This is a genomic window from Spirochaetae bacterium HGW-Spirochaetae-1 (assembly GCA_002839375.1).
Lineage (GTDB): Bacteria > Spirochaetota > UBA4802 > UBA4802 > UBA5550 > PGXY01.
Genome location: PGXY01000009.1, coordinates 230177 through 287847, shown reverse-complemented (window position 1 = coordinate 287847; position 57671 = coordinate 230177). Strand labels below are relative to the sequence as shown.

51 protein-coding genes and 1 tRNA gene (2 of these 52 running past the window's edge) are annotated in these 57671 nt (G+C 47.6%); 22 read left to right on the top strand and 30 right to left on the bottom strand.

Translation table 11 applies throughout. The features are described 5' to 3' along the window. The 3 genes in view from CVV44_18645 to CVV44_18635 are tightly spaced (at most 25 nt apart) and all read right to left on the bottom strand, a layout consistent with a single transcriptional unit that may run on beyond the window. A protein-coding gene (locus tag CVV44_18645) for a RimK family alpha-L-glutamate ligase (protein ID PKL36235.1) crosses the window boundary here: on the bottom strand, positions 1 to 361 show its 5' end (the start). It extends 1109 nt beyond the left edge of the window; the window shows 361 of its 1470 coding nt (coding positions 1–361); its start codon is at positions 359 to 361; its stop codon lies beyond the left edge, outside the window. 11 nt (positions 362 to 372) lie between these two features. Beyond that, a complete protein-coding gene (locus tag CVV44_18640) occupies positions 373 to 1074 on the bottom strand; it encodes a hypothetical protein (GenBank protein PKL36234.1) in 702 nt (233 codons plus the stop codon). A gap of 25 nt (positions 1075 to 1099) precedes the next feature. Then, the gene (locus tag CVV44_18635; GenBank protein ID PKL36233.1) at positions 1100 to 1888 is read right to left on the bottom strand and encodes a sad1-interacting factor 2; all 789 of its coding nucleotides are present in this window, start codon (positions 1886 to 1888) and stop codon (positions 1100 to 1102) included. Between the two features lie 449 nt (positions 1889 to 2337). On the opposite strand from CVV44_18635, the gene CVV44_18630 reads away from it, so the two are divergent. Next, positions 2338 to 4008, top strand: a complete 1671-nt coding sequence (locus CVV44_18630) for a hypothetical protein (protein PKL36276.1) — start codon at positions 2338 to 2340, stop codon at positions 4006 to 4008. Positions 4009 to 4018: 10 nt separating this feature from the next. Here the strand turns inward: CVV44_18630 and CVV44_18625 are convergent, their stop codons facing one another. From CVV44_18625 to CVV44_18610, 4 genes are all read right to left on the bottom strand, one after another. Continuing rightward, entirely contained in the window at positions 4019 to 5179 is a 1161-nt protein-coding gene (locus CVV44_18625; protein PKL36275.1) for an acyl-CoA dehydrogenase, read from the bottom strand. A 156-nt stretch (positions 5180 to 5335) separates the two neighbouring features. Beyond that, positions 5336 to 6442 carry a hypothetical protein gene (locus CVV44_18620; GenBank protein ID PKL36232.1) on the bottom strand — a complete coding sequence of 369 codons (1107 nt, stop codon included), beginning with the start codon at positions 6440 to 6442 and terminating at the stop codon, positions 5336 to 5338. A gap of 54 nt (positions 6443 to 6496) precedes the next feature. Then, positions 6497 to 6952: a hypothetical protein gene (locus tag CVV44_18615; protein ID PKL36231.1), complete on the bottom strand. Its 456-nt coding sequence runs from the start codon at positions 6950 to 6952 to the stop codon at positions 6497 to 6499. A gap of 111 nt (positions 6953 to 7063) precedes the next feature. Further along, positions 7064 to 7618 (bottom strand): hypothetical protein, encoded by a 555-nt coding sequence (locus CVV44_18610; protein ID PKL36230.1) that lies wholly within the window; start codon positions 7616 to 7618, stop codon positions 7064 to 7066. Between the two features lie 202 nt (positions 7619 to 7820). Between CVV44_18610 and CVV44_18605 the strand changes: the two genes are divergently transcribed. The 4 genes from CVV44_18605 to CVV44_18590 all read left to right on the top strand — a co-directional run bounded on the left by CVV44_18605 (position 7821) and on the right by CVV44_18590 (position 12333). Beyond that, positions 7821 to 9446, top strand: a complete 1626-nt coding sequence (locus tag CVV44_18605; GenBank protein PKL36229.1) for a glucohydrolase — start codon at positions 7821 to 7823, stop codon at positions 9444 to 9446. A gap of 22 nt (positions 9447 to 9468) precedes the next feature. Next, a complete protein-coding gene (locus CVV44_18600; GenBank protein PKL36228.1) occupies positions 9469 to 10125 on the top strand; it encodes a hypothetical protein in 657 nt (218 codons plus the stop codon). A 109-nt stretch (positions 10126 to 10234) separates the two neighbouring features. After that, the gene (locus CVV44_18595) at positions 10235 to 11551 is read left to right on the top strand and encodes an MFS transporter (protein ID PKL36227.1); all 1317 of its coding nucleotides are present in this window, start codon (positions 10235 to 10237) and stop codon (positions 11549 to 11551) included. Continuing rightward, complete coding sequence (locus CVV44_18590) at positions 11548 to 12333, top strand: hypothetical protein (GenBank protein PKL36226.1); 786 nt, start codon at positions 11548 to 11550, stop codon at positions 12331 to 12333. The genes CVV44_18595 and CVV44_18590 overlap by 4 nt, the downstream gene beginning before the upstream one ends. Here the strand turns inward: CVV44_18590 and CVV44_18585 are convergent. The 3 genes from CVV44_18585 to CVV44_18575 are packed head-to-tail and all read right to left on the bottom strand — an operon-like array spanning position 12327 to position 18824. Beyond that, positions 12327 to 14351, bottom strand: coding sequence for an alpha-galactosidase (locus tag CVV44_18585; GenBank protein PKL36225.1), 2025 nt, complete (start codon positions 14349 to 14351; stop codon positions 12327 to 12329). The genes CVV44_18590 and CVV44_18585 overlap by 7 nt on opposite strands. A 12-nt stretch (positions 14352 to 14363) precedes the next feature. Further along, positions 14364 to 15524, bottom strand: a complete 1161-nt coding sequence (locus tag CVV44_18580; protein ID PKL36224.1) for a galactokinase — start codon at positions 15522 to 15524, stop codon at positions 14364 to 14366. 51 nt (positions 15525 to 15575) lie between these two features. Further along, a complete protein-coding gene (locus CVV44_18575; GenBank protein ID PKL36223.1) occupies positions 15576 to 18824 on the bottom strand; it encodes a histidine kinase in 3249 nt (1082 codons plus the stop codon). 193 nt (positions 18825 to 19017) lie between these two features. Here CVV44_18575 and CVV44_18570 point away from each other — a divergent pair, with 193 nt between their 5' ends. The 4 genes from CVV44_18570 (at position 19018) to CVV44_18555 (ending at position 24351) form a co-directional block, all read left to right on the top strand. Next, complete coding sequence (locus tag CVV44_18570) at positions 19018 to 20043, top strand: tRNA 2-selenouridine(34) synthase MnmH (GenBank protein PKL36222.1); 1026 nt, start codon at positions 19018 to 19020, stop codon at positions 20041 to 20043. A gap of 88 nt (positions 20044 to 20131) precedes the next feature. After that, positions 20132 to 20704, top strand: a complete 573-nt coding sequence (locus CVV44_18565) for a hypothetical protein (GenBank protein PKL36221.1) — start codon at positions 20132 to 20134, stop codon at positions 20702 to 20704. 281 nt (positions 20705 to 20985) lie between these two features. Further along, the gene (locus CVV44_18560) at positions 20986 to 22383 is read left to right on the top strand and encodes a hypothetical protein (GenBank protein PKL36220.1); all 1398 of its coding nucleotides are present in this window, start codon (positions 20986 to 20988) and stop codon (positions 22381 to 22383) included. 69 nt (positions 22384 to 22452) lie between these two features. Then, positions 22453 to 24351 (top strand): hypothetical protein, encoded by a 1899-nt coding sequence (locus CVV44_18555; protein ID PKL36219.1) that lies wholly within the window; start codon positions 22453 to 22455, stop codon positions 24349 to 24351. A 15-nt stretch (positions 24352 to 24366) separates the two neighbouring features. On the opposite strand, the gene CVV44_18550 is transcribed toward CVV44_18555, so the two are convergent. The 9 genes from CVV44_18550 to CVV44_18510 all read right to left on the bottom strand — a co-directional run bounded on the left by CVV44_18550 (position 24367) and on the right by CVV44_18510 (position 35311). Continuing rightward, the gene (locus tag CVV44_18550; GenBank protein PKL36218.1) at positions 24367 to 25350 is read right to left on the bottom strand and encodes a potassium channel protein; all 984 of its coding nucleotides are present in this window, start codon (positions 25348 to 25350) and stop codon (positions 24367 to 24369) included. A gap of 110 nt (positions 25351 to 25460) precedes the next feature. Beyond that, a complete protein-coding gene (locus CVV44_18545; protein PKL36217.1) occupies positions 25461 to 27152 on the bottom strand; it encodes a YgiQ family radical SAM protein in 1692 nt (563 codons plus the stop codon). A 167-nt stretch (positions 27153 to 27319) separates the two neighbouring features. Beyond that, a complete protein-coding gene (locus CVV44_18540; protein PKL36216.1) occupies positions 27320 to 28033 on the bottom strand; it encodes a hypothetical protein in 714 nt (237 codons plus the stop codon). Positions 28034 to 28158: 125 nt separating this feature from the next. Beyond that, complete coding sequence (locus CVV44_18535; protein PKL36215.1) at positions 28159 to 30108, bottom strand: hypothetical protein; 1950 nt, start codon at positions 30106 to 30108, stop codon at positions 28159 to 28161. A gap of 98 nt (positions 30109 to 30206) precedes the next feature. After that, on the bottom strand, positions 30207 to 31199 hold the full coding sequence (locus tag CVV44_18530) for a hypothetical protein (protein ID PKL36214.1): 993 nt from the start codon (positions 31197 to 31199) through the stop codon (positions 30207 to 30209). A 130-nt stretch (positions 31200 to 31329) separates the two neighbouring features. Further along, positions 31330 to 32409 (bottom strand): electron transfer flavoprotein subunit alpha/FixB family protein, encoded by a 1080-nt coding sequence (locus tag CVV44_18525; protein PKL36213.1) that lies wholly within the window; start codon positions 32407 to 32409, stop codon positions 31330 to 31332. Then, on the bottom strand, positions 32409 to 33200 hold the full coding sequence (locus CVV44_18520; protein PKL36212.1) for an electron transfer flavoprotein subunit beta: 792 nt from the start codon (positions 33198 to 33200) through the stop codon (positions 32409 to 32411). Before CVV44_18520 ends, CVV44_18525 begins: the two co-directional genes overlap by 1 nt. Positions 33201 to 33216: 16 nt before the next feature. Further along, positions 33217 to 34374 (bottom strand): acyl-CoA dehydrogenase, encoded by a 1158-nt coding sequence (locus tag CVV44_18515; GenBank protein ID PKL36211.1) that lies wholly within the window; start codon positions 34372 to 34374, stop codon positions 33217 to 33219. A gap of 91 nt (positions 34375 to 34465) precedes the next feature. Beyond that, positions 34466 to 35311, bottom strand: coding sequence for a hypothetical protein (locus CVV44_18510; GenBank protein ID PKL36210.1), 846 nt, complete (start codon positions 35309 to 35311; stop codon positions 34466 to 34468). Positions 35312 to 35534: 223 nt separating this feature from the next. On the opposite strand from CVV44_18510, the gene CVV44_18505 reads away from it, so the two are divergent. The 10 genes from CVV44_18505 to CVV44_18460 all read left to right on the top strand — a co-directional run bounded on the left by CVV44_18505 (position 35535) and on the right by CVV44_18460 (position 44951). Then, positions 35535 to 36287 carry a hypothetical protein gene (locus CVV44_18505; GenBank protein PKL36209.1) on the top strand — a complete coding sequence of 251 codons (753 nt, stop codon included), beginning with the start codon at positions 35535 to 35537 and terminating at the stop codon, positions 36285 to 36287. Between the two features lie 170 nt (positions 36288 to 36457). After that, positions 36458 to 37651 carry a hypothetical protein gene (locus tag CVV44_18500; GenBank protein PKL36208.1) on the top strand — a complete coding sequence of 398 codons (1194 nt, stop codon included), beginning with the start codon at positions 36458 to 36460 and terminating at the stop codon, positions 37649 to 37651. A 149-nt stretch (positions 37652 to 37800) separates the two neighbouring features. Further along, the gene (locus CVV44_18495) at positions 37801 to 39984 is read left to right on the top strand and encodes a hypothetical protein (protein PKL36207.1); all 2184 of its coding nucleotides are present in this window, start codon (positions 37801 to 37803) and stop codon (positions 39982 to 39984) included. Positions 39985 to 40070: 86 nt separating this feature from the next. Then, a complete protein-coding gene (locus CVV44_18490) occupies positions 40071 to 41306 on the top strand; it encodes a transporter (protein PKL36206.1) in 1236 nt (411 codons plus the stop codon). Between the two features lie 2 nt (positions 41307 to 41308). Beyond that, the gene (locus CVV44_18485; protein PKL36205.1) at positions 41309 to 41830 is read left to right on the top strand and encodes a cyclic nucleotide-binding domain-containing protein; all 522 of its coding nucleotides are present in this window, start codon (positions 41309 to 41311) and stop codon (positions 41828 to 41830) included. 71 nt (positions 41831 to 41901) lie between these two features. After that, a complete protein-coding gene (locus CVV44_18480; GenBank protein PKL36204.1) occupies positions 41902 to 42618 on the top strand; it encodes a hypothetical protein in 717 nt (238 codons plus the stop codon). After that, positions 42618 to 42911, top strand: a complete 294-nt coding sequence (gene gatC, locus CVV44_18475) for an Asp-tRNA(Asn)/Glu-tRNA(Gln) amidotransferase GatCAB subunit C (protein ID PKL36203.1) — start codon at positions 42618 to 42620, stop codon at positions 42909 to 42911. The genes CVV44_18480 and gatC overlap by 1 nt, the downstream gene beginning before the upstream one ends. Beyond that, positions 42911 to 43468 (top strand): RNA 2',3'-cyclic phosphodiesterase, encoded by a 558-nt coding sequence (locus tag CVV44_18470; GenBank protein ID PKL36202.1) that lies wholly within the window; start codon positions 42911 to 42913, stop codon positions 43466 to 43468. The genes gatC and CVV44_18470 overlap by 1 nt, the downstream gene beginning before the upstream one ends. Before the next feature lie 64 nt (positions 43469 to 43532). Beyond that, complete coding sequence (locus CVV44_18465; protein PKL36201.1) at positions 43533 to 44291, top strand: dihydroorotate dehydrogenase electron transfer subunit; 759 nt, start codon at positions 43533 to 43535, stop codon at positions 44289 to 44291. Between the two features lie 123 nt (positions 44292 to 44414). Then, positions 44415 to 44951, top strand: coding sequence for a hypothetical protein (locus CVV44_18460; GenBank protein ID PKL36200.1), 537 nt, complete (start codon positions 44415 to 44417; stop codon positions 44949 to 44951). A 101-nt stretch (positions 44952 to 45052) separates the two neighbouring features. Here the strand turns inward: CVV44_18460 and CVV44_18455 are convergent, their stop codons facing one another. The 6 genes from CVV44_18455 to CVV44_18430 form a co-directional block, all read right to left on the bottom strand. Then, a complete protein-coding gene (locus CVV44_18455; protein PKL36199.1) occupies positions 45053 to 45439 on the bottom strand; it encodes a hypothetical protein in 387 nt (128 codons plus the stop codon). A 28-nt stretch (positions 45440 to 45467) separates the two neighbouring features. After that, positions 45468 to 45890, bottom strand: a complete 423-nt coding sequence (locus CVV44_18450; GenBank protein PKL36198.1) for a hypothetical protein — start codon at positions 45888 to 45890, stop codon at positions 45468 to 45470. A 391-nt stretch (positions 45891 to 46281) separates the two neighbouring features. Further along, a tRNA-Leu gene (locus CVV44_18445) sits at positions 46282 to 46365 on the bottom strand. 86 nt (positions 46366 to 46451) lie between these two features. Then, positions 46452 to 49154 carry a hypothetical protein gene (locus CVV44_18440; GenBank protein ID PKL36197.1) on the bottom strand — a complete coding sequence of 901 codons (2703 nt, stop codon included), beginning with the start codon at positions 49152 to 49154 and terminating at the stop codon, positions 46452 to 46454. 191 nt (positions 49155 to 49345) lie between these two features. Further along, positions 49346 to 50254 (bottom strand): hypothetical protein, encoded by a 909-nt coding sequence (locus tag CVV44_18435; GenBank protein PKL36196.1) that lies wholly within the window; start codon positions 50252 to 50254, stop codon positions 49346 to 49348. Positions 50255 to 50286: 32 nt separating this feature from the next. After that, a complete protein-coding gene (locus CVV44_18430; protein PKL36195.1) occupies positions 50287 to 51057 on the bottom strand; it encodes an endoflagellar filament sheath protein in 771 nt (256 codons plus the stop codon). A 383-nt stretch (positions 51058 to 51440) separates the two neighbouring features. Between CVV44_18430 and metF the strand changes: the two genes are divergently transcribed. Next, positions 51441 to 52298, top strand: a complete 858-nt coding sequence (gene metF / locus CVV44_18425) for a methylenetetrahydrofolate reductase [NAD(P)H] (protein PKL36194.1) — start codon at positions 51441 to 51443, stop codon at positions 52296 to 52298. Positions 52299 to 52350: 52 nt separating this feature from the next. After that, the gene (gene lepB / locus CVV44_18420) at positions 52351 to 52875 is read left to right on the top strand and encodes a signal peptidase I (GenBank protein PKL36193.1); all 525 of its coding nucleotides are present in this window, start codon (positions 52351 to 52353) and stop codon (positions 52873 to 52875) included. Positions 52876 to 52883: 8 nt separating this feature from the next. On the opposite strand, the gene CVV44_18415 is transcribed toward lepB, so the two are convergent. The 5 genes from CVV44_18415 to CVV44_18395 are packed head-to-tail and all read right to left on the bottom strand — an operon-like array spanning position 52884 to position 56005. Beyond that, a complete protein-coding gene (locus tag CVV44_18415) occupies positions 52884 to 53807 on the bottom strand; it encodes a 5,10-methylenetetrahydrofolate reductase (protein ID PKL36192.1) in 924 nt (307 codons plus the stop codon). A 1-nt stretch (position 53808) separates the two neighbouring features. Further along, a complete protein-coding gene (locus CVV44_18410; protein PKL36191.1) occupies positions 53809 to 54471 on the bottom strand; it encodes a hypothetical protein in 663 nt (220 codons plus the stop codon). A 19-nt stretch (positions 54472 to 54490) separates the two neighbouring features. Next, the gene (locus CVV44_18405; GenBank protein PKL36190.1) at positions 54491 to 54907 is read right to left on the bottom strand and encodes a hypothetical protein; all 417 of its coding nucleotides are present in this window, start codon (positions 54905 to 54907) and stop codon (positions 54491 to 54493) included. Continuing rightward, the gene (locus CVV44_18400; GenBank protein ID PKL36189.1) at positions 54904 to 55290 is read right to left on the bottom strand and encodes a DNA-binding protein; all 387 of its coding nucleotides are present in this window, start codon (positions 55288 to 55290) and stop codon (positions 54904 to 54906) included. The genes CVV44_18405 and CVV44_18400 overlap by 4 nt, the downstream gene beginning before the upstream one ends. Continuing rightward, positions 55283 to 56005 carry a hypothetical protein gene (locus CVV44_18395; GenBank protein PKL36188.1) on the bottom strand — a complete coding sequence of 241 codons (723 nt, stop codon included), beginning with the start codon at positions 56003 to 56005 and terminating at the stop codon, positions 55283 to 55285. The genes CVV44_18400 and CVV44_18395 overlap by 8 nt, the downstream gene beginning before the upstream one ends. Positions 56006 to 56178: 173 nt before the next feature. On the opposite strand from CVV44_18395, the gene CVV44_18390 reads away from it, so the two are divergent. After that, a protein-coding gene (locus CVV44_18390; GenBank protein PKL36187.1) for a hypothetical protein crosses the window boundary here: on the top strand, positions 56179 to 57671 show its 5' portion. The gene runs 1003 nt beyond the window's last position; the window shows 1493 of its 2496 coding nt (coding positions 1–1493); the start codon lies at positions 56179 to 56181; its stop codon lies off the right edge, out of view.

Here is a 57671-nt window from a genome sequence, read left to right as displayed (position 1 = left end):
GTTTAGATACATTTTTGCCAAAATAGATGCTCAGGACAAATTTATCAGACTGGATATGGGAAAATGACCTCTGAATAAGGCTCTCCATGTCCTCGGCCAGGAGCCGCACCACAATAGGCGCTTTCATATCCTGGATCGTATTGATATCGGGAAAAGCCCGATGGCCGCGGGCCGTGGCCAGGAGAGAAACATAATATCCCGTAGCCTGGTACCGGTACGATTTGCACAGGTTGAATATCTTGGCATCCTTCATTTTTACGAATTGTTCATTGAAAAAGTATTCCCGCGCTTCAATAACCTCCGCACCGGGAATATTAAATTGCCAGCTTTTGCGCGAGTTAACGACGATATAATTAGCCATGATAAATTCTTTTACGTCTCCTTTGGTTTTATTATGAGCAGGTTTGAATCATAGGTGATGACACCGAGCAGAATCGAGTTTATGATCCGGTTCACATTGATATAGTAATACTGGTCATGGGAATAGGGATTGGGCTTATAGGGGTCCGCCAGGAGTATTCTCTTTTTATTAATATCATAACGAATAAGAACGACAAAATGACCCGAGGGCTCCCCTCTCAGGTCGTCATCGGTGTTGGTGATTCCAATTTCCCTCATGGACTTATACAGGTAGGTCGCGCTGAGACCCGCGATGATGGGAAACCCCTTGTAGAGATAATTTTTAATCAGGGCGATGTTCAGATCGTGGAAACGGATCACGCCCCCCATGTGTAGGTATTCCAGATACCCATGCGTAGCCACAGTGAGCCTTTTGTCCTTCTTGTATTTTGTCTGGGAACGCAGGCGCTCCTCAAGGTCGATATGGGACGAACCGAACCAGGTGGGATCAAAGACATGCAGGTTGAAAGTATATATCTCCGCCGTATATCCACGACGCAGGGCATGAATTCCCAGAAAGACGGCCAGGGTTCCTCCCTCATCCAGAGCCTTTACCTCGCTCACCACCTGACCCAGGGGAATCTTGTCACCGTAATATTGATAGAGTGCGTGCAGGCAGGTGGGACCGCACGTGGTTTCGTCGGGCTGTGGAGATATATCAAGGGTTCGTTTCATCGGGCCGGCCTGTCGCTTCATTCCCCTATTTCAAAAATTTTCCATATTCATTTATGAGAAACAGCAGTATCTCGATGGCAATGAGCCAGATTATTATCCATTCCAGGATGGCCGAGTGTTTATGGTTCATCTCATCGGCGAGCATGTTGAGAAGTTCACGTATTATAGTGAGCTTTTTATTCAGTATTTCAATGCGCGGTTTGACATCAAGATATTTTGCCGTTGTTTCATAAATATATTCCACCTCGGGAAATTCCCAGAAAAATTCCGGCGTATCCAGAAGCTCAAAATTGAGGTTGATATCGGTCTCAACCAGAAAGAGTTTCCCCCGCATCATGGCGATCTCCCTGCGACTGAGCTGGGTCTTTCCCTTTTTTGCTATATTGATGGGGATATGATGCGTCGATTCAATGGTTTCCTGGGCCATAATTTCCAGTTCGGCCAGTTTCACCGTCTGGGCCAGGCCGTGGGATAAGGCGATCTTTTCCAGCACATCGCCGGTAGTAAGATAGAGATGATCCTCATGAATCCGCAATTGTTCGTTTCCTTCCGAAAAGGAAAATTCCTCCATGATGTCATCGCCGTGGGTATCGTTTGAAAACTGTTCCAGCTCATCGAAAAGCCGCTGAGCCGTGTCGTGCATGAGCCCCCAAAACACTACGACGCCGAAACTAAAGATAAAGGCTTCTCCCGGATCTTTGAGGACATGGATGCAATCACGGTACACGGTTGTACGGTAATTATCGATAAAATAATCGCGAAGATCATTAAAGTTGAATGTCTTGGCAATGCAATAGGCTATACACGTACCCATGACATTATATTAATATCCCTTTTCCCCGGGAAAAAAGAAACCGAATCATTTCCCTGCCAACGCTATCGGATTAAAGATATTTACACCTCCCATCATTTAGTTTAATCCCGCCCTTTGTATCCGGAACATCAGGCCTTTACAATATAACAATATATTGAATTAGATACGTAAAATAAATATTTTCAAGAACAATTTTAAATTTGTAAAGAACGCTACTTAAAATGGCAACTGTCGCTCCAGGCTCTATTTACGTTGCGGGTCTATGATATGTCACATTATAATTCAATCATAAAATTATATATTCCGGGATTAAATCCATTTTTTACTAAAAAACTGTGATTTGTCCGGAAATATTATTTCCACATATTATTATCAATATAAATAATGTCATTGACCCTTTAAAAAAAAGGCATGATAAAAATCCCATCAAAGGGGGTTCGATACCGATTGTGGAAGTCATAAGCAAGGCGCAGAGAGCGCGCACCGCCATCCGCATCTTTAAAACCACGGCCGATGCACTGGCCCTCCGGGGCTACTACAAGCCTTCGGGGCGCTCGGGGCAGACCCTGGCGGAAAGCCTGAAAACGCTCAGTCCGGAAATATACGGCAGTATCAACGATGCCAGGATAATAGAACTCAAGGGACTGGAATACGTAATGGACCGGCTCCCCCGCGGTATTGAAGAATGCACACGCATTATCCTCACGGCCGAGGAGGACCTTGAACACACCACCTTTGAAAAAATAACGCCCCTGAAACGGCGCCGCGGATCGTACCGTGTCAGTGAAAAAGAAATGTCCTTCGTCATCACCAGCGGTATAAGCGAAATATATGACATTCTAACTCATATCACCTTCCTGAATATAGAAGCAGAAAAGATCAGAAACCAGGCCTGCCCGGACAAAAAAAATCCCGTCAGCCAATGGCAGGAGCTGACACGGGATGTTCGCGAGGGCATTTCAACGGAAGCGGACCTGGACAGGGCCCTGTGGAACCTGAGCATCATTCTGGGAAGAACCTATCATGAGACCAGGGACACCTACCGGTACATGGAGAAAAACCGGCTGGAGCAGGGCGGAAACCGCGGCCTCTTTCACATCATCCACAGCCTGGGAACAAGGGCAATGGAGGAATGTGAATCCCGCGACGACATGCTCCTTGTCTATTTCACACCGGCACTGCGGGAGATGATCGGGCTCCACACGCACGGGAAAAAATGGTCCGAAACGGTAAAGGATGCCCTGCTGCGGTCGGGCCTGCATGAACGCCCCCTCCACATAATAAGCGCCAACATGCACAGTGTCATGAACGCCCTGTATGCCCACGGGGCCCTGGGAGAAAACCGAAGCGGTGATTTCTACGAATTCATCCATGAGGTCCGCGATTCGGGCCGGAGCATCCAGGCCTATGCCGCGGAACACGGCCTGCAGGAAATCGGGGACACCTCCGGCGCTTATATAGACTGCCAGATAATCGACACCTACCTGCTGAAGGACGTACCATTTCATCCCGCCGTGGACATTTCAAAAAAAAAGCTGCTGAGGGAAAAACCGGTCATCCTTGTCATGGACTACGCCTTCGGCGCCCAGGCCTTTGAGATCATGGAGGAACTCCTGAGCCCGTACGAGAAAGGAGCAGCGGTAATCCCCCGAAACCTGCGTTCCATATCCGTCATGGGGAAGGCGGGCATTCTTACGGGAAAAAAGGGCGATATCATGCTGGCTACGGCCCATGTCTTCGAAGGGACCCCCCATAATTACATTATAAACAATGATCTCCTGAAGGAGGATTTTGATACATCCGTGGATGTCTACGAGGGCCCCATCGTCACCGTACTGGGGACGTCGCTGCAGAACAGGGACGTTTTGGAAAAGTTCCAGAAGACTACCTGGCGGGCCGTGGGCCTGGAGATGGAGGGAGGGCATTACCAGCGAGCCATCAGCGCAGCCTTGATCCGGGGACACATCTCTCCGGAGGTAAAGGTGCGCTATGCCTATTATGCCTCGGACAATCCCCTGGTGAGCGGCCAGACCCTGTCATCGGGGGGCCTGGGCGAGGAGGGCATTAAGCCCACCTACATGATCACCAGGGTGATTCTCGAAAAGATAGCGGCGGGATAACCGCCCTGCACTACAGTTCCAGGCGCTTGGCGATTACCTCGTTCATGATTTCATGAGTTCCACCGCCAATGGAGAGAATTCTCTCATCCCTGTACAGTCGCTCCACCAGGTACTCGCGGCAATAGCCGTACCCGCCATGAATCTGCACCGCGTCATTCACCACCTTGTGGGCCACATCCGTGGCGAAATTCTTGGCCATGCATACTTCTTTATAGCACTCTACACCGTTTCCAATGAGGGCCGCGGCACGATAATTGAAGGCCTTCGCCGCCTCGGTAAGCGTGGCCATTTCGGCAATTTTATGCCGGGTGACCTGGAACTTGGAAATGGGTTTGCCGAAGGCCATCCTCTCTTTGGCGTATTTAATGGACTCCTCAAGGGCAAGTTCGGCCGTAATCTGGGCCGCGATGGCAAGGTACAGACGTTCTTTCCTGAAATTCAGCATGGCCCCGATAAAGCCCGCTCCCTCGGCACCCAGGAGATTCTCAGCGGGAACCTCGCAGTCGTCAAAGGCCAGTTCAGCCGTATCCGAGGCGTGCCACCCCATCTTTTCAATTTTATTAGAAACACTGTATCCGGGGAAATCCTTTTCGATAATGAGGAGACTTAAGCCCCCGGCCCCGGGTCCGCCGGTACGGACAAGCGCGGTGATGATATCGGCCCTTGTTCCACTGGTGATAAATGTCTTGGAGCCATTGACGATATACTTATCCCCTTTTTTCACGGCCTTTGTCTGAATATTGGCCACGTCGGAGCCCCCGCACGGTTCGGTTATGGCCAGCACGGCAATTTTATCGCCGGCCAAAGCGGGCGGCACATATTTCTGTTTCTGTTCTTCCGTTCCCAGGTTCACGATGGGAGGAAGCCCGATGCCTATACTGCCCAGGCTTGCCACCAGACCGCCTGAACCGCACCGGTTGATCTCTTCGGCAAAAACCACCTCGTAAAATATATCGCACTCCGTTCCGCCGTACTGCTCGGGAAAACCGATGCCGAAGAATCCCGCATCGCCCGCTTTTTTATAGAGCTCACGGGGAATCATGCCATCCTTCTCCCACTGATCCACATAGGGTGCAATCTCCCTTTTCACGAATTGTTTTACCGAGTCCCTGAGTATTTCATGAGATTCGGTGAAATAATTATCATACACTCCCGCACACTTCTGATCCATAAAAATCCTCCAGAATTTATTTCTGTTTCTTATGCTGAATAATTTCACAAGGATGAATAAGCACAGAACGGTCCATCCATAGTACAGTATAGACACATTTACAACTCCTTGTCGCCTCAGATTATAAACTGAGACTCATTTTATGCAGGGAGGACCCTATTGTTTCTTTTTAAGATGCTGCTGGCGATATTGCTGGGGGCTCTGTCCGCTCAATTTCGAAAAGGAGCGGTAAAAGGAGGCCTTTGAATTGAAACCAACCTCGAAAGCGATGGCTAAAACAGATTTTTCGGGATTGTCCGCAAGCATCTGCTGCGCTTCCCTGATGCGATAGCCGTTTACAAATGTATTAAAGTTCGTTTTCAGCCGGTTATTCAACAATTCCGAAAGCTGATGCGGGGATATGAATATTTTATCGGCAAGATGTTTCATGAGCAGTTCGTCATCCACGTATAGCCTTTCTTTCTCCATGAGTTCGTACAGCCGGTCAATGACCATGTCGGTATCCACGCTGCCCAGAAGAGACCGTTCATAGCTCCTCTTCTCCGCCTCCATCATGAGGAGCTGCAAAAGACGGGGATATCTCTGCCCTGCGAGATAAAGGCTTATGAGTGTAAAACTGATGAGAACGATCCCTGTTTTCATCAAAGCGATCCGGCTGAAAACATATCCTGCCAAAAGAATAGTAAACACTATCTCCGTCACGACAATATAACAAAGGGTGATGATTACCACGCCGGACGTGTTGCCCTTTTTTCTTATTATAACAAAGTCATTGAACAAAATGGAAAGATATGCCGTTACCTGGATCCACGCCAGAAAATAGACAATCTTTAACATATTGATTTTGCTACTGTAAGCGGCCATGGTTATTTCACGCAGTATCTGCTGCTTCTCCGGCAGGGGCAGAAGGAAAAACCAGACATCGGCAATGATGGCGAATATGACAGGCAGAAGATAGAGAAATTTTCGGCGCGGCAGCCTTTCAACGGGAAGGATAATCAGGTGATAGGCGAAAAACATGAGCGGGCAGATAAGAAAAATCAGGGTACTTTTACCGGTTACAAGAAATGGCCGGGATAGCGCGGTCCCGTCAACTATCAGCCCCCCCTGTAAAAGCAGTAGTCCAAGACAGAAGAGGAGACCGGAAAGATTGAGGTGCTCCCACTGCCGGTTCCTGTTCAAAAGCTGGCTCAGGGAGAGCAGCAGGACAAAGACGCCCGTGAATCCCGTAACGTACGTCGTAAATTGTGCGGATATTTCCACCGTTCATACACCTGCACTGACACCCCTGTCAGGGCCCCAATGCGCTGCGACAGACTATTCGCCGTCGCCGCTGAAACCCAGGGCCTTTTCCATGGCGCTGTTCAGCCGATCAAAGGCTTTCTGAACCTGCGGATCGCCGTTATATTTTGCATTGACCCGCTGAGCTTTTTCCACGCGTTCATCGGACAGGGCTTTTTCCATATCCCTCTGATATTTCCGGAACAATTCCATTTCCGTTTGATCGGCTTTCTTCTTCACTTCGAACCGGCCGTACTTGACCTCGATGGCCCGCAATTGCGGGGCAATTTTCACCATTTCATCGGTATATTGGTGTATGGCCCTGGCATAGTCACGGGCGGATTTCACGGACTGGAGTGCCTGGCAGTAGTTATCCATTATACTCATTACCTGACGGCTGGCGTCCTTCAGGTCTACAGGCGCTTTCTCACCGGCGAAGGTCACGGTGATGGCCAAAAAAATCAAAACTATAAAAGACAGTGTTTTTTTCATTGAAGTACCTCGAAACGTATTTATACCAGAATTAAAATGCAAATGCCCCCTGTCAAGCAGTAAATACGTTTCGCAGCACGAAGATGGGGAAGAAAATTTATGCCACAGTCATTATTCATTCCTGAATTTTTCCAGCGATGCTTCAATTTTTCTGGACAGGCCGGCAATCGAATCATTTATGACATCGACGTCATCGGCGAGTTTTTTTGTCCTGTCGGATATTGTGCCGAATTCACCGGCAATCACGGCGAATCCCTTCCCGTTCACGCCGCTGTGGGTCGCCTCTATTCCCGCGTTAAAAGAAAGCATCCTCATATTCATGGAGATCTCGGTAATCATGGAAAGAGAATTTTTCACTTTTATCGTTTCGTCGAAAATGGTGTCTTTAATTTCATTGAGAACCTGCGCCGAACCGGTAGCTTCAATTATTATATCCACGGGCCGGGCCCTGACAGTCTGATCGATCTGTGTCGAAGTAAATATTTTTAAATTCCGTGCCGCTTCGAACGCAACAGCACGAGGATTAACATCGACAATATAATTTACCACACACAGAGGACTGGCTCCAAACATGGACAGAATGCTGTTCCCGCCCCTGCCGGCACCGACTATCCCAACAGTACATATATCCGCTACAGTGTCTTGAATTGTCACCATACCAATCATCACATCCCTTCATTCGTAAATTTACATCAACTTTCCCAATCATTGTATTCTATCATAAAAACGGCCCCGATCAAGTTATTTTTGGCAGACGAATAATTCCCGCGGCCGTGATCCCGCATTTATATCGTAATTGATTTGACTAAATCATATACTGTGATACGGTATATTGCGAACCCGATGATAATCCGGAGGAAAGGCCCCGATGAAGAAAAAAGAGTTTCTCTGGTGGAAACATGGCATCATTTACCAGATATATCCCCGTAGCTTCTGCGACTCCAACGGCGACGGTATCGGTGACATCCCGGGAATAATCTCCAGGCTCGATTACCTGCAGGAACTTGGCGTCGACGGCATCTGGTTGTCGCCCATCTATGAGTCGCCCATGCACGATTTCGGCTACGATATCAGCAACTACCGCGCTATCGATCCCGTATTCGGGACCAGGAAGGATTTTATCACCCTGGTCAAAGAGGCCCACCGGCGTAAAATCCATGTGGTCATGGACCTGGTACTGAACCACACTTCGCACCTGCATCCCTGGTTCCTGGAATCACGCTCCTCCAGGAACAACCCCAAACGGGACTGGTACATCTGGCACGACGGAAAAAACGGACGCAGGCCCAACAACTGGATGGCCGCCTTCGGCGGGCATGCCTGGGAATGGGATGAAACCACGGGCCAGTACTATCTCCATCTTTTCCTGAAGGAACAGCCCGATCTCAACTGGCGTAACCCCGACATGAAGAAGGCTATGTTAGGCGACATACGATACTGGCTCGATCTGGGCGTGGACGGCTTCCGCCTCGATGTCATCAACTATATCGTGAAGGACCGGCTTTTCAGAAATAATCCCTACTGGCTGCACCGCACCAATCCGCGGCGTCATGACATGCAACGCCACGCATACGACCGCAACCAGCCCGAGACCCATGAGATACTGAAGGAATTCCGTCGCCTTCTCAATGAATACGGAAAGACTATGTCCGTGGGCGAGATATATCCCAACGAGGGCGTCATGGAACCGGAGACCTCTGCCGCGTACCTGGGCAGCGGCGAAGACGAACTGCATCTCACCTTTGACTTTTCTCCCATCTATGCGCGCTTCAGGGCCGGGGATTTCAGGGATTTACTGAGACGCTGGTACAATGCCATCCCGGAAAATGGATGGCCATGCCATGTCCTCTCCAACCATGACCAGTCCAGGAGCATGACACGCCTGGCCCGTGGCTCGAAGGAGAAGGCCCTTGTCCTGGCAGCACTTCATCTGACACAGCGGGGAACGCCCTTCGTCTATTACGGCGAGGAGATAGGCATGCGTGACGGAAAAATAAGCCGCCGTGATCTGGTTGACCCCGTGGGCAGAAAGTACTGGCCCTTTCATCCCGGCAGGGACCGTGGCCGCACACCCATGCAGTGGAATAGAGACACGAGCGGCGGGTTTACTTCCGGAAAGCCCTGGCTGCCCGTCAACAGCGACAGCGAACACATCAACGTCCAGGCCCAGCAAAACGATGAAGGATCTCTGCTCAACGCGTATCGGCGCCTCATCGCGCTGCGCAGAGAGAATGAGGCCCTGTACGCCGGAACCTGGAGCGATATTAACGGGGGCCGCGACATACTGGCCTATTACCGGACCGGGAAATCGGACCGTTTTTTTGTCGCCCTCAATTTTTCGAAAAAGGAGAGAACCCTGACAGTACAGGAACCGTCATCCTGGGAAACCGCCTTTGCCACGCACCGGCGTACCGGGGAAATGATATCCCCCTCGTCATACACCATGAAACCCCTGGAAGTACTTATACTGAAACAACTTCCGGACAGGCATTGAAATAACTGGAGTTTAACCGATTGTGAAAAATATATTTTTATCCGTATGCGCAACGGCAATTCTTCTCTGCCTCTCATGTTCAACGTGGGGCGCCCGTGACTGGGAGGAGATACCAGACCGGCAGTTTCACTTCAACCGCTTTACCTTCGTCGATAAAATGTATGAAAACGATGAAGCCTTCGTGTTCATAAGCAGCCTGCCTTTCCGTGACATTCTGGACAGTCTTGAGAAAACCTATGCCATCAAAATCGATTCATCGCACTTTGATGAATTCATCACGGCAAAAAAGAAAGATGAACTGAAAGAGAGCGGTTTTATTTACAGGGATACCTATACCTGGCAAAGTGGTTATACCGCCGGCAACCGGATTGAATTCTCCTATATCACCCACATGAGTTCCGAAGGCGATTTTATCAAGACATACACCCTCGATCTTATCAGCAATGGTAAAATCCGTAAGAGATTCCAGGATGATATTGACCGGGACAATGAATTGATTCCGCATCTGCTAAGAAGCATACGCCGTGTGAAAATAATTGATCCCCGTACACCGCTGCCTGAACAAACAGAAAAGAAAGCGGATCCTGAAAAAACCGACAGGCTGGACAAGCTGCTGAACACCCTTACACCCCGGGAGCGCGAGGCTTTGAAGAAAAAACTGGAGAATAAACCTGAATAAAAAATAAACTCAGAAAGTTCATTTCATGACACAGGTGTGTCAAATAATGCTTGTTTTTTTACCGTGATGAGATAATCTCGGTGCAAAATAACCATTCAGCGAGGAATCTATGGCGTCAAAAATGTCAATGCGGGACAAAATCACCCTCCTCCTTCTGATCTTCATGTCAGTCTTTCTTTTTGCCGACCAGAGGATCATGTCGGCCATCCTGCCGGAACTATCGAAGGAATACGGCATAAACGAACAGACCCTGGGCTTTATCGGTTCAGCCTTTACACTTGTGGGGGCCTTTGTGAGCATCTTTTTCGGATACTTCACGGACAAGGTTTCGCGAAAAATGCTCCTGGTCGCCACGGTACTGGTGGGAGAGATCCCCTGTCTCCTTACGGGAATGGAGTTCTTCACACCCAACATCGAAAGTTTCACAATACTGCGCATTCTCACGGGCATCGGCATCGGCGGCATATATCCCATATCCTTTTCACTTATTTCCGACTATTTCCATGAAGAGCACCGCGCCTCGGCTTCGGCCTGGCTCGGCGTTTCCTGGGCCCTGGGCATGATGCTGGGGCCTGCATTGGCCGGGTATCTCACCAACACCCACGGATGGCGCATTGCCTTTATCCTGGCAGCGGCCCCTAACTTTCCCCTGGCCCTCATGTTCGCCCTCTATGCCCGTGAACCCGAGCGCGGAAGGACCGAAGCGGCGCTCGAAGAACTCATTCAGCAGGGCGTGGCCTACAAACAACGCATCAGCCCGGGTGACTTCAAAATAATTTTCAGCAACAAGACCAACATCTGGACCTTCCTCCAGGGAATTCCCGGCACCGTTCCCTGGGGTATCCTGGGTTACTGGATGATTCTCTTTCTCGAAAGAACCCGTGGATTTTCCAAGGAAGACGCCACGACGACGTTTCTCATGCTGGGCGTGGGCGCCACGGTTGGCGCCATACTCTTCGCCGTCATCGGCGAGAAGCTCTACAGGAAAAACCCGCGGTATATGCCCATACTGTGCGGGACCGGCGTCCTGATAGGCATAGTCCCGGCCGCCTACGTGGTCAACGCCGATGTCACCAATCCCCAGGGAACGGCGCTCCTGATGTTTTATGCCCTGGCCTTCATCGCCGGTTTCCTCGTGGCAGTCCCGTCAGCCAACGTGAAGGCCATACTCATGAATGTTAACCGTCCCGAGCACCGGGGTTCGGTCTTTGCCGTCTTCAACATCACGGACAACCTGGGCCAGGGATTCGGTCCGGCCATCGGCGGTATGCTCATTTCAACGGGATATCTCTTCATGATGAACTTTTCCATCGCCTGGTGGATTCCCTGCGGTCTCATCTTCTTCATGGTGACGCGCTACATCACCGCTGACAGAAACGCCCTGTCTGTTCTCATGAAGGAACGGGCCCGGGAGATGAAGGAATGAGAAACGGCCCTGACACATGCCGGGTCATCCCGGGAGCCGAGGCAGTGCTGAGGATACAGGATTACGCTCCCGGGGTTCTTCTCCTTCACGGATTCAGGGGAAGCCCCCATGAGATGAAATACCTGGGAGACCGAATTTACCGGTCGGGATATTCCATTTCCATCCCCCGTTATCCCGGCCACGGAACATCCCTTCAGGATATGACCTGCACCGGAGTGCACGACTGGTTCACGGCTGCGCGCGAGGCATACCTGGAGATGTGCCGGCACTGTCCCGTCGTACATATCGTGGGACTCTCCATGGGAGGCCTTTTTTCCATCCTGCTGGCCGACCAGTTCGGGCCGGAAAATATCGTGCTCCTTTCCACTCCCCACACCATTGCGGATAAAAGGATATGGCTTGCCCCTTTCCTGGGATTGTTTAAAAAAATAATATATGAAAAGGACGATTTAAAAGGAGTCCGGGACCCCGATGCCAGGGCCGGTCATATCTGCTATCACGAGGGAATTCCCGTGCGGCAGACCTGGGAGCTTTTCAGAATCATGCGGCATGCCATGGTGCTGCTGAAGGACGTGCATTCCCGGGCCCTGATCATCCAGTCAAAGCTCGACGACAGGGTTCCCGAAGATTCATGCCGCATTATCTATGAAACCATCGCGTCGGTAAAAAAAGAAATTATCACGGTGGAGCACAGCGGCCACGCCATCACCGTCGATTTCGACCGCGATATTGTGGCGGAAGCGGTCATATCGTTTCTTGACAATGGGCGGGAATATCAGTAGCCCTGAACCGGAACCTTAACCATGAAAAGATTACCTGCAACAGGAAAGGAACGGTATGCGGCTCCGTTTACCGTGTATTCCCCTTCAGCGGGCACTGTGATATACGCATTTCCCTTGTTACAGAACCTCCCGTCCATTTCCACGGCGACACCCCTCCTGCCTGCTTTGAGGCCTTTTACCTCGCTGCCGGGGAAAATATGGCAGGTAGTGCCGGCAACAGTATAGTCGCCGTTCCTTACTTTTTTGTAGCAGTGCGTGGTATGAGGATCGAGAAGAATATCAACATCCCCTTCAAGAAAATCGCCGTCTTCCCGGGCATCCCGCGCAGTAAAATATATACCGCCGGGAAGCCATGCAAGCCTTTCTTCATCGGACAGGTTTGACAGGACTATATATTCATTTTCATCGATGGAGAACTCGGCCCTGAGAAGACTATCGCTCACATCAACATTTTTCATTTTTTTCTTTTTAAAAGGAAACATGGAGCGGTACCGGTTCATTTCCTCTTCATTATATTCACCCACATTGTCCGACGTAAAAAGGAGCCCGCCGAAAAGATTATTGAGAACAAAGAGCGTGTATTTTTCTTCGGAAGCCAGCCTGTTATTTAAACCGCGAAGAATGAACACATCGGGATCATTGAGAAAAACATTCTCGTTTAAATGTCGCCTGCCGATAGTGCTGACAAGAGAGTTAATCGTGGATACCCGCTCGCGGTAATGGATTCCTTTGAGAAGAGCATCCTCCCATTTCAGGGCCACATCGCTCCCGATTCTGCAGTAATCTACCAGCCCGAAAGATGAACCCAGGGGAACACCGCATCCCAATATCAGCTTTTCCCCGGCGCATTCACGCAGGAATTTCATCCCGTCGTGCATAACCTCGCCGCGTGATTTATCCCGGGGAGGGCACAGGGCCGCTGCGTAAAGAAAATCCAGCTTAACCATGTCATAGCCCCAGGCGTTGAAGACCGTATCAAAGACACGGCGAAGATAGTCCCTCACCTCTTCATGGTAAATATCCAGGGCGTAAAAATAGTAGCTCCATCCGGGATTGAACCCGGCCACGACGGGGCGCCCTTTCGCGTCTCGGAGCACCCAGTGCCTTTTTTCCCTGAATATCAGGGATTTCCTCTCGCAGATAAAGGGGGCCAGCCAGAGCCCTGCCCGGTATCCCCTGTCCTGTATGCTTCGGGCTATATGCCCCATTCCGCGTGGAAAAGAATCCTTTATGTCGAGCCAGTCGCCCACGGCCTTCTGGTAGCCGTCATCTATCTGAAAAATATCCATTGGTATTTTAGCCGTGCTGCACGCATTAAGGTTATCCAGGATGATCTTTTCGGTTATGCCCGTATAATAGTTATACCAGCTCGTCCAGCCCGTGCAGAGCGGCGCTTTATCCCCGTGAATTTTCATGGCATCGAAATAGCCGTTAAAAACCTTTTCCTCCTTTCCCCTGGCCATGAACAGGCTGAAGGCGTGATATTGTCCCGTAACAGCCCTGCCGGAACAATCTTTTTTTATTAGAATCGTCCCGCGGCCCGCGTCGATATCAAAAACAGTAAAACCCCTGTTCTCATTCAATGACCCGGCAAAAGACAGCTCATCGCCCTCGCGCACATAACAGTAGGTATATGAATGAAGGAGCCCCTTCTCTCCCGGATAGCCGGCAAAGGTATAATCGCCATAATATTTCAATCCGAGCCATTTTGCCGGTGCGGCAAGGTCGGGCATCCGTTCCGCAGGGGAAAATTCCCTGCTATCCGTCCATGACTGGTACCCGTTGCAGAACACGGCGCTAGCACCGGTAAAAGAATACACCCCTTCAAGGTGAAGTTCATTGATGACAATCTCCGTCTCCGCTTCAAGCACGACCGAAACAAAAGACGTTTTTTTCATCTTCTTTATATCCGCCTTTATTTTTATGCCTGACCCGCTGGTTTGCTCACCCAGCTTAAAGGCAATGATATGCCTGCTGCCCATGTAATCATAGTTAAGATATCCTTTTTTCAATTCCATGAGATGCTCCTTCTACCGTACCTTTATGACACCATCAACGATTTCCGCGGCATAAAAACCGGCGGTAATACCCGTCTCCCGGTGATATGAGTCGCCAACCTGGCCGGCAAACTTTGCCTCGCTTCCCTTCCTCACCAGGGCTATGGCGCAGCCGCCGAATCCCGCTCCCGTCATCCTTGCCCCGATACATCCCTCGGCCCCGAGCGCCCCATCCACCAGGGCGTCCAGTTCCCGGCCGGTTACCTCGTAATCATGCCGCAGGGACCGGTGCGACGCCGTGAGAAGAGCCCCGAATTCATCTATACGGTTTTCCTCCAGCAACATCACCGATTCCAGCACGCGGCCGTTCTCCGTAACCACATGTCGGGCCCTTCTCCGGACCATTTCATCGGGAATGGCCTCAAGGTCCCCGGTTTCCGCCGCGGCGAGTACATCGATCTTTTTACCCCGTTGTATGAATTCCAGGGCCCGGTCGCATTCCCCGCGGCGCTCATTATACTTTGAATCGGCCAGGGCCCGGGGTTTGTTGCTGTTCATGATTATGAGCACGTATTCCTCCAGCCGCAGCGGCACATGCCGGTACTCCATGGTCCCGGCATTGAGGAGCATGCAATGATCCCTTCTTCCCACGGCCACGGCAAACTGGTCCATTATCCCGCACTGTACCCCGATAAATTCGTTTTCCACGCGCTGACAGAGGAGAGCCAGTTCTATCCTGTCAGCCTCGGTCTTCACGGTGTCGTGTATCATTATATAACCGGCCAGGACCTCCATGGCTGCCGAAGACGAAAGTCCCGATCCGCCCGGAAGCGTGCTGCTGAAGAGAATATCACAGCCCCTGAGACCGTATCCCGCTTCCCGGAGATATCTGAATACGCCACGTGGATAATTGCCCCACATTATTTTTTCATCGAAGAACAGTTCATCATCGAGAGAAAAAGACACCTCCTGATCAAAGCCCCGGGATCTCATGCAGACCACCGCATCATCCCTGAAACGGACAAAGGCGGTGATTCCCAGGGATATGGCGGCAGGAAAGACATATCCGCCATTGTAGTCCAGATGCTCACCGATTATGTTCACCCGTCCCGGTGAAAAAAATATTTCCCGTGGTTCCTTTCCATCAAAAACCGCTCTGAACTCTTCAAATTCCAATTCCCTGTTTATCTGCATCAAACAACCTCTTCCTGGCTTTACCTGCGACTAAAGCGGCATATCACCGTATCAGAGAATATCAACGACAACAATGGTTACATCATCATCAAGAAATTCCTTCTCTCCCGTCCATTCCGAAAGGACCTGCATCAATAAATCAAGCATTTCCTCGGGCCCCATGCCGGCACAGGAAATGACAAATTCACTGAATCTCTCCATACCGTACATTTCACGCGCCTCATTATTTGCCTCGGTTATTCCGTCCGTGTACAGGATGATCCTGTCGCCGCTCTTAATGCCCAGATCCATCACTTCCAGGGAGATGTCCTTGAGCCACCCGATCATTTTTCCCCTGGGCTTCAGATGCATGAGGTTTTCAGCTGACCGCCGATGAAGAATTACGGGCATATGACCGGCATTGGCATAGGACATGACGCCACGGCCAAGATCGAAAAAGATGTACGCGGCTGTAAGAAAGGTGTTCTCGATATTGCCCGCCAGTATGCCGTTCATCTCCTGGAGAAACAGGGCGCTGTCATGATATATACTTTTCTGCATGTAGAATATTATCTTGACCATGGAGGCAATAAGGGCGGCAGGCACACCGTGTCCGGCCACATCGGTGATAAGCACTCCCAGCTTGGTTTTATCAATGGCGTGAAAATCATAAAAATCCCCGCCGATGCGATCCATGGGAATATATCGCGCCGCGATTCTGACACCGTCAACGGCGGGTATGACATTGGGGATGGTGGAGAGCTGTATACGCCTGGCCACATCTAGCTCCTGCTCAATGGACAGAAGCCTCCTGCTCTCCCTGACGCTCTCCTTCAATGTTATAAGGGTCCCCACCCTGGCAAGGAGTTCTCTTTTATCGAAAGGCTTTGAAAGGTAATCATTGGCGCCGGCCTTGAATCCAGCTATGATGTCGGCCACCTGGTTTTTAGCCGTGAGCATCATGATGGGCAGATCGAAGATGGAAAACCTCTCGCGGAGCTTCCGCGAAACGTCATAGCCCGACATCCGCGGCATCATGACATCGAGAAGAACCAGATCAGGCTGCGCCCCCTGCTCCATGAGTTCCAGGGCATCTCTCCCGTTGATGCATTTCAACACAAGGTAATCATTGAGGACAAGATGGTTCTCCAGCACCTGCAGGTTCACGGGGTCATCATCGACCACAAGAACTGTCATCTTTTTCGCCCCCGGGAATCCCCTGTCCTTTCCATCATAGACATCATGGTCCTGTGGAAGCGATGGGAAGGATGTCGTCTCCCCTTCAATAAAAGCATCGTACGAGATGAACGATTCAGTCAGTATTTCTTCATCGTGCTGTTTCCATGGCCCCTGACCGTATCGGTCGCCCGACAGGGGAAGCGTAAAGGAAAAAGCAGACCCTTTCCCCGGCCGTGACTCAACGCTTATTTTCCCTCCGTGAAGTTCCACGAGTTTCTTGCTGATGGAAAGCCCGATCCCCGTGCCGCCGTAGATGCGCGAGATTGTGCTGTCGGCCTGCTCAAAGGGATGAAAGACCGTTTCAATTTTATCGGCCTCAATGCCGATACCCGTATCGGTGACGGAGACGGCCATACGTTTCTTTCCCGGCTTATCCTCGAGGATACGCGCTGAAACGGTCACGGAACCCTTTTCCGTGAATTTTATGGCATTATTGACAAGGTTCAGCAGTATCTGGCGGACCCTTTCCTCATCGACCAGTACGAAGGGAAGGTCAGGATCGACATCATTGATCAGTTTAACATCCTTACCCCGGATCATGTGCCGGCTCAGTTCGAGAATGACGTCGATGCAGGAATAGATATCCATGGGCTTCATATGCAGCTCGACATCCCTCAATTTCAACCGGGAAAAATCCAGAATATCATTCACCAGGTTGGCAAGCCGCTTACCACTCGATACAATCATGGACAGGTTTCTCTGAGCCGTTTCCGACAACTCGCCGGCGGCCCCGTCCTGGAGTGATTCGGCAATGCCGATAATTCCGTTCAGGGGCGTCTTCAGCTCATGGGATGTGTTGGCGAGAAACTCATCCTTGAGCCTGTCGGCCTTTTTCAGGTTTTCAATGGCCTCGTGCTGGGCTTCCTCCTTCTCATCGTTGAGAAGGTTTATCCTGTCAGCCAGGGCAAGGGCCAGCAGAATAATTTCAATGCCGGAACCGATCTGGAGCCCGTGCTCCGTCAGTACATTATGCTCCAGGACGCCCATCACCCTCAGAGCCGACAGTATGATGCCCATGAGAAAGGTAGACCAGGCGATAATGTAAAACCGGGCCGGACGATAACCCTTCTTCCAGCAGATGATGGCAGCGGGCATGACCGTGGCAATGGCCGCCAGGGGAAGCAGCTGACCCAGAATCACCGCCGTCGTGTAGGGAAGACCCAAAAGGGATGCCGCCGAAGTAAAAAGACACAGCACCATGATGAACTTCAAAACACGGTCCAGCTTCGGCGTATAATGGCCGGTATTCATGAATGTAATGGAAAATTTTACGGCAAGTAGAACACTCATACCGATGAGGAAGGGATTGGCCGTCATGGCCCACCAGGGAGACCGGGGCCAGAGAAACTGGTAGGCCAGACCGTTCATGGAAAAAAGGAAAAGACCATACACTGTCATGAATAGAACATAATACAGATAACTCAGATCCCGGAGCGAAATAAAAAGAAACATATTATAAAAGATCATGACCAGAATGATGCCGTAATAAATGCCGAAGAGAAGAAGCTCCGTCTGTATCTTCGAAGCAAAATTCCTCTCGGTCCAGACCGTGACTGGAAAAATCATGGCGTCCTGGGTCTTGAACCGCATGTAAATAAGCATTTCGTCGGAGCGGTCAAAGGTGAGATGGAAGATAAAGTTCCGGTGATCGATCGGACGCTGAATATAGGGCTGCTCCCGGCCATTCACTTCGTGATTCCATGAAGACAGCGGAGAGCCGTTCTTCCCAAGAGGGACATAATATATATCAATGCTGTCTATAAGGGGGAAGCCCACTTCCAGCACCCACTGGTGCCATGTCTTCGCAGTATTTTTCAGTATAAAGCGGGTCCAGTATGAGGATTTGGTAAACCCGAAATTGGATATTTTACTGGAATTCCTGACGAATCCGCGGCTCCACGCTCCCGCGGTCACATCCTCCAGAGTCAGATTTCCCGAAGCATCCTCCAGGGTTTCCATGGAATAACCCAGGTTGTAAACCTCATCGTCCTGATTGAGCACAATGGTCTGCTGCGCCAGGGCCTGGACTCCGCCCCACAACAGGAGGCATATCAGAACTATCCATTTGTAGCAGTTGTTCATTATTTATCATTCCATATTAAAGCCGTAAAAAAACCGAAAAGATGAGATACCGGTATATCGCAGATACGTTAAATATCAATTCAATTTTTGTCTGATCCCTGAAGAGATTGAACAAAAAGTACTTTCTATTTATGCTTGACGCATACATTCATTTATTTATAGTCCTGACTCCGTAACAGTCGTGAATTTCCCTATGAAAGATATAACCTATCATGAATCATTGCAGGTGGAAAACGCCCTTTATATTGACGTGCGTTCACCCTTCGAGTTCGGTATTGATCACATTCCCGGCGCCGTTAATATTCCCCTCTTCAGCGACAAGGAACGGATTGAGGTGGGAACACTATACCGCATGACCGGAAGGGACGAGGCCGTATTCCGGGGCACCGAGATCGTCGGGGAAAAGCTCCGTACAATGATCGAAAAATTTATGGCATATAAAAATAAAAATATCGTTATATACTGCGCCCGTGGCGGAATGAGATCCTCATCGGTGGCTTCACTCCTTTCATCGCTGGGAATGACCGTATTCCGCATCATACAGGGTTACAAGGGATACCGCCGTCATGTCAATGAAAGCCTGGCATCCCTGACCGTCACCACCCCCCTTATCGTGCTCCAGGGACTCACGGGTACGGGAAAAACGGAGATACTGAAAATGATGGAAAACACCATTGACCTGGAGGGGATGGCGGGCCACAGGAGCTCCATCTTCGGCGGTATCGGGCTCAGCCAGAGCACCCAGAAGTATTTTGAATCACAACTGCTGCAACGTATTCATGACCTGAAGACCGCTCCTTACATCGTCATTGAAGGTGAATCGCAGAAAATCGGCAACCTGCATATACCCGATGCATTTTTCCGGATCATGAGAAACTCAAAGGCCATCCTCATCAACACTGACATGGAAAGAAGGATCGATATTATAACCGGTGAATATGCCCATTACAGCAATGCCCATGTCATAAACGACATTGTCATGACGCTTACGACCAAACTGGGAAGTAGAAACGTGGACCTCCTCATCTCACTCTACAGGGAAGGAAATATCCGGGAATTCACCCGTTTACTTCTGGAAAAATATTATGACCCCCGATATGTCCACAGCATGAATCGCATGAGCTACATCGGTGCCATTGATAACGTGGATACACACAGTACCGCCCGGGCCGTTGAAAAAGCCATCCGGGACCATCTCGACTCAGAAAAGCGACTATAAATTTTTAAAATTATGGCTTTACTTGATTGACATTTCATGTTACTGTATATATGAATTTCAGCTACAACTAATTAAAGAGGTTACTACCATGAAAAAGGCACTTTATACTTTTATCGCTTGCACCATGATTCTTGCCGGCTGCGGCGGCGGCACACAGTACCGTGACGCCAAGAAGGACAAGGGATCCATGGAATGGGGACCGCGGGAAATAAAAACAACGGTCAACGGAATGGTGACATCACTGTACACCTATTTAAAAAATGACTGGAAAAAACCGGCAATCATCGAAGTTAAAAAAATAAGGAACAGAACGTCGGAACATATCGACACAAAAATGCTGGCCGATGAGCTGGTGACGAACCTTATTCAGAAGAGAATACAGTTTATCGATCCCACGTATACCAAGGACGCCATTGACGAGATGGGAAAAGGCATGACCGGCCTGGTTGATACGGACAGCGCCGTTCCTACCGGTGCATTAAAATCTCCAAACTTTTATCTCTTCGGTGAAATCAGCGACAACGTGCGTTTCGTCGGCGGCAAAAGAATCCAGTACCTGGTTGTGACCATCAAGCTCACAAGCCTCAGCACCGGGATGCTCATGTGGCAGGAACAGAAGGAATTTTTAAAGGCTACAAAAACAGATCGTGTTTCCTTCTGATCGGCAAAAAAAACAGTAAAAACAGGGCCGCCGTTTTAATGACAGCGGCCTTTTTTTTAATAATCACCAGAATTCATCTTCCAGGGTCTTTTTTGAGCAAAAACCATGAAAATTACATGTGGATTAATATGCAAGAGGCATTAATTTTTTCTTGCATATAATTATATGCAACTTAACTCTTGTAATATTGAATATTTCATAGTACATTGCATCAGGGAGTACTCAAAAACCGCACTCTGAAAGCTCTTTCTATATTTATACGCTATCAGGAGGTCTTAAATATGAAACGTCTTGTTCCCATTTTCCTGGCCGCTATCACGATTATATATGCCTCCTGCGGCTCAAAAAATTATTTCCAGGTCATTAAGGTCCCCGAAGAAAAATTCTACCAGGGACAATATAAGGAAGCGGCCCGCATGCTTCTGCCCGAAGTCAACAGGTCCGGCAAAGACCAGCTTCTCTATATGATGGAATGCGGATACATGCTCCACGCCGGTGCCGAATACGAAACAAGCAATACGGTGCTGCTCAAAGCAGGGAAAATAGCAAAAATAATCCCCACAAGCGTTTCACAGCAAGTGACGGCCATGCTCACCAGCGACAGGAACACCAATTACCGGGGAGAAGATTTTGAAAAGGTGCTGGTGCATATGTACCTGGGTATTAACTTTCTCATGCTTAAAGACTACGATTCGGCCCGTGTCGAATTCAAAATGGTAAATGAGGAGCTTCTGAAAATCAAGACCGAGGAAGGATCGGCCCGGTACAAACAAAATATAATGGCTAAATATCTCACCGCCGTTTCCTATGAAATCATCGGCACCATGAACAACGACGCCGATGACATTGAATATGCCTACAAGGAATACGAACAGATACTGGCGCTAAATCCCGGACTGGATCTCGTGTACCGCGACCTGCAGCGCATTTCAAAACAGCTGAACTATATGGATGATTACGCAAAATGGACGAAGCAGTTCGGAAAACGCGACGCAATCCCCGCTGATGCCGGTGAACTCATAGTCATCTTCCAGACAGGAAAAACCGCCATAAAGCATTCCCGCGGCGGCCTCATGTCCGACGCGACAATGAAACAGTCCATAATAGTTTCCATGAGCACCATGAGCCTGGCGGCCGGTGTAACCACGGGAGCCATCATGGTCACGCTCAACAAGGCCGAGAATCCCATTCCAGTATTTAAAAGACGAACGGACCAGATAAACGCTATCAGGGTTAAAATAAACAACCAGTATTTTTCCACCCTGGACATGGAGGATATAGCGACCACGGCGATCAAAAACCTCGAGGACGATTACGGCAGGCTCAGAACCCGCGTGGCAGCCTCCATCGTGACAAAAGCGGCAGCCTCTATTGCCGCCGGCCTGGCTGCCAGGGCCATCGCTGAAAAAGCCGGGGGCGGGAGTATGTCGAGTCTAATCGGCGTTGTGGCCGGAGCCGGAACCGGCGCCATGCTCTTCTCCCAGATGAAGCCCGATCTGCGATGCTGGCATACACTGCCGGCGCGCCTGCAAATAGGACGGACATTCCTCCGGCCGGGCACATATAAAATCACCCTGGAATTCATCGGGAAAAATGGCGCGATTACAGGTAAAAAAGATTTGACGGTGGAGATAAAAAAAGGGGAAAAGACATTTATTAGCGAAAGAGCCCTTATCTGAAAAACAGGTTACAAAAGGAATCATTGACCGGATTATCTACCGTTACAATGATAATTCCCTGAAAAGAATATGAGCACTATATCCAGAAATCAACCGGAAGAGCTGCAACCGGAAACCGTCGATTCATGCGACTATAAAATATTTAATTCCATGAATTATCCCGTTTGCATAATCGGCATTGACGGGCTTCTTTCTTACGGAAATGAGTCATTCAAAAATCTTTTCGGAACGGGGGATCGCCCTAACAGGCTCGACTGGCAGCATCCCCTTTTCCCTGAATACAGAAAACGTCTCGCCCAGGCATACCTCGGCGCCCGTAACGGTCAAGGCAAACACTGCTTCGCCATCATGGAATCTCCCGATGGGAATCAGCTGCCCGTGGAAATATACCTGTTTCCTCTTTTCGAACAAGAAAAGGTGTATTCTATTCTGGCCATGCTGAGAGTCGTGGATGAACGCATACTCTCCTTTGACCGTTCAACACTTTCGCAATTCTCACAGGACAACTTCAGGTACGACACGCAGCTCTTTGAGTTTTGCATCACACCCATCATGCGCCTCGATGAAAACATGGAGATCATCAAATGCAGCAGATCCCTTGAAGGATTTCTGGGCTGCAGCTGCGAAGATATCATCGACAAAAAAACCGTGAGCTATAAATCCATATTTCCCTTTGACGCCGAACGTATCAGACAATCGGTTTCGGAAATTTTCAAAGGTGACATTCCCATCAAACGGAAAGGTGAGATCAAGGTATCTGCCGGCGAAAAGGGCGAAAAAATCGTCAACCTTATAATCTATCCCATTCTTGAAAGCAATGAAATCATGTTCGTGGAAATAATTCTGGAGGATATTACCGAGATAAAGGCCCTGAAGGAACGGATCAACTCCATCAACAGGATCCAGCTCCTGCAGGACATCACCAAGGGTTTTCTTCATTCACTGAATAACAGCATCAATGTCATCATGAGCCAGACACAGCTACTCCTTCAGATAACCGAGAAAGAAACCGTCATGGAAGGCATCCGAACCATTGAAAAATCCGCCCTCGACATCGTCGATAACCTGCGCCGCGTCCAGAATTCCATCGCCAAAAAAAGCAGCCTCAACGAGGAGAGGATGGAGCCCCTGGTTAACATCATAGAGGATGCCATTGAATTTTCCAAGATGCAGTTCAAGGTGGAAGACAAGGAAAAGAAAAGAAATATCACCATTGAAAAAAAATACTATACCGCGGTCAATGTCCGCGTTGACACAAACCTGCTGCGGGAAATCATCATCTCCATCATACTAAAAGTTTCGGCCTTCATTCAGAAAAAGGGAATTCTCTTTATAACGCTGAAAGAAAACAGCAATCTCTGCCTTACCATCAACATAATGAAGAACGGCCAGGATGGTGAAATACTGCAACTGCCCAACATGGTCAACGTCTTTTCAGGAATAGACATCAGGCAGGCCGCGGAAAAAATAAGCTTGAAAATAATTGAAGAGGAATCGGCCGAAGCTTATTCCATCAAGACTGTCTTTCCCCCGCGCATGATACAGGACAAGTCAAAAAAAGAAATTCAAAATTCCGATTTTAAAATAAGGGATCTGGACATCCTGGTCGTTGAAGACGAGAGAGGCCTGCAGAAAATATTGTTCGAACTTTTTGACAGGATGGGAAACAGGGTATTCATTTCAGGAAACGGCAGTGAGGCACTGGAAGAGTTTAAAAAAAACCATTACGACCTTGTTATAACCGATTACGGCATTCCCGGAATCACCGGCATTGAACTGGCGGCGCGCATCAAGGAAATCAGAGAGGATATAACCACGATACTTCTTTCAGGGTGGGCCCTGGACGAACTGCAGGCCTATAAAAGCGTTGTTGACCTCTTCATCCCGAAACCCTTCAAGCTCGACGATCTTATCAGCGGCATATCACGATTGATGCGGGACAGAAAGAAACCATCCCACCAGAAATAAATCCGGAACAAAACTTCATATTACCTCGGTCATTCGTACCATGTCTTCCGTTTTCCCCATCATCACTATAACATCATTCTCTTCCAGTACTTCGACGGGTAGTGGATTGAAAATCATCTCACCGCTGTGTTTTTTTATGAGTACTATGATCACGCCGTAATCCTTCCTGAGATTGGACTGTACCAGGTTTTTCCCCACCAGGTGAGACCCCGGCCTGACAACGGCCTCCTCCATCTGCAGACCCAGATGGCTTTCCATGATGGCGATATCAATAAAATCCACCACCGTGGGTTTGATGAGAACCTGGGCCATTCTTTTCCCGCCTATAAGGTATGGTGAAACAACACGGCTGGCTCCGGCCCGCCTGAGTTTCATCTCATTTTTTTCCTCAGAAGAACGGGCAAGTATGAAAATGTTAGGATTTAGCCCCCTGGCGGTGAGCGTTATAAATACATTATCGGAATCGGATTTTACCGCCGTCACTATGGCCTTTGCACGCTGTATGCCCGCCTTGACAAGGGTCTCATCAGCCGTGGCATCCATGGGAAGATAGAGATACCCGTCGACTTCAAGTTCCTCAATACTCTGGGCGTCGTTTTCAATGACGATATGATCCATGTTCCGGGCATCGAGCTCTTTCACAATGAGCTTTCCTATTCTGCCATACCCGCAGATTATATAATGGTTGGTCAATTCAGCAATTTTCTTTTCCACTTTTCTTCTCCCGAAAGTTTTCCGCAATTCTCCTTCAATAAACATCCGGAGAATGGTCCCAAGAGTATATCCGGCGATGGTTATGCCCGTGACAATGACAAATATCGTGATAATCCGACCCGCCACTGTCAGAGGTCTCACCTCCTGGAAGCCGACGGAACTGATAGTTATGATGGTCATATAAAAGGCCTCAAAAACGGTCATGCCTTCAATTACATGATAGCCCATAGTGCCAATGGCTATGGTGGCACCAAGAAGTGTTAGAGCAATTCTGAGTTTTCTCAATCTTCCATACCTTTCTGTGTGTAATAACCGTTTCCGATGTACTTCATACGAACCGAAAGAACAGGTACCTTATATATATATCGGCATATATCCCGTAAAATCCCCACTGTCTATAAGCGACGGGGTTTAACCGTATTTTTCTGTTTTACTTTTTTTCCCATGTCTCTTTCCACGAACAGTTCATTGCCGTCGAAGGGATCTCTGCCGGTATAATACATGAGTGTTGAATATGTCGAGGGGGTAGGCGTGAAAATCTGGACCTGGCCCGGAATATCCTTTAATTCCCCCGACAGTATTCTGTTCATTTTTACCATGTCATCGACGGAGCACCCCGGATGGGCGGCCATAAGGTAATGAGTCAGGACCGGTTTTTTCTCCATATCCTGCACAGCCTCCCTGAACATGGCAATGAAGGCCTTGAGCCTTCGCACCGAGGGTTTTCCCATGAGATGCAGCACGCTGTCCTCCACATGTTCCGGGGCTATCCTCATCTGCCCCGACAGATGGTACCGTACTATCTCGGCAAGATATTCCCTGCCGAAACGTGTATCATCGACAATAAGGTCATAACGGATACCCGAGGCGATAAAAACTTTTTTTATCCCCTTTATCGTCCTGATTTTTCTCAGCAGTTCCAGCTGCCGTGCGTGACCGATATCAAGCCTGGAACACCGTTCTTCATCAAGGCAACGCCTGCCCGTACAAAATCCCCCCCTCTTCATGACCGCACAATCCATGCCGTACATGTTGGCCGTAGCGCCCCCCAGGTCATTTATTATACCCCTGAACCGGGGATGCCGTACCATCTCCCCGGCCTCGCGCAGGATGGAATCTTCACTCCGGGAAACAATGGTCCGTCCCTGATGTACGGCGATAGAGCAGAAATTGCATCCTCCAAAGCATCCCCGGTGTGAGGTGATGGAAAACCTGATAGTATCCAGGGCCCGGACCTCGCCCTGCTTCCCGTAATAGGGATGGGCGTCTCGCTCATAGGGAAGCTCATTTACCCTGTCAAGGTCGTCAACGGAGAGAGGTTTTGCCGGCCGGTTCTGGACCAGGTACCGATTTCCGTGTTTCTGCACCAGGCACCGGCCCGACACGGGATCGCTGTTCCGATAAAACAGGTGAAACATTTTCTCGAAAGAAATATCATCGCGGGATACCTCCTCATAAGAAGGAAGTTCGATACAATCCTGCCCTGGACTTCCTGCTATGTAGCAGATACCGTCCATGGACGAAAAATCTTCATTGTTCTTTAAAGCGTCGGCAAGCTCCACTATGCTGTTTTCGGCCATCCCGTAGACCAGGATATCGGCCTTGGCGTCCAAAAGTACGGAGCGCCTGACCTGATCCTGCCAGTAATCGTAGTGGGCGATACGTCTGAGACTTGCCTCGATGCCTCCCAGGACAATGGGAACCGTATTCTTAAAATAACGACGTATAAGCCCCGTATAGGCAATAAGGGCGCGATCGGGACGGCGGTCATTCTCCCCTCCCGGCGTAAGATCATCATGCTTACGCCTGCTTCTGTCGGCATTATAGTTCGATACCATGGAATCCACCGAACCGGAGGTGACTCCCCAGAACAGAATCGGTTCACCGAGACGTGCAATATCGGCGCTGCCGGAGATGTCTGGCTGGGCAATGATTCCCACGCGGTATCCCCGGTCCATGAGGACACGGCCGATTACCGCAATACCCATGAATGGATGGTCAATGTAGGTATCGCCGGTTATGAGAATGACATCGAGGCGTGCCCAACCAAGGGCACTAACCTCTTCTTTTGTCGTTGGTATGAACATGGCGCTCCTTGACCGTAAAATAACGTTTCGCGGTATTTGACGAGAATAATATATATTTTTAAATTTCGCAATATATTTTCATGGCATGGCCGCAACAGAAGGGATAAAAAAGGGGTACCCTTTCGGCATACCCCTTTTGTGAATGTCATATACGTGGTTCTCGTCGTCTATTTCAGGAATTTTTTCGACTTGAGTGCATTGATAATCAGATCTATCATTTCTTGTGGGGAAAATTTCGCCATGTTTATGGTGAGATCATAAGATGCAGGATTCTGGGCATCAAATTTGACATACTGGGTCATAAAATCATGACGTGCCCTGTCTTTTTCCTTCACCAGTTTTTCGGCCTCAAGCCTGTCACGGATTCCATGGCGTTCCATCACAGATTGTATCCTCGTGGCCAATGGTGCTACCATGCGGACATGCAGGCCATATTTCATATCCTTTGTTATGACTACACCGGCCCGGCCCACAATTATCTTTCGTCCCTGAATTGCCAGCGTCCGGACGGTCTTGATGAGCTGTAAATGGGCATGTACCTGGGGAGGATAATCGGTAAGCATACCACGCATCAGTTCCGTCATTTCTTCGCGCTTTTTGGTATCCAGCGTCTCCAGCAGTTTTTCATTCACTGCATAATCGTCATGAATTTTCTGCAGCAGATCCTTATCATAACCGTTCCATTGGTCGCTATTTTCATATTTATTCAATTCTTCCGCCAACGCCAGAACAACGGGATTAACCAGGCATCCATATTCCCGTGATATGGTTATAAAAGGCTTTAATTCATCGGTTTTAATTATATCCTTTTTTGCCTGTTCCCACAGCTGAATCTGTTTTTTTACCCATGTTTCCAGATTAAGGTTCGCTATATGCTTCATAAATATCACCCTGAAAATGTAATTTTCTCATTTCAGAATGATATTTTCAGCCTAGGGAAAAAAGTCAAGAGAAAACAAAAAAAACATTTCTAAATATATAATTTTATATAGAGTTCATGTGAGTTTTAACTCAGGTCCTGTATCCGTCGGAGGATTTTTTTTCGCTCCTCAAGATCAGAGAGGAGCCGGGAGTTACCGCATTGGTGAGCAATCTGAAACGCGTAGGATATTATATAACCAATGATACCTTCACCGGAAGAATTGCCAAGCACTTTTTTCCCCACGAGTTGGTCGCTCAGAGCAGTGCCGCTTTCAATCCTGATAATGGAACAGTCGTAAAAGGGAAGCGGCCTTCCCTCCTCTCTCTCCCCGGCCAGATCAGTGCGCTCCAGTGGCCTCCGTATCATGCCCTTACCGGAGGCCTGATTGCCGTAAAAAATCCACAGGCGGTGCTGCTCATAGAAAAAAAGCAGCTTCTTTGCCAGGTCATAAAAATATTCCCCCATGGAACCGATCAGGTCCTCCACGTGATTCATGGTGGCCAGCTGTTTCCTCATTATTCTTACTGCCTCCTCCCGCTTCAGGTTCAGGGTCGGATTGGCGGTCCTGAACTGGTGCATCGCGTTAAGCAGGCTTTCAAAGGCCTTCAGTTCATCGTCAAAAATATCTGCGGTAAAAACGGAGCTCTCGAACTCGTCGCGATGCTCGTCACGGAACGTTATGGGAGTGCCGTTTATGAGACAGGTAAAAGCATTTTTAAAAAACTGCACGGCAGCATCGAGATAGTTGATATAATTATTATCAAAAACATCCTGGGGATCATGTTTGCTCTTGTCCAGTATCTTCCACTGGGCCTCGACCCCCCGCATGAGAAGGCTTCTGCCCCTGTCCTCAACCTTAAGCATCTTGTATACCAGTTCATAGGAAGAAACGTTCTTCTTCAGGTGCTCCAGTTCCCGCTGTCTCCTGGATTCAGGATCCTTCCCTACTTTTTTCAGATAGTCCTCGCTGTAATCCCAGACTTCAGGACTCACCTCGGGAGTCCTGACCCGATAGCGGTAGATAAATTCCTCAATCTTCGCAGGGCGCTGATATATAAGCACTTCTATGATAATCGTGAACAACGTGGTTATTCCACTGATACGATACTGCTGCCTGAGAAAATCTGTTATGATATTGTTCTCCATCTGTTCGCCGTAGAGGAAGGACCGGAAGAGGACCATATAGTCATAGATTGTTTTTTCCCTTGTCAGGTTTCTTTTCTCTTTCTCGCGGCGCAGATGATCGGGTTCTTTCTCATAAATATTTTCTTTCTTCAGGTCCTCCATCTCCCGCATCTTATTTTCAACCATGAGAATGATTTCTTCTTTAAGTTCGCCTCCCATCTTCTGGAAACCGAAATAGTTAACCAGGTAATTCCGGAACTCCCGTTCAAAATTGGCGCGCTCCATCCATTTAATCGTGTTCATGGACTGGCTGCACAGGGGCTCCACCATGAGCCAGACGCGTATGCGGCGCAGATAGTTGAATACCGATGGGTCTTCTATGCTTTTATCGTTCAGGATCATCATGAGAATTGTGGAGAGCCTCATGACTATTTCCTGCTGAAAACCGACTATGTCTCCCATGACTTTCAGAAGCCGTCGGTTGGGGATGAGCCTCCTGCGGAAACCGATGCCGAACCGGTTGTTCCGGCGGACGAGCAAGCGTTTTTTAAAAAGCCCCAGATAGTCATAGCGTTTTCTCAATTCATCGATGTAATAGGATGTTTCCGTGGGCATATATTCCACGGACGCGGCGGCGAGCTGCTCCCTCTCTTCCGAAGGAGCTTGGGGTTTTTTTCTTCGAACGGCTGCCTGCCGTTTCCGGTCTGAGGCTTCAACGAGCTCCTTCACCTGCCGATCCGGGCATCCCTGTATCAGTTCGATGATGGCTCGATACCGCTCTTCGGAATGTATATCGGCGTTGTTCATAAGGGCCCGCACCAGCTCCATCTTGGCCTGGGGGATTTCCTTGTTTAAGAGAAGTGAACGGGCCCGACGTTCTATTTTTTTTGAATTGCTGTCCTGCGCCATGGCTTTTCTAATCTTAGAGAAAAGAAAGCCTATATTTTTTCATACGTCAAGATAAAAATATTCCCATCATGGCATATTTCTTTCATAGGGGTCTCCTCTTATTTTACCGGTATATGCTGTTCTTCGCGCACCGGTACCAGCAAAATAGCCTTCTCCGGGCAGTTTGCAGCACAGAGACCGCATCCTATGCAGAGACTCGTGTCGATTTCTGAAACATCACCGAGCGTTATGGCGTCAACAGGACAGGTATCAAGACAAAGCCCGCAGGCAGTACACCGCGAAGCATCAACATCGGCATGATAGCGGCTCGGGGAGAGAATCCATTCCTTTTTTGAATTATCCTTCAACCGGAACATTTCGCAACAGCAGTTGCAGCAGTTACAGATGACGTTTCCATAACCCTTGTTTTCAGCCATGTGGACGAGTCCGGCTTCCTCTGATTTTTTCAGGATATCCAGGGCTTCCTCCCGGCTGATCTGTCTGCCGTGCCCCCTGTCAAGGGCGTATTCAGCGCCCCGGTTGAGCTGTATGCAGGCCTCAATGAGCGCGTCGCAATTCTGCTGGCTCAGCCGGCACGGGCATTTTACCACGGCAAGCTGCTCTGCTTTCGAAACGAGGTGTACGCATTCTTCGTAGGGAAGAACTGCACTGCCGTGCCGAATATGCTCATCAATAGGAATGACCCGCATGAATGAGGGGAGTTTCACCGATTCAGGCAGGTTCCGCATCATGGCGGCGAAATCTTCATCCATGACTCGTTTCCACATATTGAAAAAGTCCTGGTCGGCATCATCCCAGAGAATGCTTGCGTCGTGAAACTGGATGATATTCTTTGCCAGCTTATACACGGTTTTCCCGTCACGCTGCGATTTGAAAACAGCACCCTTTTTAAAAAGTGATGTAAGAAGGCCGGCGACCCTGGTTTTATCATCACCGGACTTCACGGCCAGTTCATCCACATGGCCCGGCAGCATGAGGGCTACCCTGGCCTCCTCAACAGTGCAGAGAGTTTTCCATACTTTAAAAAGGCTTTCTGAATTGACCAGCCCCATTTTACTACAGAGATCACGATAAAGATTATCATCAGACATGACGGCCCCCGGTGGTGTTTAATTATATGGACGGTACACATCGATTGTAATGCTTCCGGGTATTAAAATCAAGCCCAATTTTACAGACTATCATTGACACCGGAAACAGGGCCATAGAACAGCTTCCACTTTACATGCCACATGCGAAAGTAAGTTTCTCCTTCTTGAGCCGCTCTATGAGAGCTTCGAGAAACCTGGCGGCATCTTCCTGTATGACATAATCGGAAATATCAAATATGGGGGCTCCCGGGTCGGCATTGACCGATACGATTATTTCAGCATCAACAATGGAGGTTGTGTGTTGTATCTGTCCCGATATGCCAAATCCCATGTAGAGCCGGGGCTTCACGGTTTTGCCTGTCTGGCCGATCATCCGCTCCATCCCGCACCAACCGTTAAAAACGGGGACACGTGTCGCTCCCACTTCCCCGCCCAGCATCTGGGATAATTCGAAAAGCCTGTCAAAATTACGCTTAGCACCAAGTCCCCTTCCGCCGGCAATGACTACATCGGCCTGCTCCAGGGAGACAGTACACCTGTCCCAGCGCCGCGGCGCTTCACAGTTTACGACCCGTAGTGACGAGGAATCGAACGAATAGGCAAGCTCAATCACATCGGCATGCAGACCGGTCCTTTCCGCTTTTTCAAAGACACCGGGCTGCACCGTGGCTATCTGGGGCCGGCTTTCGGGGCAGATGATCGATGCCACCATGTTCCCGCTGAAGGCTGGTCTCTTCATGAGCAGCAGTCCCTTTCCATGCTTTTCCGAATCGATAATGTCAAGACCGGTGCAATGGGCTGTCAGGCCCGTATGAAAACGCTGGGAAAGACGGGGCGCCAGGTCCGATCCAGCCTCCGTGGAGGGAATGAGCAGAATGGAAGGATTATATTCTCTGATCAGTCCGGTGAAGAGTTCTGGAAATATTTCACTATTGTAATGCTTCAGGTCATTGTGACTCATATAAAGAATAAAGTCAGGTCCAAAATTCTTAACGTCAGCCAGATATTTTTCAGCCTCAAGTGCCAGGACAACGGCATAAACCTGTTCACCAAGCCTGTCGGCCAGGTCCCTGCCCTTTGTCAACAACTCACGGGCTCCCTCGAGCACCCGTTCGTGGTCCTGTATCTCCACGAAGACCATGACGCCTTTACTTTCTCTTCCGCCTTTCTTTTCCATATGCCGCTCTTCCATACATTGAGAGGATGTCATCAATACCTGATGATATTATGTTTCTTCAGCCTGACCAGGAGCTCCTCGACCTTTTCCTGCAGGTTTCCGTTCATGGTTTCCCGCTCCCTGGCGTGGACAAAGGATTCGGACTGGATAACAACCGTCGGTGAACCGTATAACCCGTATTCCTTTTCCGATCCGCCTATATCTTCCATGGTCATTTTTCTGATGGGCTTCTCAAAACAGGTCCGGATATCTGCCAGGGCCGGAAAGCGAACAACGTTGGTGCTTTTATTCACCGACAATATCAGAGGAAGATCGACCCGTATCTTCTGGTATTCGTGTCCATATAACCGTTCTATGACGGCATGTTTTTCTTCGATATCGATTTTATGAATCTGCGTAATCAGGGGCATATGGAGAAATTCCGAGAGGTGGTATCCCACGCTGGCCGTGCTTCCGTCCACGGCCTCCACGCCGGTGATCACAATATCGAAGGAACCGAGACCGGCAATGGCACGCGAGAGTATTTTCCCCGTCACATAAGAGTCGGACCCGGCAAAACAGGAGTCCGAGACGAGCACGGCGCTGTCTACACCCATGGCATAGGACTCTTCGAGTATCTCGGCTGCCTGGGGAGGCCCCATGGTTACGGCGGTTACGGTACCACCGTAGCGCCCCCTGAGGGACAGGGCCATCTCGATGGCATGCATGTCATCGGGATTCATTATGTTCGGTATCCTGTCGCGCTCCAGGGTACCCCTGACAGGATCGATTTTAACCATATGGGTGTCGGGTACCTGTTTTATACACACGGCAATAGTAAGCATGGCTCTTTCCCTTATATTATAACTTGCTGAATTCTTTGAGGATGGCGTTACCGATAATGATCTTCATGACCTCGGAAGTCCCCTCATATATCTGTGTTATTTTCACATCCCGATAATAACGCTCCACGGGAAGTTCCTTGACGTAACCGTATCCGCCGAAAATCTGCAGGGCCTCCTGGCACACATCCAGGGCCGCCCCCGGCGCATAATATTTGCACATGGCCGCTTCGGTCGTATAGGGAAGACCTTTATCCTTATTGCAGGCGGCCTTATAAACGAGAAGCCGGGCAGCCTCGAGCTTCGTCTTCATCTCGGCCAGCTTAAAGGACACTCCCTGGAATGTGCCGATTGGTTTATTGAACTGCTTGCGCTCCGTCGCGTAGACGGCTGCCGCTTCATAGGCGGCCATGCCGATGCCCAGGGCCTGTGCCGCTATACCGATACGCCCCATATCAAGGGTCTGCATGGATATTTTAAATCCGTCCTCAGGCCGTCCCAGCACATTGGTTTTCGGAACGCGTACATTGTCCAGTATGAGCTCGGAAACCATATTCCCCCGCATCCCCATCATGTCCTCGATTTTTCCCACGGAAAATCCCCGCATCCCCTTTTCAACGATAAAGATCCCTATACCCCTGCTCTTCCTGGCTGCGTCAAACACGGCGGCAACGAGAAAAACATCGCCCACGCCGCCATTGGTGACAAAGGCCTTCTGACCGTTCAGGATATAGGCATCGCCGTCATCCGAGGCCGTTGTCTGGACACCGCCTGCGTCGGAACCGGCATTGGGCTCCGTTACGGTAAATCCACCGATCTTTCTCCCCGTTGACAGATCATAGGCAAGACGCTCCTTCTGATCTTCCGTGCCGAATTTCAGCAGGGGGGCCAGGCATACGGAATTATGGACCGTCACTCCCAGTCCTATCGAGGCGCTGACACGCGATATCTCCTCGATGACTATGGCATAACTGACCGTATCAAGGTCGGCTCCGCCGAATTGCCGGGGAGCCTGTATCCCCCATATATTCAGATTACCCATGGCGGTCACTATATCGCCTGGAAGAGGCTTTGCCTCGCGGTCCAGGTAGAGCGACCATTCAGCCAGCACTTCCCGGGAGAACTTCCTGATGTGCTTCTGCACCATCTTCTGTGTCTTGGTTAAACTCAGATCCATGTCTCAATCCCTTATTAAAGTGTTGTCCATTCAAGTATCACGGCAGTAAAAAATCAAGTCCATATCGATTAATAGATAACGTTCCGGGAACTCATTTAAAAGGACTGATTCGACCCGTCCAGTCCAATCCCATGAGCCCGGCAAAATGGACCGTATTGGCCCGGAGGCGATTACCGAAACTTTCCGGTGTTACCAGCCCCATGCTCCGGAAACCGGCGCTGCGAACCCGCATGGCATGCAGGGCATAATAGAAATATCCCCGTGCATTGGCGTCATAGAGGAAAAAATAGATCATTTGATATTCACCGGCATTGTTAACAAGCATACCATATTTCTTCATGGCCTCCAGGGAGATATTTTTAAGCATAAAATCTGATCCATCGCTGATGAGTTCGCTGCGAAACCGCTGATTGCCGAAGCGGTTGTCCTGAAACATGAAATAATGCATCCGCTTTTCACGTATGTCGCCATAGGAAGGATCAGGAACCGCCGCTGTTGATCCCGGCGAAGATATTCTCCTGCTCTGGATAATGAGGGTTTCCATGACGCCGCCGGTTCTTGAATAATATTTCATGCCACGCAGCCGTGAAAAGGCTAAAAGCATGTTGCTCAGAGCAAGAGGCTCGTTTTTACCCGTGACAAGGGGAAAAAAGGCCTTCTCCTCGGCAAGCAGGTCAAAATCATTCAAACTGGCGGGAATCTGCTTCGTTACGGGGATAGTTATCTTACCCACCGGCCCTTCTGATGTGATCATTGTACCGTTTTTTACACGGGATCTGGTAATAATCGCACCTTCCCTGAGAATTTTCAACTCTCGGGGAGAAAAAAAGACCTGAATGGGATCAATTTCCAAAGAATAAATCACGGACTGCATAACAAAAACCGCAGTGACAGGCAGGAATAACAGGAGTAAAATGAAGGACAGGCGTTTTTTCATCTCAATTGATTCCGGTTTTTGATTCCATAGAATTCCCCCAAGAGACTAAAAGTCAAGTGAAAGCAAAAATCGTTGACATTTTTCGATTTTTTTTTCATTGTTAAAGGGATAATTGCTTATATTGATGTCGAACCGTCAAGACGGGGGGACGTATGACCGATAAGGCCTATGTGGTTAAACCGGTATAAAGTCCTATCCATAACTATATAAAAAAAGGTGCCCCATGAGTTTTATAAGAAAAGTAATGCTGATAGTCGGAATATGTATAGTTCTCAGTGTGGGTTCCTATTTTATTATAAGCATGATATTTGAAAAACTGGAAGACCAGCTCTTTGAAAAATGCAGAATTGAGGCCCTCTCAGGCGCCCGGGCAATGAGCGAGGTCATGGAATTAATGGTAAAAGCAGGCATGCTGAAAGAGGAGGATATTTTTGATACCAATTATATCCGTATTGAAGGAATTAATCCTCCCAAATACCATACCAGGTATGATCTAATTTTCGATCAGCACATTCAACTCATTCAGGATGAATATTTAAAAGATCCCGATGTTGACTTTGCCATCCTCATCGATAAAAACGGTTATGTACCTACGCATAACCTGAAATATTCCCAGCCATCCACGGGCAAGCTCCAGCACGACCTATACCACAGCCGTTCCAAGCGCAACTTTGCCACATACCCGGCCATCAAACAGGCACTGCAGTACAACGGCAATGATACTACAACACTTCTGTACGACCGGGATACGGGTGAAAAGCTGTGGAATATCGGCGCGCCGGTACGGCTCCATAATCGTCACTGGGGTGCCTTTCTCATCGGCGTATCCATGCAGCGCGTCAATATCATTAAAAATCAGATGCTCATCCTTATTATCGTAACCATCTTCGCTATTATCAGCCTTTCGCTCCTGGCTGCACTGGCAGTCATGCCCCGGAAGCTCTTCACCGGGCCAAGGGACACACCGCAGTATTAATAGCACTCTCACATGTACTCCCATTAATCTTTTGTACCTTTTAATTTCAGTATCTGTATAAAAACAGATACTGAAACTCCGTTACAGATTTTTTACTTGACTTAATCCCATATTAGGATATATTTTAATTTTGATCGGATGACCAATCAATACTAAATTCAATGAGATAAATGGAGAAGAACCCCGCAACTCCGGGTAACCCTATGAACAGAAAAAAATCCAGCAGGACAATGCCCCTGGTGATTACCGCACAGGGAACTTATCGCAAAGCATATTCAATGATTGAAAATATTTTTATTCAGTCCGGTTATGAGCCAAAAAAAAACAGCTTTTTTATCAAACCAAATCTTGTTGATGCCTTTCATCCACGCTCCGGCATTGTCACCCACCCTGCCGTCATAGAGGCCATTATACAATACCTTCAGCGCTATTACCCAGGCGCAGAAATAATCATAGGAGACAGCTGCGGTGTTCACGTATCCTTTGCCAGGGTCATCAGGAAAACCGGATATAACCATTTTGAAAAAAAATATGGTGTCCGGATTTTGAGTCTCGATACCGTTGAGAGATATTCTCAAAAATGGGAGCATGGAATACTTAAACTCCCCACTCTCCTGAAGACACACGAATACATCAATGTAGCTAAAATGAAAACCCATCTTCAGACCTCGGTTTCCCTGGGCATAAAAAATCAAAAGGGTCTTCTGGAAACAAATATAAAAAAAAATTTCCACCGCACCTATGATTTGCATAATTGTATTATCAGCCTGGCCGATCTCGTTCAGCCTGATTTCACCATTATTGATGGTATACTATCCCTGGAAGGCAATGGCCCTCTGGATACGGGAACACCCAAAAAAGATACCGGTCTTATCATCGCCTCAACCAGTATGATCGCCGCAGATAATGTGGCCGCCACAATAATGGGATACGATATCAATGAAATCGCTCACATGCCGGTCGCACAGGGGTTCGAAATAGTCGGTCATTCTCTGGAGAAATGCATGCGGCCTCATGTCAGGCCCAATGAAAAATTCGTGGAGATACTTAATACCCATATCTACATCGATAAAACGATGTGCACACAGTGTGCCGTTCCTTTCAAGGATGCTTTCCGCGACCCGGTCTTTCTCATAAAAGTCATAGGCCTGGGCGGACTCCGCGGAATCAAAAATATAATCTTCGGGAAATATTCCGGTTCTATCGATAATCTGGACAACACGATTGGATTCGGCGACTGTACGAGTAAAACAGCCCGAAAGATGGGCTTCCCAACGGTTCAGGGATGCCCTCCCACACCGGAAACTATTAAAAAACACTATATTCAATTTTTAAAAAACAAAAAGAAAAAAAACAAACACTGAACACATGAATGTACCTATGGTTGTGCTTGCTAAACAAGAAATGAAAATGTCGAGGCCACATGAGATGTGTGAAATGACCTCGGCTGCAGGGGAACATTCATATCACAATTTATCGAGGTTTACTTTTTATCTATTATAGGGATACCACAATGAATATTAAGCTCAACAAAAAACCCGACCCTGATCTCTGCAAAGAAAAAATATATCTTGCTCGTTTCTTCCGCCGTTCATATCTTTATACCGATGGCATCTCCCATATCATAATCATTCCGTTATCGACGATTGTTTTCTACCATGCCGCGAATATTGACAGCGGGCTTATGTATATATTTCTCGGCGTTGTCGGAACAGGCATCCTTCTGTCTTTCGCTTCTTCATACATCATCTGGAGAATTTTAACGACGCCTCTTACCCTGTATTTCAATCTTCTCTTGAGGTCAGAATCCGTACCCGATGAAATATATGAACGTGCCTATAAACGCTACCGGATACTCCCTAAAATAAACATGATAAACATAATACTGCGCTGGGTTGTAATCATGGGCATGATCGTCGGAATAATCAGTTATCTGCTCCACCCTTCCCTGACGCAGATGATCAACATGATCTCAGTACTAATCATCAACAGTCTTTTCGGAGCATTATTGTTCTACACCGTAACCGAAAACATGCTGGCGAAAATAGCGGGATACGGCTTTTTCAACCGGCAGGATAATTCTGATTATACCTCAAATTCAAGTCTCGGCGGATTTCTTTCAATTGCAGTAATTATCACCCTCACAATCCTTGCCGTTTTTATAACGACGGGAACACATAATTTCATGAACCGTGGAATTAAAAATATTTTCGTCGAACAGATGAAATTTATAACGGCCGGCAAGGTATCCGGTCTGGACAATACAACCGTTTTCAACGAGCAATATTATAACGTTCTCAGGCAATGGAAAAGCGCTCATTTGATCATTCTGAAAAAAGAGGGAACTCTCATTTCCACTGATGATAGGTCCATAATCACCGGGAAGGAAATGGACATATATAAAAAAATACAAGATAATAATGATGATGAATTCAGAATACTGTTTAATGACGCATGGAAAATCGGCATTATCCAAAAACAACAGGGAAATGAAACATCCTTTATTATGACTATTGATGAGACTGAAATCGAAAACCAGGCGTGGCGGATCACATTATTTATAATGATAAGCATGATTCTCTCCCTTCCTATTATCTCATTTTTTATACGGTTTATCATAAAGAAAAAACTCTCCATTCTCAATAAAAGTAAAAATGCCCTCATGGAACTCTCCAAGGGAAACCTCAACGTAACATTGCATCTCAGCAGTTATGATGAAGTCGGCGAGATGACAACCGGCATAAATATCCTGAAGCAGGCATTCTCAGAGATTATCCGGAACATACAGAATATCGCCGGATCACTGGCGCTGACTGCCGGTGAAATGTCGTCAACAACAACCTCGTTTTCTGAAAATGCCCAGAACCAGTCCGCCTCATCGGAGGAAGTAACCGCCACTGTCGAAGAGATTTCGGCCAGCATTGACGCCATCTCCGGTGACGCCCGATACCAGTATGATCGCCTCTCTTCGCTTATAGACACCATAAACAAGCTCACCCATATAATAAATGACATGGGAGGCAAAATTAAGGAAGGGCAAAATGTCACACGGGATATTTCCATCAGGGCACAGAAAGGAGAGCAGTCCCTCGGTGAAATTCACTCCATCATGTCAGGCATCAGCACCGGTTCAGCAAAGATGGGAGAAGTAATAAATATTATCAATGACATCTCCGACAAAACCAATCTCCTTGCCCTCAATGCAGCCATCGAAGCTGCGCGCGCCGGGGAAGCAGGAAGGGGATTCGCCGTCGTTGCCGATGAAATTTCCAAGCTTGCCGACAAGACTTCCACAAGCCTTTCCGATATTCAGACACTCATAAAAAACAATGACGCTGAAATCCGGAAAGGAACAGGCAGTATCGATGATTCCACAAACGTGATTAATTCCATTATCGTCGGCGTCAAATCGATCGATGAAATGATACAGAACATATCTGAAATAATGGAAAGCCAGATGCAGACAAGCACCGCGGTCAACCGTGAGGCCGACGAGGTAAAATTGCGTTCCGAAGACATCAAACGGGCTACGGAAGAACAAAAAACAGCTATAGAGGAAATCGCCAAATCCATGAACAGCATCAACGAACTTACCCAGGAAAACGCTTCAGGCGCCGAGGAACTGTCAGCAGGAGCCGATGCGATGAAAGACGTAGTAATAAAATTGAAACAGGCTGTGGAATTTTTTAAAGTCTGATCCTGCATCCTTTCACGTTATCTTTTTTTCATTAAACTCTTTCCGCCATTGTTACGAAAATAAAACTGGAGCAATGGCAGAAAGAAATGCAAATATTCAGATATATATACGAGCACATCTTCAGAAGCAGGTTTATCCGGCAGATTACCGGAAAGCTTTCCCGCAGCATGCTCATCAAGGTCCTCATAATCGGGATATTTCTCCTCGTATCCCTGGCCTTCGCCACCTATTATATTGAAAAAGACTATCTGGCATACAGCATCGTCAACGGGGAAAAAGTGGCAACCAGGGAAAGTAACATCAAGACCCTGGAAGATTCCATCTGGTGGAGTTTTGTCACATCCACGACCGTGGGCTACGGAGACTTTTATCCCATCTCGCGGGCGGGCCGCTTTATGGGAATACTTCTCATGTTTTTCGGCATGTCGCTCGTGGGGGTCATCACCGGTAACATCGCCTCGTTCCTGGTGGAAAAACAGCTCAAGGAGGGGAAGGGATTGAAGGATTTAAAACTAAAAAACCATTTTATCATATGCGGCTGGAAGCGTGACATGGTGCAGATACTGCACGACGTCATGGAAAAGAATAAACATTTCCTCCCATCGGAAATAGTACTGATCAACATGGCCGATCCGGAAGAGATAGAAAATATCAAGAGCGATGAGCAATTTTCCCAGATCAATTTCATCAGCGGTGATTTTATCGATGAACGGGTGCTTCACCGGGCGAACCTGAAACATGCGCAGAAGGTACTGGTGCTGGCGGACCGGTTGGTTCCCGGCTCAGTCCAGGAAGTTGATTCCCGTACGGTCATGGCCATTATAACCATTAAATCCATCACAAAATCGGCCTATACCTGCGCCGAGCTCGTGGACAAGAAATTCGAACGATACCTGAAGTTCTCCAACTGTGACGAGATCATCCTCTCCAGTGAGTACAACCGGTCTCTCATAGCCAATGCCTCGGCGGGAAGCGGTATCTCCCATATCATCAGCGAGCTGCTCAACGTCAACGCCGATGTCTCCATTACAACCCAGGATGTCCCGGACAAGTATATAGGATTGACCTATGATGAGCTATTTTCATTCTACATGAGCAGGAACCGCTCCGTGCTCATCGGGCTGCTGGAAAATACGGGTAACTTCTTCAGCAGGAAAACCGAGGCCATCCGGGATGCGCAGAAGACTCCCGATATTTCCAAACTCGTTGATAACCTCAAGGAGGTAAAAACCCTGGAGGCAAATCAGCCCGTTATCAATCCATATCCCGATTATATCTTGAAAAAATACAGCAAGGCCATTATCATTGAGGGTAGGGAATAATCATGAGTGCCCGTACTACAGCTACAGATGAAAGCATCCTTGATAAGCTGAAGCAGGTGGATATCTTCGGCATGTTCTGCCATGACGAAGAAGCCATGAAAAAAATTCTCGCCATCTGCACGATGCGGAGTTACCGGAAAGGGAAATCCATAATAAAGGAAGGCGAATACGGCGATGAACTCTATATCGTTCTCGACGGCGAAATCGATATCCTTAAAAAAACACTCCAGAACGAAAAATATACCGTGACAACGCTCGATTCCAGCATGGGCGGTATCTATGTGGGAGAAATGGCCCTCATTGACAATGACAAGCGGTCCGCCTCGGTCATCGCCAGGAGCGAATGCCACTGCCTGGTTATAAACCGGAAGAATTTTATAAAATTCGGCGATGCCAATCCCGCCATGGGACTGGCTATAACCAGGGCCATCGCACGCCAGATAAGCCTGTGGCTCAGAAAATCCAATGCCGATGTAATCACACTCTTTTCAGCCCTGGTGGATGAAATAGCAGCTGAAAGCTGACGACACTCCATAATTTGGAGGCTGCATTTCTTTTATATTGACAGTAAAATAGGCCCGTGTATCGTGTATTCATGATACGAATAAGGGTAACCCTTGCTGCGCTGATCCTGCTTCTGGCACACTCTTTTGCCTGCTCTTCCCGGCCGGGCCTGGAACACTTTGACCGGCCCGAAGAAAGTGGTAAAGTGGAAGTAAAAAATGATGGAACCGCCATCATCCGAAGTATGCATTCAGAAATCGCCATCCGTCAGATACAGGATGAGGAATGGGAAAATCTGCTTGAATTTACGCCCTTCATAAATGAAAAAAGTGGATTTGCCCAATACAGGGTCCCCCGGCTGAAATTCTTCATGGCAAGCCTGAAAAACACCTCGGAACAGCCCCTCGTGCTGGAGAATGTATCACTGTCCTACGGCGACGTCTCCATGGACAACATGGATTCAAAGAGGATAAAAGACACTTTCAAATCAGACATTTTTAAATTCTTCAATTTCGATGAGATTTTTACACCCCGAAGACTGGTGACCGAAGAAGAGAACCTTGAAAAAATAAACTTCGATACCGATACGATTCGCTACGAACTTTCCTTTATTCCTCCCTCGGACAGGCTCATCAGAATAATTGCGTTCCCAACCCTGCCTGTAACGGTCCGTTCTTATCGAATTAATTTTCATCTCAGTTATACCGGCATTAAAAAAATTATTGCATTTGACATGCAAAGATTCGAGTATAGGACACGAGGAAAGCATTTTATTGAAAAGAAACAGGAATACGAGGACCTTCCCTGATGAAAATTGACAAGGATCAGATAACAAAAGTTTCCCGGCTGGCGCGGCTTGAACTGACAGAAGAGGAAAAATTGGAATTTTCCCGCCAGCTCTCCGACATCATAGAATATGTGGAAAAAATCAAAGAGCTCGACACAGCATCCATAGAACCGGCGGACCATATAGTGGAATTAAAAAATGTATTCAGAAGCGATACCGTGGGACCATCCCTGCCCGTATCTGAACTGGAAAAAATCGCTCCTTCCTTTGAAAACGGCCATATAGTCGTGCCGAAAATAATTGAAGGATCGTAATGCCCCGGCTTTTTTTCGCCCTTACCTTTGATGATAATCTTATTCAGGCAATGCAGGAGCCTCTTTCTTACCTGGGCACATATCAGACAATACTCAAACCCGTAGAATCACAGAACATGCACATCACGGTTAAATTTCTGGGAGAGTGCGGCGATGATATTGCCGGCCCGATAATCGCTGCGTTTCAGAATTTCACAATCGAAGAAAATCCCATTGCTTTTTCCGCCAGGGGTCTGAGCGCTTTCCCACGCATAGCGTCACCTTCAGTGATATGGTGCGGCCTGGATACGGGCCCGGAAATAAACACACTTCATCGCAGAATTGAACTTTTCTCCGAACCCTTTGGATTTCCACCCGAAGACCGGTCCTTTAAACCGCACCTCACCCTGGCCCGTATCCGGAAAAACAGCCAGGCACCCCGTGAACTCGTCAAATATCTGGAAGATAACCGGGCTACGGTTTACTGCACAACCCGGTTTAAAAAACTGGTTCTCTTCAAATCACTATTGACAAAAACAGGCCCCATTTATACAGAATTACACAGCATGACCCTGTAGGATGAACAGCGTGCATTTAATGCCGCAGCATCATCGTAAAAAGCAAGCGTAACACGAGGATTTCATGGTAGCGGAGATTATTGAAAAACCCCGGGAAGTGTCACTGAACCATTACCTGATACGTATAGGCCGGTGTCCACAGCCCGCATATCCAGGCCAGTTTATAAGCATAAAAACAGGCGAAGGCACGGACCCCCTCATCCGCCGCCCCTTTTCCATATATGATATTAAAGATGATATCACGGAAATCATCATCCAGGTAGTAGGACGAGGAACACGGCTCATTTCCACATCCATGCCGGGTCCCGTGGATATACTGGGACCACTGGGCAGGGGATTTTCCATGGAAGGCGTTAAAAAAGCACTCCTCGTTGGCGGGGGAGTAGGCAATGCCCCCCTCTTTTATCTGGGCAATAAACTGAAAACAAATGGCGCATCCGTCACCTACCTGTACGGATCCCGTTCGAAAGACTTCATGTACATGACGGGGGAATACGCGGCCATGGCCCATACATTCATTCCCGTTACCGATGACGGAACCACGGGAAAACGCGGTTTCGTTACCGAGGCAGCCCGGGAAGTTCTGGCATCGGAAGATTTCGACATGGTTTACACCTGCGGCCCCACACCCATGATGGCCGAGATGGTCAGGATAACTCCTGCCCATATTCCTATCGAGGTTTCCCTGGAAAATTATTTCGGCTGCGGCATAGGTCTCTGCGTGGGATGCACAGTGGAAACCACGGCGGGATTCCGCAGAGCCTGCATGGACGGTCCGGTCATGGACGGAAAGAGCATTCTCTGGGATACCCTTGCACACTAAAACAGAAAATAAAATTTTGAATACCCGATGAAGACATCGCATTAATCCCTTGACAATTCAATAATATAGGTTATTCTTCTCATAACTTTTAAAGTTAAACAAATATCCTTGGAGGAACTATTAATGAAAAATATGAGAAAATCCTTACTTTTCCTATTGGCCGCACTGACAATTCTCACTGTATTTGCCGTCGGGACCGCTTTTGCCCTTGGAGTAGGCAGCACCGTTAGCAATGTTCAGCTTAAGGACTCAAATGATAAAGCAACGGCCATTCCTGATCTGGGCAATAAAGTCATAACGATTTTCTATAACGATCCCGATGTAGCCGACATCAACGATCCGGCAGGTGATGCCCTTAAAGCCCAGAAGTTCCCGAAAGATAAATACCGCGGTTTGGGGATAGGCAATCTCAAGGATACCTGGAAGCCCAATTCAATTATACGGATGATTGCACGCAAAAAAGAGGCAAAATTCAATTCCACCATTTTGATGGATGATAACTATGTACTGAAAAAAGCATGGAACCTGGGAAACGCCGACGAGCAGTCATTCTGCATTATCATCGATAAAAATAAAAAGGTTATCTATTTCTATAAAGGAAAAATGAACGCTGCTGAAATTCAGAAAGCCATTGATGCAATAAAAGCCGCTATCAAGTAAGACTGAAAAAACAGTAATGAAATAAATAAAAAAAGGGTCCCTCCGGGGACCCTTTTTTTATTTATCAAATCACCCATGCATATTTACATGGAACTACAATCTCATACGTAATACCGCTTCTCACCATCGTTCAGGTCATTAAAGGATTTTTCCGACATGCAATTGAAGTGTACCGTCTGCAGTATTTCATTCTGAGATGCCACATCAATATCGCTCCAGAGAAGAATCATCTCTTTTTTTCCGGCGATAGCAACCTTCACCATATCATCTTCATTATCATAGTAGATACTTTCCAGGTGAACCGTGCTATAAGAATCTCCATTATAAAGCGGAATGTTCATGTCAAGTTCCATATGGTCGGCCGACAGGGAACTGAGCAAATCAGTGATATACTTTCCCTGCAGAATCTGCAGATCAAACATTCTCGATCCGATATCAATGATCATTTCGTTGAATTCCGCGTAAAATTCCTTATCTGGTATCTTCATTATTATTTACCTGCAATCCGCGCGATGATCAGGCACCCCTGGCAAAACTTATGGCCTTTTTCAAGAATGGATTGATGGACGGTATCTTTTTATTTCTTACTCCTGTGTCATTTAAAATAACAGACCAGCTTTCATCATTCAGATTATCAAGAATATTTTCCAGATCTTCAAGCTGCAGTTCTTCCACACTCTGACCGAACATGATACCATTGGCAAAATTATTTAAATCCCCCACCATATCACCACAGAGGATGCCCTCTTCATCACAGAATATACTGTTGAGTTTCATATAAACAGGCTCGTCATTTGGAGAACAGCTTGAATCAAGCACAGTGACATTTTTCAGGTAGAGCGGCTCGGACAGATCCCCATTTGCGATTTCACCCATTTTTTCTTTAATGGCACGTATGATATCAGCCTTGTTTTTTTCATGAAGTTCCACAACGACCATATCTTGTAGCATAACTGACATACCCTGCTCCTGGATTATAAATTTAATCGTCCCAATCAAAGGCGACATATTATAACTCTTAATATATTTTCGGATGATTTTTCATTTTTAATAACCATTTTTCACCGCAATTTAAATGATTTTATGTATGGGAAAATCCATGTTCCCGGCAGCTATAGTAAAGGAATATCAGTATAAGGGAATCTCTAAAAAGTAAGTTTTGGCAGAGCCCGTATAGTACATCCTGATCAGCAGGCACAAACAGCGGAAAAAACAGGTTTCGATAGAAATGATAAGAAAATTGACAGGTTGTAATATTAATCCGGGCAGAGTTTATTGTTCATTGTGGAGCAGGAAAGTACAACAATTACGATTAAAAAGAAGGATAATGTGCCGCGAGAGGGATTTGAACCCTCACAGGCGTACGCCCACTAGACCCTGAACCTAGCGTGTCTACCAATTTCACCATCGCGGCATCAAAGATGCTATCCATATAAACTGAAGGTACTATTTGTCAAACAAAATTTAGAGTATACTTTTAAAACAACAACCGAATGTACATCATCCGGCACATTTGCTAATGGCTGTAATACGAAACTTTTTATTTCCTTCATCAATTTTCAACGTAAACTCTTCACCCATTTTTTTGCCCAGTATGGCTTGTGCTATAGGTGATCGGTATGACAGAATATCCCTCTCAAAATCAGCATCCCAGGGACCGAGAATCGTATAAATCCTTTTTTCACCCTGCTCCACGTCCTCAAAGGATACCACTGTTCCAACAGAAACTATTTCCGTGGATACCTTGGAAAAATCCAGAATGCCAGCCTGTTTCATCTCATTATCCAGTTTGGAGATAGCCATCTCAAGAATAGACTGCTTCTCCATGAGTGCATTGTATTCAACATTTTCCCTCATGTCACCGGTAGCTTCGGCCACTTTGGATAATTCCCTTGATAGCTGTACCATCTCCACATTAACCATATGATCCAGTTCCGATTTCTTTTTTTCATACCCGTCCTGGGTTACTATAAGACGCTCCACATCGAGATCCAGAACCTCACCGTTAGCTGCATGCTCGCGGGTAAAATCGGGGAACTTCTGTTTAATGTGAGACAGCACTTTTTCCCTTTGCGCTTCCTCGACATAGGGAAGATCGCTGAAAACATCAAAAATTCTTCCGGCAAAGGCCTTGTCATTTTCCTTGATGATATCCCTGAGAACAACGGCATCATTGTCAAAAAGAATATCCATTGCTATGTTTTTCAGCCTGTTGCCCTCGGTCTCAATTTTTTTCAATTCATTCATGAGCCTGAAGAATGTTATTGCGAAGCTCTTCCGGGAATAGTCAAGCCATTGATAATCCCAAATCCTGTTGAAAAGATTCCGGGCCACCCAAATAAATATCTCCGGTGACTGTTTCATTCCCGTCATGACGCGGTCGATAAAATTATTGATTATGTTATAAGCATGAGCCCTGATTAGATTATTGATGATATATTTGTGAATTCTCACCGGAGTCTCGAAGAGCATTTCGGCAACTACCTGGGGCCAATCTTCTCTCGATTCCTCTATAAGATTTACAAAATCCTTTTTATAATCATAGGAACCTATCTTCATCGAGATAAGATGCAACTCACTGCTTTTACCGATAAAATCCATAACCTTTGTTTGTATGGTATCGAGTTTAAGCTTCCCCGGCTCCACATATCGCGCCAGGTCTTTAAGGATAAAATAAGAAAGAATCAGCCTGGTATTGGAATCTCCTTTAGCCTCGTCGGTAAAATAATCAATAAAGAAGTGAACGACCGAAGCCCCCTCTTTTACTTCTATGTTATTGATAAATTCCAGGGCAATATCAAGACGGGTGCCGAAGGAACTGCTCCTGGAAAATTTATCCAGAAGCTCCTCAACGAATGTCACCGGTTTGTCCCGCATGAAGATAAGATCTTTCTTCTTTTCAGATACGCCATAAAGGGGGTCCTTCTTGATTTCCGTTCTGGCCTTGTTCCACCATTTCCCCCAATTTTTTTCCTCGATATATCGCGGAATCAGTTCCCTTTTGACATCGGCGGCATTTATCTCTCCACCGTATGATTTTATTAGAATTTCAAAGAATTGTATGAAATCTTCTTTGAAGAGCTTCATCAGCATTTCAGGATCGTCATACTCCAGGACATAAAGATGATCTGCGGGAATCGGCGTAAGAGACTGAAGTGCCATCTGAACGGACATTTTATGTTCCTGCTTGTCTTTGAAACTGATAACAATGGACTCCATGTCGATATCAATTATTTTCCCCAGTTTCCATGAATTATGAAAGGCGTAGTTACCTTTGTCGAAAACAATATTCTTCTCAAAATCCTGTATGGCTAATTTAACGGGTATTTTAAAATTGCTGAGCCGCGACAGTTTGAGAAACTGTTCAAATTGAGAATGGTTCCCGTATTTGATGCGGTACAGCCTGATGAGGTCCCGGCGCGCATGATTATCATCGGGCCTGTAGGCCAATATTTTTTTAATCAGTTCAATGGATTGTGACGGATTTTCCTCATCACGATACTTGTTTAAAAGCGTCTTGAGTAATGTTGCGGCAAGCTCCTGCTGTTTCGCTTCAGCCAGCATTCTTTCTATTCTCTCAAAGAAAGTCACATCCTCCCATGAAAAAGTCACCAGCTTATTCCATAGTGTGACTACCTCGTCAAAATCCTTGTTCTTTATAAATCCTTCAATTGCGAGTTTCATGTAATAAATGCTCTTTTCAGAATCCTCATTAATGAGGGCAAAAGCGAGCTTTTTGGCCACCTCGGTGTCGAACCGGTCAATTTTCAGCAGTCCTTCCAGCACAGGAATGGCCTCACGCGCTCTTCCCAGCCTCTCGAGACTCACAGCCAGGGCACGAAGAGCAACGCTGTTTTCACCATACTCCAGAATCTTCTCGGCAAGTATCTCCACCACAGCCCATTTCTGGCTGTTAATAAAAATATCTATAAGCTTTCTCAGTTGTATGGAATCATCTATACGATCATTATGGTAGCCGATAAGTCCCAGCATATACATGGCGGTGATGGATTCACCTGTTTCCTCAAGATGTTTTCTACAGATAGACTGTGTATCCAGCACCAGCCCTTCAGAAACTACGGAATTGAAAAGATCTTCTAGTATTTTAAATTTGGATATACCAATATCCTTGGGTTCAATCCTCCCCCATTGTTCTTCTTTAAACAGCGATTCCAGTTTCCCCAGCACTTTTTCCTGACCCATACTACCTTCCTGTTTACAAGAATAATATTATACAAATTTACATAAAAAAGAGAAGATTTTTGTGCTTATTAAAAATAGAAAATACCCATCATCTCACGATGGGTATTCTCATTTCGGTAAAAGAAGTTATCAAAATATCAGTTACATTTTATTATATGTGAATTCTGATTTCTTTTTGTTACAAAATACCCCTATTGCTGCGGGTTCGTTGTACCACCGCTCTTCCCTTCTTCAAAGGCTTTATGAAGCTCCTGACCGTCAAAGTTTACTTCATAAGTATCTGTCAGAACTTTAATCTGATCGAAGAAAAAGAAGGTTTCCTGTGTCAGTTCTTCTGCATGTCTTTCAGACTGACATCGCAACACCAGACGGGTAATTTTGCTCACCCTGGTCTGGGGATATGACTCATAGGATTGGGGAATATTAGCCGGGAGATACACCTTGAGCGGTCTCCACCCGATAAAATTCACAGACCCGAATTTAAGAATATGTGTATCGCCGCGGTAATCTTTTACCCAGACTTCCAGATCATAGGGATTTCCCCTGCCATGGACCCAGAGTGATATCGCCTTTGCCTTACCGGGAAGCTGAAGGCCCCGCTCCTGCTCATCCTGGCGCGTACTGGGATTATACCGCATTACAGGTTTTCTGCTATGCCAGTCAATCTCTTTAGGTGCGAGGATATGAATAGAGTTATTCCCCGGGTAACGAAACTGGAAACGTACGCCGAGAATTTTTTCTTTTTTCTTGCCCAGATTGGTCAATGAAAATTGCTCTACGGAAAGATCATTGGGACCACCGCCCATCATTTTCAGATCAAGCACGGGAACCGGGTTCTTCATCTTCAGTTTCTTTTCCGTATCGGCATTGGTGAACTGCTTCGGTTCGGATTTAATAAACCATCCATCGGCCGCGAGTTCCTTTGCCACCAGACTTTCTTCAAAATCTTCAATAACAATGGCCTTCAGTTCATCGCCACTGATATCAGGTTCAACATTCGTAACAATTTTTGAATCGGCGTTCCTGGTTGTCATTATCCCCATAAGGATAATGAATGATACCGTTATTATAAGTGATACTGATCTCTTATATGTATTCATTAAAAGCCTCCCTTCTTATCTTTGCCAAAATTTTACCAAGTATCCTTAATTGTTTCATCACCGGTAAATTCTGAAAGATCAGTTATAATTCTAAATTGATCAAGGTAAAAATAGAATGTACCAGGAACCTCAAATTTATCACATTCAACATAAAATGATACAAAATGCAGATTTTTATCAAGAAGTGCATAACTGGCAGACTGGGGCAGCCAACCCGGAATAATCAATGAGCACTCTTTCCATCCCCAGAAATCGAGTCTGCCTATTTTAATTTTATGCAGGTTTCCTCTGTAGTCACGCAGTTTAACAAAAAGCGTGTGTCTCATTTTGCGGCCCAAAACCCACACTTTCAATTCACGTGCCTTGCCCCGAATAATATATTCATTGGGAGGGAAAACCTCAACACGGTCAAATCCACGGTCGAGAAAATATGTTTTTACACCCAGAACATACTCATTTTTATGGGATATGCCATTTTCATCGGTAATTTCAGTTTTAAATTCTCCGGCATTGCCGTCTTCGTCAACGGGTTTTCCATCAGTGTTAACCGGTCTTGGCTTTCCCGGAATTTTACGGATTTTTGTGTCACCGAGTGGACAAGTGGAATCTGCTCTCCAATCCTCGGAAGCTTCAAAATCGTTCAGCCAATCTTCCACCAAACCGTCCTGTTTAGTTTTCGGTTTTTGCGTCCCTGCACCCGGCTCGCCCTGTTGAGCATTTACATTTATACTTCCATTACCGAAGAAGAGGATTAACGCCCCTATAAAAATCGATAATGAAGCTAATTTAGCGATCCTTTTCATTGATAACTCCTTTTTGTTAACATTGATTTTTCCCTCTGTATTTCATATGAAGAAAAAATCTACACCTCTCTATAACAACAGTCGGCAAAAGTGTAGAAAAAATTTAGTATTTAATTATACATATTGCTATATTTATTATTATATGTAGTAAAGTCTTTGTCAAGAAAATTATACATTCCATCCATACCGGGCAAGAATATTATTACAAAAATGCATATAAAAATAAGGGTGATCCTGAAAAATCGCAACAATATCGATTTACACGTACACATATTTCTGTGGTTTAAGACTGGTCCTCGTTATCGGAAAATTAGTATTGCAAAACTGCACTCCTTTCGTGTTATGGACTTTCTATAATCTGATGAATCAAGCAGGAATTGCCCATGCGACTGAATACTCTCTATAATAATAAATTTGCCGTATCCTTCGAAATTTTCCCACCAAAAACAGCCGAGGGAGAAAAAAATCTCTGGAAAGAGCTCGATATTCTGTCCTCGCACAAACCCGATTTCGTTTCTGTCACCTACGGAGCCGGTGGTACGACCAGGGTAAAGACCCTGGAAATCGCTCTTAAAGTACGGGACAAGTATGGCATTCCTCCCCTGGTGCATTTCACCTGTGTGGGAGCAGGAAAAAATGAAATCGAAGCGTACCTTCAGGAGGTCAAATCCCATGGAATAGAAAATATCCTTGCCCTGCGAGGCGACCCTCCCGTAGGGGAAAGCAGGTTTACACCGCATCCCGACGGTTTTTCCCATGCCAGCGAACTCATCGATTTCATAAAAAGCATCAATGGTTTTACCATTGCAGCGGCAGGTTATCCTGAAGGGCACCTGGAGGCTCCGGACCTGGATACGGATATTGATAATCTTAAAAAAAAGGTCGACGCCGGAGCGCAATTCATCATCACCCAGTTGTTTTATAATAATGATGCTTTTTACGATTTCATGGACAGTGTTGAAAAAAAAGGCATAGGAGTGCCTATTATTCCCGGTATCATGCCCGTGACAAGCCTGGCACAGATCCAGAAAATTACAGGCCTGTGTGGAGCATCGGTTCCCGACAGACTTCTTGGCATTCTCAAGAGCTGCGGTTCTAAGGATTCCATTTGTGAAGCGGGACTGGATTATTCCATTGAACAGTGTCATGAACTTAAAACATGGGGGGTGCCCGGTTTTCATATCTACACCATCAACAAATCCATGGCAGTTACACGCATTATGGATGCATTGGGATTGTAACCGTAAAAATGTTTTGACTTTTTAATACCGTTGCAGAGAAAGTTAAATTACTATGAGCCGCTCCGATAACATCGATACATCAATCATTAATACACCGGCAAAAATACTTATAGCTCTGGCAGGAATACTGGCGGGTTTTCTCCTGTCGAGGATATTTATTGTCCCTGTCACAGTACACGATACAGCCATGGAACCATCGCTGGAAAAGGGCCGCCATGTTATTGTTCTAAAGCATATCACGCCCGTGACCGGCGATGTTGTCCTGGCGGAAAGCCCCGGGGAAAAAGGACGATACTTCCTTAAAAGAGTTATTGCCCTGGAAGGGAACACTGTTGAAATACGGCAGAAGATCATTTATGTTGATAATAAAAAAATAGTCTTTCCCTGGAAGACGATTTCCCGTGACGCAAGAATATTCCCCATGAACTTCACCAGCAGGGACAACATGGTGGCAGTGAAATTGAAACGGGGCGAGTATTTCCTGCTCAATGACAATCTGGACATTCCCTCGGACAGCCGTGAACTTGGTCTTTTCACCGGAGACGCCATCAACGGCAAAGTCGTTTTTTCCTACTGATCATTCCTTCAGCCTCGCTGCTTCAGAAGTTTCGCTTTTTCAAGAATCTGCGATACACGATGCTCCCATTCAATGGCCATGAGGTGGATTCCCTTGATCCCATCTATGGCCCTGAGTTCATCAACTATCTCACAGCAGATGGCGATTCCCTCTTCGGCGGCTTTTTCTTTTGTGACACCGGCCATCCTCCTTATAAGATGCTCCGGAACAGTTACACCGGGCACCTGCTCTGCCATGTATCGTGCCATACCCGCCGATTTCAGGGGCATGATGCCGGCCAGAATATGGCATCTCTCATGAAGTCCCATGTCCACGACGACCTTCATGTAATCCCTGAACCTTTTCATATCGAAAATGCATTGCGTCTGTATAAAATCTGCGCCGGCATCCACTTTCTTTTTAAGGCGCAGGGGACGCATTTCAAAGGGTTCCGCAAAGGGATTCGCCGCGGCCCCGATGAACATCCCCGGCCTGCCCCTGAGTTCATCATCACTGCCCAGAACCTTCCCTTCATCGCGCATTCTTTTAACCATGCCCAGCATCTGGATGGAATCCACATCGTACACATTCCTGCAGCACTGCTGGTTCCCGAAGGACTGGTGATCACCGCTTATACAGAGGATGTTACGGATGCCCAGTGCCGAGGCCCCCAGGACATCGCTCTGGATGGCGATACGGTTTCGGTCCCGGGCGGTCATCTGCATCACCGGTTCAATGCCCATTCCGGCGAGGATAGAGGCAGCGGCTATGCTTGACATGCGCACTATGGCGGTTTGGTTATCGGTTATATTCACAGCATCGACAACGCCGCGCAGCATTTCCCCTTTTTCGCGAATTACTGCGGCGTCGTTCCCCCGCGGCGGCCCCAGTTCCCCCGTAACCACGAATTCGCCTGCATCGAGAAGGGACTCCAGCCTGCTTCCCGTCTTCATCTTAGCTGTTCCTCCGTTTTGCCGCAAATCGTTCCAGCACCAGGGTGCGCGGAACCTGGTTTTTCCATATCATGGGTTCCCGTACGGACAGAATATCCTCCAGCCTGCCCTGCGCCTTGAGCCTTTCGTAGATGGCGCACCAGGCACACTCCGACGATGGATTGACTTCGCACATACCCTTCTCGGAACCACCGCAGGGACCATTGAAAATACTCTTGGCGCATCTCGTTACGGGACAGATACCGCCGGTCCAGGCAAGCTGGCAGTCGCCGCAGGAACGGCAGTTTTCCTCGTACCATCCCAGGTCCCGGTTGACTCCGGTAAAAAGAGTGTTGAGGGCCGGAAACACGGGAAGCCGGGGATATCGCGCTGCAACGAATTGGACTCCGGCACCGCATGCCATGGAAAGAACCGCGTCGCTCTTCTGTACGAAAGGTCCCAGCTCTTCGACAAAATCCCTTTCGCACTGCCGTTCCACCGTGTATCTTTTTATATCAACTCCGCTTATTTCGGACCGTAGACGTATGGCCAGTTCATCCACCTCGCGCTGTCCGCCGGCCATGCACACGGCCGTACATCCGGCACACCCGGCGAGAAGAATTTTTTTATGCCCCGTGATCATTTTCATGATCTCTTCAATGGGTTTAATGTGGGCGATTATCATGCCGTTCTCCTTTCAGAAATCAACGTATATCCTTTTTTCTATGACATGCCCCACACATCAGCGGTCCTGCCTTTTTCTTCTTTTTCTGCATGAGGCGATGGCACCCCAGACACTGCACATGGTAGGCATCCATGATGCGCTGGCCATGATTGTTTTTCCCATCTCCATGGCAGTGTACGCAACGGATGTTCTCGTTCTCAGCCACAAGCACTGACTCTTCCAGAACGTTCACACCTTTTTGAAAAATGTGATGGCAGGAGCGACATTCGGGCACGACGGCCATGTGAAGGCCGTGAGGGAATGATACGGAAGGCCGCTGTTTATCATTATAATATCCCTCATTATTGAGGATGATAGTATCAGACTGCGCCATGAGGACACAGGTCATGGCAAAAATCAGTATGTAAATGCAAATCAATGTTCTTTCCGCGGTCATATCCCCTTCGGTCCTTTTTCATAATCCTCGCTGACTCCGTGCACGCGGCAGATCGACCGGGCCCAGGCGATCATGGATGAAACATCGATGCCCATGGGACAATAGCATCGGCGGCAGAGAACGCATTTACCCCAGATAAGATCCTTCATTTCCTCCAGGTCATCCATAGTGAGCCTTCGCCCTTTTTTGAACATGAGTCCCAGCGAACGCATGGCTTTGAAAGACGGCGTGCTGCGGGGATCGCCGTGGTTCCGGAAATGGAAACAGCTGCCCGAGCAGGCCCCGCATGAGGCACATACCGAAAGGAAATCCCGCATGTATTCCTTCTGACGAAGCATACTCTTCACCAGGGCCGCATCGACCTTTTTGACCATATCATCCATACAACCCTTCCCTCGTCTTTGCACTGCTCATCCAGCTCCGCCTCCCGCCGCCCAGGGCATATTCACTGCCGATCATAAAACGGGAAAAAAGAAAAAAGACCGGGTGGGAAAGTCTTGTCCATCCCAGCGCGATTATCAGAATCTCACCACTGAGAATGTGAAGAATGATCATCAAATCATAGGGACCCGTCTGATGATAGGCGAGCATTCCCGTAACAAATGGTGCGACTGCGGCGGTCAGAGCAGCGTGATCTCCGAATGATGTAAGCATCCTGACCCTTTTCAGAAAAATCCTTCGCAGCAGGAGCAGGAATGCAGAAACGATCACTGTAATGGCAAGAACATCGGAAAGAGCCTCGGGCATTGATACTATGCGCAGGCGCCACGACTGGAAAAGCAGTACATTATGGGCCATTAAAAACAGTGGAGTTGCGATGAGGCATCCATGAAACACCATGGTCGCAGCGGCCAGAAAAGGATCCCTGCCCAGGAGAGAATTTTTAACAGTAATGCGGATGCGTGTAGATAACAGCGCGGTGGACCCCGCAGTCCCGCCCGGGACAGACCATACTCCCAATGCCGGAGCAGCACACTCTCCAGGCGTATCAGTTGCAGAGGACATGCGCAGGAGCCGGATAATCTTCAGCACAATGCCGGTGACGCCCAGCAGCAGGGAAATCCACAGGATTGGCCCCAAAAGCAGAGTATATATCATTTGAGATTTCATTTGTTGCGATTTGACGGTAAAAGCATGAGCCATGTCAAATATTTTATTAATAAATCAATCATTCAAATTGGAATGCAATTCAGCGGTTTTTTGTTGACACGCCGTTCGAAACAAGGCATACTATAAACTTCCCCACGCAAACAATAAGCAGGAGAATATGCATGATCAGAGCAGTCATAATGGCAGGAGGAGAAGGGACACGACTCAGACCACTCACTTGCAACAGGGCGAAACCGATGATCCCTGTCATAAACAAGCCCGTTATAGAACATGCCCTGAACCTGCTGAAAAGCCATGGAATCGTCGATATCACCATCAGCCTTTTTTATCTGCCCGACAATATCCAGAACTATTTTACAGATGGTTCGGATTGGGATGTCAACATCTCATATTCCGTTGAAGAGACTCCCCTGGGTACAGCCGGCGGCGTTAAGCAGGCCATGGGAAAGCATGACGACACTCTTCTCGTTCTCAGCGGCGATGGCATTATCGACTTTGATATTACGGCCATCCTGGCTTATCACCGTGAAAAAAAATCTCCTTTCACCATCATCCTGAACCGCGTAAATACTCCCACGGAATACGGTATCGTAATTACCGATAGCGAGGGACTCATTGAAAAATTCCAGGAAAAACCTTCCTGGAGTGAGGTTTTCAGCGATACGGCTAACACGGGCATGTATGTCATAGAGCCCGATATCATCAACCGGTATGTGCCGAAGGACAGTAAATACGACTTCTCCATAGACCTTTTCCCCCTGCTGCGCAAAAAAAATATCCCGCTCTACGGGTACATAGCCGAGGGGTACTGGTGCGACGTGGGAAATCTCACTTCCTACAGGGACGTACATCACGACATTCTCGACGGACTTGTGAAAATCCAGATGCCCGGTACAAAGATAAGCAACAGGATATGGGTGGGCAAAGACGTGGAGATCGATCCCGAATCGGTTATCAAGGGACCGGTTCTTCTCGGCGATTTTGTCCGGGTCAAAAAGGGCGCCGAAATAGCGGAATTCTCCGTCATCGGCAACAACTGCGTCATTGAAGAGAGCGCTTCGATCAGAAGAAGCGTCATACTTCACAGCACAATCATCGGGCCCAAAAGCGAGCTGCGGGGCGCCCTGATCGGCAAACGATGCGTACTCCAGGAGAATGTCTCGGTCAATGAAGGCGCCGTCGTAAGCGATGACTGCCTGCTGGGCAACAATGTTTATATACCGGCAGGAACGCGCGTATGGCCCGACAAGATCATCGAGGATGGGACAAGGCTCAACACGGATCTTATATGGGGGCAGACCGAGAAGAAGACACTGTTCAGCACCGAAGGAATCGTGGGAACCTTTAATATAAAGATAACGCCTGAATTCAGCGCAAAACTCGGTTCGGCCCTGGGCGCTTACCTGGGAAAAAACGCGAAAATAATCGTCAGCAAGGACACCACGACAGCTTCCCACATAATAATGCAACCCTTCATTTCGGGACTTCTTTCCATGGGCGTCGATGTCTATGATATGGAGGTTGAGTCTGTGCCCATCAACCGGTATTCAACCCGGTTCGTCAAGGCAGACATGGGCTGTTACATACAAATTTCACCCCTGACAGGGCTCCAATTCATTCAGATACGGCTATTCGACAAACATGGATTCGAGAT

Coding starts and splice junctions, on each gene's coding strand:
- CVV44_18640 (PKL36234.1), bottom strand. CDS start 1,074: ATGAAACGAACCCTTGATATATCTCCACAGCCCGACGAAACCACGTGC.
- CVV44_18635 (PKL36233.1), bottom strand. CDS start 1,888: ATGGGTACGTGTATAGCCTATTGCATTGCCAAGACATTCAACTTTAAT.
- CVV44_18625 (PKL36275.1), bottom strand. CDS start 5,179: ATGGATCAGAAGTGTGCGGGAGTGTATGATAATTATTTCACCGAATCT.
- CVV44_18615 (PKL36231.1), bottom strand. CDS start 6,952: ATGAAAAAAACACTGTCTTTTATAGTTTTGATTTTTTTGGCCATCACC.
- CVV44_18610 (PKL36230.1), bottom strand. CDS start 7,618: ATGATTGGTATGGTGACAATTCAAGACACTGTAGCGGATATATGTACT.
- CVV44_18605 (PKL36229.1), top strand. CDS start 7,821: ATGAAGAAAAAAGAGTTTCTCTGGTGGAAACATGGCATCATTTACCAG.
- CVV44_18595 (PKL36227.1), top strand. CDS start 10,235: ATGGCGTCAAAAATGTCAATGCGGGACAAAATCACCCTCCTCCTTCTG.
- CVV44_18590 (PKL36226.1), top strand. CDS start 11,548: ATGAGAAACGGCCCTGACACATGCCGGGTCATCCCGGGAGCCGAGGCA.
- CVV44_18585 (PKL36225.1), bottom strand. CDS start 14,351: ATGGAATTGAAAAAAGGATATCTTAACTATGATTACATGGGCAGCAGG.
- CVV44_18580 (PKL36224.1), bottom strand. CDS start 15,524: ATGCAGATAAACAGGGAATTGGAATTTGAAGAGTTCAGAGCGGTTTTT.
- CVV44_18575 (PKL36223.1), bottom strand. CDS start 18,824: ATGAACAACTGCTACAAATGGATAGTTCTGATATGCCTCCTGTTGTGG.
- CVV44_18570 (PKL36222.1), top strand. CDS start 19,018: ATGAAAGATATAACCTATCATGAATCATTGCAGGTGGAAAACGCCCTT.
- CVV44_18565 (PKL36221.1), top strand. CDS start 20,132: ATGAAAAAGGCACTTTATACTTTTATCGCTTGCACCATGATTCTTGCC.
- CVV44_18560 (PKL36220.1), top strand. CDS start 20,986: ATGAAACGTCTTGTTCCCATTTTCCTGGCCGCTATCACGATTATATAT.
- CVV44_18555 (PKL36219.1), top strand. CDS start 22,453: ATGAGCACTATATCCAGAAATCAACCGGAAGAGCTGCAACCGGAAACC.
- CVV44_18545 (PKL36217.1), bottom strand. CDS start 27,152: ATGTTCATACCAACGACAAAAGAAGAGGTTAGTGCCCTTGGTTGGGCA.
- CVV44_18540 (PKL36216.1), bottom strand. CDS start 28,033: ATGAAGCATATAGCGAACCTTAATCTGGAAACATGGGTAAAAAAACAG.
- CVV44_18535 (PKL36215.1), bottom strand. CDS start 30,108: ATGGCGCAGGACAGCAATTCAAAAAAAATAGAACGTCGGGCCCGTTCA.
- CVV44_18530 (PKL36214.1), bottom strand. CDS start 31,199: ATGTCTGATGATAATCTTTATCGTGATCTCTGTAGTAAAATGGGGCTG.
- CVV44_18525 (PKL36213.1), bottom strand. CDS start 32,409: ATGACATCCTCTCAATGTATGGAAGAGCGGCATATGGAAAAGAAAGGC.
- CVV44_18520 (PKL36212.1), bottom strand. CDS start 33,200: ATGCTTACTATTGCCGTGTGTATAAAACAGGTACCCGACACCCATATG.
- CVV44_18515 (PKL36211.1), bottom strand. CDS start 34,374: ATGGATCTGAGTTTAACCAAGACACAGAAGATGGTGCAGAAGCACATC.
- CVV44_18510 (PKL36210.1), bottom strand. CDS start 35,311: ATGAAAAAACGCCTGTCCTTCATTTTACTCCTGTTATTCCTGCCTGTC.
- CVV44_18505 (PKL36209.1), top strand. CDS start 35,535: ATGAGTTTTATAAGAAAAGTAATGCTGATAGTCGGAATATGTATAGTT.
- CVV44_18500 (PKL36208.1), top strand. CDS start 36,458: ATGGAGAAGAACCCCGCAACTCCGGGTAACCCTATGAACAGAAAAAAA.
- CVV44_18495 (PKL36207.1), top strand. CDS start 37,801: ATGAATATTAAGCTCAACAAAAAACCCGACCCTGATCTCTGCAAAGAA.
- CVV44_18490 (PKL36206.1), top strand. CDS start 40,071: ATGCAAATATTCAGATATATATACGAGCACATCTTCAGAAGCAGGTTT.
- CVV44_18485 (PKL36205.1), top strand. CDS start 41,309: ATGAGTGCCCGTACTACAGCTACAGATGAAAGCATCCTTGATAAGCTG.
- CVV44_18480 (PKL36204.1), top strand. CDS start 41,902: ATGATACGAATAAGGGTAACCCTTGCTGCGCTGATCCTGCTTCTGGCA.
- gatC (PKL36203.1), top strand. CDS start 42,618: ATGAAAATTGACAAGGATCAGATAACAAAAGTTTCCCGGCTGGCGCGG.
- CVV44_18470 (PKL36202.1), top strand. CDS start 42,911: ATGCCCCGGCTTTTTTTCGCCCTTACCTTTGATGATAATCTTATTCAG.
- CVV44_18465 (PKL36201.1), top strand. CDS start 43,533: ATGGTAGCGGAGATTATTGAAAAACCCCGGGAAGTGTCACTGAACCAT.
- CVV44_18460 (PKL36200.1), top strand. CDS start 44,415: ATGAAAAATATGAGAAAATCCTTACTTTTCCTATTGGCCGCACTGACA.
- CVV44_18455 (PKL36199.1), bottom strand. CDS start 45,439: ATGAAGATACCAGATAAGGAATTTTACGCGGAATTCAACGAAATGATC.
- CVV44_18450 (PKL36198.1), bottom strand. CDS start 45,890: ATGGTCGTTGTGGAACTTCATGAAAAAAACAAGGCTGATATCATACGT.
- CVV44_18440 (PKL36197.1), bottom strand. CDS start 49,154: ATGGGTCAGGAAAAAGTGCTGGGGAAACTGGAATCGCTGTTTAAAGAA.
- CVV44_18435 (PKL36196.1), bottom strand. CDS start 50,254: ATGAATACATATAAGAGATCAGTATCACTTATAATAACGGTATCATTC.
- CVV44_18430 (PKL36195.1), bottom strand. CDS start 51,057: ATGAAAAGGATCGCTAAATTAGCTTCATTATCGATTTTTATAGGGGCG.
- metF (PKL36194.1), top strand. CDS start 51,441: ATGCGACTGAATACTCTCTATAATAATAAATTTGCCGTATCCTTCGAA.
- lepB (PKL36193.1), top strand. CDS start 52,351: ATGAGCCGCTCCGATAACATCGATACATCAATCATTAATACACCGGCA.
- CVV44_18415 (PKL36192.1), bottom strand. CDS start 53,807: ATGAAGACGGGAAGCAGGCTGGAGTCCCTTCTCGATGCAGGCGAATTC.
- CVV44_18410 (PKL36191.1), bottom strand. CDS start 54,471: ATGATAATCGCCCACATTAAACCCATTGAAGAGATCATGAAAATGATC.
- CVV44_18405 (PKL36190.1), bottom strand. CDS start 54,907: ATGACCGCGGAAAGAACATTGATTTGCATTTACATACTGATTTTTGCC.
- CVV44_18400 (PKL36189.1), bottom strand. CDS start 55,290: ATGGATGATATGGTCAAAAAGGTCGATGCGGCCCTGGTGAAGAGTATG.
- CVV44_18395 (PKL36188.1), bottom strand. CDS start 56,005: ATGATATATACTCTGCTTTTGGGGCCAATCCTGTGGATTTCCCTGCTG.